The organism is Lysinibacillus fusiformis (genome assembly GCF_003049525.1).
GTDB classification, from domain to species: domain Bacteria; phylum Bacillota; class Bacilli; order Bacillales_A; family Planococcaceae; genus Lysinibacillus; species Lysinibacillus fusiformis.
In genome coordinates this window covers 287,477-345,147 of record NZ_PYWL01000004.1, presented here as the reverse complement: position 1 = coordinate 345,147, position 57,671 = coordinate 287,477, and the positions used below count along the sequence as shown (strand labels likewise).

The following is a 57,671-nucleotide window of genomic DNA, read 5'->3' as shown; positions in this document are numbered from 1 at the left end:
ATATATGTTGAAAAAGCTAAAAGAATATCCTCAGCACTTACTCTATGGAGCCCCAGCATTACTTTATACATTAAGTCGATTATTACCGATTGATCAACAATTTGATCGTGTGATGACGTCAGGGACTGTGATGCCACATGGCTGGTTAACATCATTAAGAGAGAAATCTAACCAAGTCCTTCAGCAGTATGGATGCTCCGAATCCGGCTGTGTTGCCATTCACCCTAATGTGGAAGATCCGAAAGAAATGGGGTATCCTCTTCCTCATGTGAAGGTGACAGCTGGTGACAAACAAACACCAAGCGAGATTATCATTGAAACATCTGCACAAACGATTTATACGAAAGATCTTGGCTATCTAGAAAATAATATTCTTTCTTTTCTTGCAAGAATCGATGACACGATTAATGTAGCTGGCTTGAATGTGTATCCGCAAGAAGTGGAAAACGTGTTAATTGATGAGCCAAGAATAGTAGAAGCAGTCGTATATAAGAAACAAGACCATTTATCAGGAGAGCGAGTTTGCGCACTCTATGTGTCTGATGAACCGATTGATCATATAGAACTTAGAGAGTGGTGTCGGAAATTTCTTGCTCCACATCAAATTCCGGTGGAGTTCGTGTTTGTTCGTGAAATCGAAAAGCTACCTAATGGAAAAATAAGTAGAAAAAAACTTGGAGGCATACCCGTATGACACGGCAACAACTGATCAAAAGCATCTATGATATTATGGAAAATTCATTAGAGTTGCAGACATTGTCTTCTTTTAATGAAGATGCCCGATTAAATGAGGATTTGTATATGGATTCCATTATGGTCCTTCAACTCATTCTTCATATAGAGTTGGACCTTGGCATTGCCATTCCTGATGAGGTGCTTGTTCCTAAAGATTTCAAAACAGTAGGGACACTAGCAAACTTCTTAGAAAAACAGCAAAAGGTAGAATAATCGGAGGCTAAAAATGATAAAAGTTCATTGTTTTGTAAGCTGTGTTTGTGAGGTTATTAAGAAGACTAAAGGCGTCGATCATAGGCCTTATTATTTTGGGGTATGGGATGCGGATTTCGATGTGCTTGATAATGGTGTGCTTACATACCACTCTGATGAAATTGATCATGATTTCTTTCAAACATGGTATGAAATGCTTTATGGAATCAAGCTTCACAAATGGTATGACGAAAATCAAACAAAACACGAAAATATAAATAAGCTACTAGCGTTATTAGAGCATAAATCTCCCCAGCAACATGTAATGGTGATGTTAGATTTATCAAAGCTTCCAGAGCGAGAGAATAAATTTCATCAAAGTCCATTTCCTCATTATGTGATGCTAGAATCGACAGAAAATGAAGAAGAGTGGTTTATGTATGACCCTGATTTTCGCTGGGAGGGGTTATTACCGAAGGAAAGAATTATAGCTGCCATCCTAGAGCCAACTGTAGGAGGAGGTTATTATTTTGATTCCGAGACGATCATTGCTCCAACTTCTGATACAGTTGAAGCCTATTTTAATACATGTATCAAGCTCCAGCGTAATCCATTGACAGATGCCATTGCTGAAATAATTAATGAGCATACTGCAGAAAATGACAAAGAAAGTATCTCGAAACTGCCGGCTGCCATAAAACAATTGCCAGTTATAGCGATAAGAAAATATGCATATGAGCATGCATTTGCATATTTTTGGGAAGCACTTGGCCGTGCTGAGGAAGGCTTTGACATATGGTGTGATGAAATTGAGCGTTTAGTGAAGGGCTATACAACGGTTCAATATCGAGTGATGAAACTTGCGATGACGCATGATCCATCATTAATAGAAGATATTTATGTGAAGCTAGAAGAACAAAATCTACTTGAGTTCAAGATTAAGCAAGGATTACAAGAATGCTTTCAAGCATGGTTAACACTACAGTACAAGAAAGAGGTCACGTTATGAAACTATCTATTTGTACAATCTCGTTTCGACACCATCTTCATTCAATAGATCAATTAGCTCACTTTGCCAAAGCACAAGGCTTTCATGGTATTGAGCTTTGGGGTGTTCATGCAAAGAACTTAGCAGATGATCTTCATTATGGAGCAGATTGGCTAAGATCCTTCGGTTTGGAAACGAGTATGCTTAGTGATTATTTACCATTAGAGGCACCGGTTGCTGAAATGATGGCTGAAACAGAGAGGTTATCTGCACTTGCAGAGCGCTGGGGAACAAACAAGATTCGTACTTTTGTCGGCAAGCAGGGCAGCTTAGAAACGAGTAAGAAGGAAAGAGAAGAACTTACTTTCAGACTTGAATTGATCTGTGATTATCTCGAGTCAAAAGGACAATACTTGCTTGTTGAAACTCATCCGAATACGTTGACAGATAATCTACCCTCAACCATACAGTTACTCGAAGAAACGAACCACTCAAGCTTACGAGTTAACTTTGACGTTTTACATGTATGGGAATCAGGGGTGGACCCAATTGTCGCCATGAAGCAACTTCGTCCTTATATTTCACATTTTCACTTTAAAAATATTGCCTCTCGGACACACCTGGATGTTTTTGCTCCACACAATGTCTATGCTGCATCAGGGACTCGAGAAGGGATGGTTCCATTATTTGAAGGGGCCATTGATTACGGTGAATTCCTAGCAGAAATAGATTCAAATAGGGAGATAGATGCCTCACTAGAATGGTTTGGATCAAATGTGAAGAGTGTTTTAACAAAGGATATACAGGATATAAAGAAGGCTTTACAGCTAGTGCAAATTTAGTATAAGGCTATAGAGAATCCCAAGAAAAAACATTTGTCGTCTTTTCCTTGGGATTTCTTTTTTATATTGGCTTAATTATTCTAAGCGATACGTCAGGAGAGCTATTGATTACAAACGATCAGTTTTCAAAGCTTTCATATTTCGCTACATAGAAATAATTTTGGTCGCCACCGTTTGCTGAAATACCTGGTCATGCTCTACAAACACCATTGTAGGATTAAAGCTCTGGATGAGCTCTTCAATTTGTAGACGGGAATAGATATCTATAAAGTTTAATGGTTCATCCCAAATATATAAATGAGCTTTCTCACATAAACTTTTGGCAATAAGTAGTTTTTTCTTTTGCCCACCTGAATAATGAGCAATATCCTTCTCAAATTGAATTCGATCAAAATCCATTTTACGAAGGATGGATTTAAATAATGTTTCATCAATCTCATGCTCTTCAATAAAATCAGATAATGATCCCTTCAAGTGGGAAGTATCCTGCTGAACATAAGATATAATAAGACCTGAGCCTACATGGATAGTACCCGTATGCTGTATGTCGTTTCCATGAATAAGTTTTAAAACACTACTTTTACCGCTTCCGTTTTTTCCATCAAGAACAATACGATCACCCTGTTCAACTTTAAAGCTTAATGGTTGATTAATCATGTGGTCATCATATCGAACAGATACATCGGTCAAAGTTATAAGTTCCTTTGACTGAAATGCCAATGGCTCTAGTTTCAAAGACTCCGTTTTTTCTACATTTTTTAGCAATTTTGATTTTTCATCAATCGCTTTTTGCTGTCTTGATTCAATGTGCTTCGCTCTCTTCATCATCTTAGCTGCCTTATGTCCGACAAAACCTTTATCTAGCTTAGACCCTGAATTCGTCGTCCCATTTTTAGAAGCCTCAACTTGATTGGACCAGCCTGCCGAACGCTTCGAGGAATGTTTTAATCTTTCAATGTCCTTTTGTAGACGATGGTTTGTTGCTTCCTCATGTTCCTGCTGTCTATCAAAATTTAACTTCCATGAAGAATAGTTACCACTTTGAACGTCAATATTGGCTCGATTGATGGAAAGGATATGGTCCACACAGCCATCTAAAAACGTTCTGTCATGCGAAATCAAAATAAATCCTTTTTTCTTCTTTAAATAGTTAGCGACAATTTTTCGTGCATCTGTATCTAGATGGTTAGTCGGTTCATCAATTAATAGAAATTTTCCCTCCGTCAAGAAAAGGGAAGCAAGCAAAACCTTCGTTTGTTCTCCGTTCGATAATGTATAAAAGGGGCGATACATAACCTCAGCATCTACATGTAGATACGATATTTCACGAAGATACTCCCAATCCTCTGCCTGCGGGCAAATCTCCTCAAAAATTTCATACGTATATTTGTTCCGATCTGCAATAGGGTAGGGGAAATAAGTAAAATCTACTGAAGCATTAATTTTCCCACTATACTCATATTTCCCTAATAATAACTGAAAGAATGTTGACTTCCCGCGACCATTTCGACCGATAAATCCTAGTTTCCAATCCGTATCTAATTGAAAGTTAACACCTTCAAAAATAGGATCAAAGCTACCTGGATAGGAAAATGTTAAATTTTGAACTTGTATCATTGACATGATAACTCCTCCTTTGTATAGCAAACCTTTTTTCTTTCTTTTATACAAAGTCGGCATATCCATCTGGAATCCATGTCTCCGCATAAGTAGGATGGATATTAACGACTTATACGGAGATTTACATGTGTAACAATTGTGTCTAAATCGCTCATTTTCCACACTCCTTTTTTAGAATTTTGATGTAACTATGAGAGAATAAAAAAATCCCCCCAATTGTCATTGGAAGGATTAGTCGGTTACAGGTATTGATTAAGGACTTTTTTGCCATAGGAAAATGACGAAAAAAGTATAAACTGATTGATAAAAATGGACAGACTAATCCTATATTTTGTAGTTTGAAGTAATTGATTTCAACTTAAAATATAGTTTAGTTCATCATTGTTCATCCATCAGTCCTCTCATAATTGTATATTCATCGTACCAAATTTTTTCTTGAATTACAAATCAGCCTATTGTTCGTGTAAAAATAGATGGGGCACAACACGAATATAAATGATTTCTCCTATAATTTCGACAATCGTTTGTGTAACGATAATAGCAACCACTACTGTATGTATTGGATCTGGCAAAGATAGGGCCAAGGGTAGAACAACAAGCGAATTACGTGTTGAACCACTAAATATTAAAGCTCGACCAGATGCAGGATCAAGTTTGAATTGTTTGCCAATAAGTTTTGAAATAAATGGCATGATAAGCATAAAGGCCATGTAAACGGGAATGACCTTAACTATCAAATCAATGGATGTCGATAATTTTCCGATTTGTGAAGCGACAACAACAAACAATGTCAATGCCATAAAGGGAACTGGTAGCCATGCAGAAAATTGAATGATTGTATGACCGACTATAGATTTTTTAGCAAGTAGCTGAACAATAATCGCGATGACCAATGGGATGACGATGAGCTTAAAAAATGCCTCTAGGAAAGGGCCCGCTTCAACTATTTCCGCTGCTTCATGTCCAATAAATATCCACAAATAGAAAGGTAGTAATAGCATTTGGGTCATGAAAAGAATAGGTGTTGAAATCAGCATGGCTTTTTCATTTCCACCACCGAGTGCTGTAAAAACAATGACATAATCAATACAAGGTGTCAGTAATACCAAATAGACGCCAAGTAATAAAGGTGGGTGGTTTGGTAAAAACAAAGTTAATAGCCATACAACAATTGGTACCGCTATATAGTTGACCGTTAGCAATGCCCCCAAAAAACGACGAATAGCAAAAGCTTCTTTTAAAGAGCTGAAAGGAATTTGTGAAAACATGCTGTACATTAATAATGCAATAACAAAAGAAAGGGTAATGTCCAAGCGTGTGCCTATATCAGGGGCAAATAACCCTATAGCTCCTGCCAGTAATAAAACGAATACATACAGGGAAATCTGATTTTTTTCTAATGCTTCTCTTGAAATCATTGTGATTTTACTCCTATTTATTAAACCTAGCCCATAAACATTCCTCTATTAGGGTACCATACAATATGAGATTGGAACTATATAGTTCTTGTTATTTTACTTAGTGAAAATTACCATAAGACGGGTAGCCAAAAGGTGGATACACTCCAAACCATACTGAGAGAAAAACATTGTTCCTATAGATTTGCGTGCAAAATCTCCAAATTGTGTTCCTCTGAATGCACCATCCTTTCGCATATTGAAAAATTTATAGACTCCTTAAAACCACCTACTACAAGTGGATACCATTCAACTAATGAGTTATGTTTAGGAGGTGAAGTTGTTTCAGTATATAAAATTAAAATCATCGGCAGGGGGGATTGGTTCCCCTTATTGTCTTACATACTTCAAGTTGGTTATCTTCAAAAAACGCCATATATCTAAAACTTAATTATATTAAACTTTTAATTAACATTTTTAATTTTTAAGTACAAAAAATTAATTTTGGTTATTTCATTTTTAAATTCTTTGGTATATAATCAAATCAACCTAAAGAAAGGAACTTCATTATGGCCTATCAAGTAATCACAAATTGTCCTGTTTGCAGTAAAACGTTAAAAATTACCAAGTTGCAGTGCTCTCACTGCCACACTACGATTGAAAATGAATTTGAATTATCGAAACTGGCATCCTTATCAAAGGATCAGCTTCATTTTGTGGAAGTATTTTTAGCGTGTAGAGGGAATATTAAAGATGTTGAAAAAGAACTTGGAATTTCCTACCCAACGGTTCGAGGAAAGCTAACAGATATTATTTCATCCCTTGGATATGAGCAGAAGAAGAAGAAAAATGAAGTAGATAAAAAGAATGTTGTTACTCTGCTAGAAAATGGCGAAATCACAGCAGAAGAAGCCATTAAGCTTTTAAAAGAAGAATAGGAGGAATAGATCATGAAAGAGGAAATTGCACGAGTGTTAACGATGGTTCAGGAAGGGAAAATTGATGCAGAAAAAGGCTCTGAACTAATTCAAGTATTGCAAGAGAAAGATGACGCGGGAAATAAGCTTTTAGATAAACCAGCTAAATATTTAGATAAAACATTAAAAGTTCGTATTGTTTCAACTGAAAATGATAACGTAACGGTTAATTTACCCATCAAGCTAGTGAAAGTTGTTTTAATGGCTGGACACAGTATCGCAGCTAGTATTCCACAATCTGAAAAATATGTGAAAGATCTGGATATCAGCCTTATAATGGAAGCCATCGAAAATGAATTAGATGGCCAAATCGTTGATATTAAATCGGCAAACGGGGATTCCGTTTCTGTGTTCATTGACTAGTGACCGACTGATGATACATGTCAAAGTGAAAACAAAGGATGTTCGACTTACCATCCCAATCCCATATGCGATGTTAAACATTGTTATTTCCATTTTGTCTTCAACATTATTTCAGCGTAATATAAACAAATGGACAAAAGAATACTTTGAAAGAAAAAAACTGGACTTTACCTTGCCGCCAATAGACAAAAAAACACTCAAGCCCATTGTCCAGGAACTGAAGAATTATAAAGGGATCTTGCTAGTTGATGTCAATGCACAGGACGGTACAGTTGTAAAAGTTAAACTATAATTTATTGAAATACAACCACTTACATCTGAAATAGTAGGTGGTTTTTTTACTTATTAGCTACGAATAGACAGGTAACACACCTTCAAAAAACCTTGGATTTTCATAGCTTTTTCCAGAAATTTTATTTAAACCACTACCTAAATCGTCCATTTTTTGTACCTTATTGTTTCCTTTAGTGAAATCACCACACTGCATCATAAACTTTTAAAAACATCTTACATCGATGTACCTCCTTATTGTTTCATCACCTAAAATCTTGATCATAAATAGCTACTGAAAATCATTGTGAAAGGAAAAGGGAGCGTATTAAAATGTATATTAGTTGAAATAACTTCAAAATTGAACTATTCTAAAGGCGGTGATACGAATGGCAAATATACAATCACATGAAGCAATTTTATTGAACTCCATAATTTCTACCGCTGTACAAGATGAATTAAAACAAGAGTTAAAGCGACTAGGCTATACTGACTTAGCCCCAAGCCATTTCATGCTGTTATACATTGTGTACAAAAATGGGGGACGCATACAAATCAAATGTATTTGTGATGAAATGCTCAAACAAAAATCAACCATTACTGAAATGATTATCCGTTTAGTCAAAACTGGTTATCTTGTAAAAGAGGGGCATAGTGAGGACAAACGAGTAATGTATGTCGTTGCAACTAAAAAAGCACTGGATGTCCAGAAATATTTTGAAGAAATCTTTGATCATCTTACAAACAAAATGTTTCATGGATTTAATGAAGAGGAGAAAGCTACTTCTTTTTCTTTACTTCAAAAAGTGTTAGGTAATTTGAGTTAGAGCAGATCTGTTCTAACTTTTATTTCCCCTTGTAGTTCAAAATTGAACTATTTGTTTTCTTTTGTCCTCTCAAAATGTTGATTTATGTTGGACATCAATATAAATAGGTGAAATATTGGAATTATGCACTAATATGTGTATTTCCACTGTGTGCGCTTTACAATACTTAGGTTGATTATACAGAAACGGGAGCCAATGAAAATAAAAGAGATTATGACAGCAAAAATATTCTAAATTTCCACAAACGGTACTCGCATGATATGCAACTGAGGGCTTTGTTAAATGTATAACACGATAATAAAGCCGAAGGGAAATTGTTGGGTTAGGGGCGTCAGAAGATGCTGATTTATGAAGCGGAACCCTCAACCATCTATTAAAAAATTGAAGAAATGAGAGATAATAATGAAGGATTATTTAGTGAAAGGTTTAGCATATAACGGACAAGTTCGAGTTATAGCAGCAAGAACAGTCGATACAGTAGGGGAAGCTCAACATCGACACTATACATGGCCGACCGCATCAGCAGCGTTAGGACGTTCAATGACTTTCGGCGTGATGCTTGGTTCTATGTTAAAAAATGAAGACAAATTAACCATTCGTATAAATGGTGGGGGTGATTTAGGTACAATCCTTGTTGACGCTAACGCAAATGGTAAAGTACGAGGCTATGTAACAAACCCGCAAACACATTTCCCCCTAAACAGTATTGGGAAATTAGATGTTAGAAGAGCCGTGGGAACAGATGGCATGGTAACCATTTCAAAAGATATCGGTCTACAACACCCCTTTGTAGGACAGGTACCTATTATTTCAGGGGAATTAGGGGAAGATTTCACATACTATTTAGCACAGTCTGAGCAAATTCCTTCTTCCGTTGGGGTAGGAGTTATCGTTAACCCTGATAATACAATCCAAGCAGCAGGGGGCTTTATTATTCAAGCATTACCTGGCACGGAGGCAGAAATTATTGAAGAAATTGAAAAACGTTTAGAAAGTATTCCAACGATTTCAGCAATGGTACGTGATGGACTAACACCAGAAGAAATCCTAACAATGGTTGTAGGAGAGGGGAATGTAAAAATTCTCGAAACACAAGAAATCCTATTCCAATGCACTTGCTCAAAAGATCGCTCAACGAATGTGCTAGTGAGCTTAGGTAGCGAAGAACTCCAAGATATGATTGATACAGATGGGCAAGCAGAAACACAATGTCATTTCTGTAATGAAACGTATCAATTTGACAAAAATGAATTAGAAGCAATGCTAGAACAAGCCGTTTAATCTTTAAAATAAGTTACTCACTATAAAAATACCTCCTTTGAATGTAATATCCAAAGGAGGTATTTTTATTTGAATAGCTAAAGTTTTGGCATACGGACAAGCATTTTAGATTTTTCATCTAAAATGATAAGACTGAGATACCTGTATCATTATTTCTGTAAATATAGGTCTATTTTTACTCAGCTTTGCTATGTTACCAATTTTCATACTAGCATTGTTAAGTGGGATGGATCGTATTCGCAAGGCAAACAAAAAATGAACTGACTCCAGTTCCTTTTTTGTTTGTCTAAAATTTTTTGATTTAAGCTTAAACAGGTTCTTTATTAAGAAAAGCATTTTATTATATGATTAGCTAATAGGATTTGAAGGAGTATGATGAGATGGAAGAAAAGAAAATAACATGGTTAGAACTTTTTTATGATTTGATTTTTGTAGCAGCTGTTTCAACTGCCACTAATGTATTACTTCATGTTGAAAAAGGTGAAATTCGCCCAGAGTATTTTTTGAAGTTTGTTTTAATATTTATCCCTATTTGGTGGTCTTGGGTAGGACAAACATTGTTTATTAATCGTTTTGGACAGGATTTTTTACACCAAAGGATTTTTACAATATTCCAGATGCTATTTGTCCTGATTATGACATCTAGCTTATCGGTTAACTTTGATCAATACTATTTGCCATTTCTAATTGGCTATATTGGATTAAGAGCCCTTACTGCGGTCCAATATCTAGTTGTTCACCGTTATGAAGAAGGCAATAGAAAGGACGTTGCTCACTATTTAGGCACACGTTTTTGGATTGGCATAATCATATCCTGTTTTTCTATCTTATTTGATTCATGGATTCGCTATAGCATATTATATATAGGCATTCTGATTGATATCCTTGTACCTTTTTGGGGACGTAAATATTTGGTGAAGGCTCCGACTAATACATCTCATTTATTAGAACGTTTTGCTTCATTGACATTAATCCTTTTCGGAGAATCAGTTGTTAGCACCTTGTATGTGCTACAGCCACAAAAAGGGGATTGGGATTCTATTTTATTTTCAATCATCTCGTTTATTTTAATTGTTTCGATGTGGTGGCAGTATTTCGAAAATGTAGAAAAGAAAGTGGACAAATCAATCGAAACATCTGGTCAGACCATTATTTATGGCCATCTTTTTGTATTAATGTCTTTGAGCATGATTGCCGCTTCCATCAAGCTTCTGTTTCTAAATGAGGTTCGTTATTCATTTGATTTATATTTTATATTCGGCTCTGTATGCCTTTATTTCATGACAACTAGTATAGTTTTTCATCAGTATAGGTTTAAACAAGATCGTTTAACGCTTTATCATTTAACATTATTTATTGGGATCTTAGCCACTTTCTTTATCATTAATTTGATAGTAGAAGTCCCAAACGTTGTCATCATGGGAGAGTTGACGTTGTTTTTTATCATATACGCTAAATTAACAACTACATGAATAAAATGCTATAGAACTAAAAGACATGCTTATTTAAGTACTTAACGAAAGATGTCTAGGAACATCTTTGTTCTTAAAATTTTTAAAAGTAATTCATTTCGTTTTTGACCTTTGCTGAGCTAAAGAAGACGTTAGCCAATTAATTCAATAAGAAAAAGGCTATGAATGATCATCATTCATAGCCTTTTTAATTTTATCGATAATGTAAGCCAAGGCACATGGTATACAATTTTCTAACATCATTTATGGCATCTAATTTACCTAGTGGGCCTCTGACATCCCGTAGCAAAACCATTCTAGAATCTTCTAACCACTAACAAAATGAAAGCTAAATCAAAGATGACATAAAAATACAATTTATACTGTGACATTAAAAAATACATCGAAATAGTCATAAAGAATACGGCATATATTGAATTTTAATCCTCTAAAATAGAAGTTGGGAAGTGATCGATATAGATATCATTAGTCGAGAATCTAAAAAATAACTCTTCTGTCTGTATTCATAACATAGAAAAAGAGTCTAATAGTTTTTAGTTAAAGGACCTCATGTTAGTATCTGATCTTTTTATAAAGAAGTATTCTCTCAATTGAACAATAATCAGTAAGGAAACACGCCGTTGTACAAGATTATTAGCTCAACTTTTTTAGCGTAAATATGACATAAACCAATAATAAGCCGGATTAAGTAAAGATGTTCTAGTTGATATGCGTCATGGAGAAGGGCTACCATCTTTTTTAATGATTCAATGTAAAAAGTAGACCAGAAAAAATGGCGAATAATGGTGAAATAATACTTCCTCAAAGTGATGTTATTTTACATCAAAAAGAACAATGACTTTTTTTAGATGAGGAGATAGCTATGACATATTTTAATAGTGTGTTGATATTAGGAACAGGACCAACAGCCATTCAATTAGCTGTAAATTTTAAAAGTCATCTTAATAGTAAAGTAGCTATTGCAGGTCGTGAATCTATACGCTCTAAAATTTTCTTTGAAACTATCGTTCAACATCAGCTTGCACTTCAGGTTTCTATTCAAAATACACAACATCAATCTGTTGCAGGAGAATGTACAATTGATGGATTATTTAAAGGATACCATACAATATACGGTAATTGGGATACCGTTGTACTAAGCGTTACTTCAGATTCCTATATTACTGTATTAGAACAAATAGATAACAAAGTCTTGAGGGAAGTTAACTGCTTTATATTAATTTCACCAACGTTCGGCTCAAGTCATTTAATTACCAATTTCCTAAAGAATCTATCTACACATGCAGAAGTCATTAGTTTTTCAACCTATTATGGAGATACTAGATGGTTGGATGACATTCCGTCAAATAAAGTAATGACAACTGGGGTAAAGAAAACACTTTATATTGGTTCAACTAACTCAAAATCAGAACGATTAGATGAATTATGTATATTATTTAATTGTTTGGGAATTCAATTAACAAAATTCACATCTCCACTTGAAGCAGAAACAAGAAATATATCTTTATACGTACATCCTCCCTTATTTATGAATGATTTTTCCTTACAAGTAATATTTGATGAACCAAAGACACCAAAGTATGTGTATAAACTTTATCCTGAAGGTCCCATCACATACACAACAATCCGTCATATGCTAAATTATTGGAAAGAAGTAATGACAGTGGTGAATGATTTCAATATTCAACCTCTAAATCTATTAAAGTTTATGGTAGATGATAATTATTCATTGCATCCCGCAAGTATAGATAGGAAAGATATAGAAAATTTTAATAACCTTGAGTCTATCCATCAAGAGTATTTGCTCTATATTCGTTATGCATCCTTGTTAATTGATCCATACTCTAAACCAGATCGAGAAGGAAAGTACTATGATTTCTCAGCAGTTCCTCTTAAAAGGATTTTTATTAATCATAATAGAGAATGGGATATTCCTAGAATGCCAAAAGAAGATTACTATCGTGTAAAAATCATTCAGGGTGTTGCAAAAGCCTTGAATTTGAAAAGTCCAACACTAGATTATTTTGTACAAACCTATGAGGCAAAACTGCAACAAGTAGTAGCTTCATCTGAAAATAAAGCATATTCAGATGCCTTCCAAGTAAAATCTTTTTCACAAGACATTGAGTTAATTTGTAAGGAATTAATTTCAAGTAAATACCCAAAATAGTAATAGTTATATTTACATGAATATACGAACCTTCTTAAAAGGTTTAACAATGTTAAATAGAGAATAACTAATATAAACGTTTTGTTAGGAGAGAGGCTATGCATAACTTATCCGGCAAGGTTATTCTCATCACAGGCGCGAGCTCAGGTATTGGACTTGCTACCGCCGAGTTAATGGCGGCTCAATGCGCTAAAGTAATTATTCATTATCATACAAATGTGAATGGGGCCATGGAGGCTGTCCAACGTATTCATGAAAAGGCTGGAGAGGCGATTGCCATTCAAGCTAATGTTAGGAATAAAGAAGAAGTGAACGCAATGGTTGAACAAGCTATTTCCTCCTTTGGCACAATTGATGTATTAGTGAATAACGCAGGTGGTGGCATCCGCCAAAGTACATTTATGGATATGAGTGAGGAGCTATGGGAGGAAACGTTTCAGTTAAATGTCACTAGTGTTCTCCTATGCTCCCAAGTTGTATTAACATATATGATTCCCGTAAAATCCGGAAAAATCATCAATGTCTCTTCAGCGGCTGCACGAATTGGGGGGGCAGGGGAAAGTATCCATTACGCATCTGCAAAAGGGGCCATCAATACAATGACAATTGGCATGTCCAAAGAGCTAATTGACTATGGAATTATTGTGAACGAGGTTGCGCCTGGAATAGTAGAGACACCTTTTCACGATAAATTCGCTCCTGGCGATCATCGTCTTGAGCGGCTGTCTTCTACTGTACCTATTAAACGGGCTGCAACAGCTAGAGAAGTAGCAGAAGTCATTGCCTTCCTTTCTTCTGATGCCGCCAACTATATTCTAGGTGAGATTATAAATGTTAGTGGCGGAAGGTAAATAACATAGTAGCTTATGTAGCAGTGGGTCTTTCATTGTAGGTAGGGATGTTGGATGATCGTAGAATTAGATAAGGCAGATTTTAGTAAATGTAGGGAACTGTTAAATGAGCAGGGGCAATTAGAAGCAAAAGCAGTTGTGGAACGTATAAATCCGGGTCGTATTTTTGTAGATAACCGTGATAATCCGTCATCCGGGCTAATTTGGTTAGGTAATAATGATGGATTTATATTTTTTGGAAGTGAGCAAAATGAGGAATTTAACAATGAATTAAACAATTTGATTGACAATATAATTATCCCAGCAGCAAAAAAAGTGCAACTAAAATGGTTTGAAGGCGTTGGCAATCATGAAAAATGGAATCCTATTATTGCAAGCGTTTTTGAACATCGCCATTTAGGGAGCTGGCTTCAAAGAGTTTACACTTTAGAGCAGGGTGATTATAAAGGGGACACTGTACCAATAGTGAATCATGAATATGAGCTATGTAAAATCTCTGCTACACTTCTTGACAATAAGGATCATTCAATCCATAACATCGTTTTTTTGCAATCCAAAATAGAAGCATTTTGGTCTTCAACAGATATTTTCCTCAGCAAGGGCATGGGCTATTGTATAATTCATCATAATGAGATTGTGAGTACATGTATTTCAGGCTTTGTTGCTGCAAATGTACATGGCATAGATATCGAAACGATAGAGGCTCACCAAGGAAAAAACTTAGCCCAAACACTCGCACACCATTATGTTCAAGAATGTTTAAAGAATAATTGGATTGCCTATTGGGATTGTATGGATATGAACAAGCCTTCTGTTGCAATTGCAGAAAAAATAGGGTTCAGAAATAGGTTTCATTATACTGGCTATGAATTTTCACTGTAACTTAGATAGAAATGATGAAGATTTTTAACTAGAATCCACTTTCAAAGTGGATTCTTATCATGTTATCGGAATATGAAAAACAGGAATAATTCAATTAAAATAATAGTCAAAGTTCCTAAACCAACAAAAAGTATCTTTTTTTGAATTTCATTTTCGTCCGTACTTATTTTACATACTGAACAGCTTAAAGCTACCCTCGAAGGATTGACCATTGTCATTAACGAAGAACTTACATTTTGCGAACATGCCACTAGAATAGGGGACATTCCTATATGTAGGGCTGTTTCTGTTTGTAATCTAATGAACATCGTATTTGAAGCGGTGTTACTTCCTGTTAAAAAGCCGCCAATTGCACCGATTAAAGGTGAAACAAAAACATAGAACTGACCAAAGGATTGTGCCGCTAGTAAAGAAAGTAACTGAATCATTTTTGCCTCGGACATGATCTCAGAAACAACTACATACAAAAAAGTTGTTATGATAACTGGATAGCATTTTTTGAAAGTCGAAATAATACTTTCACTTATTTCTAAAACTTGTAGTCGATAGAAGAAAATAGTAAAAATACACACGATACATAGAAAAAAGCCAGGAGAATACAAAATGGATAGTTCAAAATTATATTTTTCAATCGTTAATAGGAATGTCCTTGATAAATAATTTTTTAGAGGAATAACCATTCTTGAGATAAATAAAAGGACTATTAACAGTAAATAGGGTGTTATATTTTTAATTGTATTTGATTCTTTTTCTAGTGAAGCCGTCCCATGCGTTGTATTCCTTTTTTTAATCATCAAAAAAATAACGAAGATGACCGTTAAAGATCCAAATAATCCTGCAAGCTCTACACTCACAAATCTATTGCATACCCAAACAGAAGCCCCTAATATGAATCCTACAAATAATACGGTGAATAGCCTTTTCTTCAAAGCTCTAAAGCCTACTCCTATGTAAACTACTAATAGGGCATAATAAATATAAATGGGTAAACACATTAAAGCACTGCCCATCCCCATTTTATCTAAATCTACATTACCTAATGTTGCCCCGATTATTGTTCCCATGGCCAGAGTTCCCCAAGGAATGATACATAAACTAATTAAGGCAATAAGAGATGACTTCATTGGACTAAATCCTAATGCAATAAGTAAAGGAGCTATGACAATGACTGCCAAACCAAAGCCACTAACAGATTCAATTAATGGGGATAGTCCTAATGCTAAAATGAGAATTTGAAAAATCTTGTCATCGGTAGCTTTAGTTATAGAGGAAGCTATTCCATCAATGGCTCCCGCTTTATCCATTAAGTGAAATAAAAGAATACCGAAAAATAATATATAGGCGATAACTGACGTAGTTAGCGAGCTTTTTATGATCGGTTCTGTTAAATCAAATATGCTACTATGAAAGAAAGGGGATAGTGCAATAGCCGCTGTTAAAAAGCAGGCTACTATTCCAGTAAAAATAGAAGACTTTTTCAAAACAAAAATCATAAAAATAATACTAATTAAAGGTAGGATAGCAAGTAAAAATTTTAACAATTAAATCACTCCCTTTGATTTCATTTAATTTTCCTATAGTGTAAATCTTTATTCTATAGTGTATTATTTTACGTTAAAATCCGTAAAAGGGAAGAGTTTTTTGAATTTTAACTCATTTTAATTAAAGAATGGAGAAATACTAATGGAATTTGGAAAACAAGTAAATTTTATTAGAAAAAAAAGAGGCATGAGTTTACAGGAGCTTTCAGCGTTGAGTAAAGTAAGTACATCTATGCTTTCTCAAATTGAACGTGGCGGAAAAAATCCAACAATTACTGTAGCTTGTCAGATTGCGGAGGCTTTAAATACCACTTTATCGGCATTATTAGATTCGCAAGAAACGAGAGAAATAGTTGTGATAAGAAAAGAAAAGAGGCCCGTGTACTTTGATGAAAGCTCTGGTTTTCAGAGACATTTATTGTCTCCATCCTTTCCGTCAAGAGGAATTGAATTTGTCAAAAATGTAATTCCACCCCTTTCAGAATCTGGAATATTCCCAGCCCATAAATCTGGAGTTAAAGAATACATATATGTGGAAAAAGGTAGCTTAAACGTGGAACTATCAAAAGGGGCTTATAAAGAACAATTAAATGAGGGGGATTCATTCTTTTTTGAGGCAAATACGGAGCATAGATTTATCAATGAGACGGATCATGAATGCATTTATTTTTTAGTTATTGATTCAACTCAAAGTAAGAATGGTAGTTGAACTGCCATTTTCAGATGTCTTATTAATAATTGATCCATTAAGGACTGTCAAAAGCAGTCCTTTTATTTATGTCGTTTTTCATTAAAAGCACACACTAGATCATTACTACTAAAATGACAATCTAAAAATACGTAACAAGAAAAATACTTAGAATGGTTAAATAGTTCAGCTATTAAAAAGTAATGAGATTTTATAGTTTTATATTATTTATTTGCTATCCATCCAATAAATAGCAAATTTTTATTCGTACTATTCATACCCTTTAAAATACAAAAAATTGAAAAAATATCCACGAAGCATTATCATAGTATTCTAAAGACTTTCACAATTAAAGGCGAGGAGGATGCCAGTGTTAAAAGCATTAAAAGTAGGTCTAGTAATTGAGCGAGCAAATCGAAGAAATTTAGTTGCACTAATTGCGGTTGCAATGATTGTTTTCGGCTTTATGTTTTATATAAAGGCGCAAGCCGTTGGTAATCAGCTTATTGAGAAAAAGGGTGATTATTATTCAACACAGGCTATATTATCAAAGTTTCAAGTGAAGGATGCTTCGGAAACAGGTGATGGTAGCGACATATTTAAAAATTTGACGAAGCAAAAAAGTAAGATTGCATTGCAAATAGCCACATTAACGATGGACAGACAATCCATGTATTATGAGTCTTCACTTCAGCTTGCTGAATTAAGACAAGAGGCATTCCAATTAGAAGGATACCATGATATCGCAGAATTATTACCCTCTAAATTACAAAATTCGATGGACTATCTTTATTTTAAATGGATGAATGATGCGGGAAGGGATACAATAACCGACTTATTTCAATACATACCTTTCTTATTATTTTTCTTTAGTTACGTAGGCGCGGGCTGGTACATATTTATTAGCTTCCAAACAAGTTCTATTTTGCTAGATGATTTTGAGCATTCTAGTTTAATTCAAGGCTTTCCTGTTCGTTTTGATTCCTATATTTTATCTAAATGTATGATTTCTTTGTTAACCATCCTAACAAGCTTTTTACTCATTTTTATTTGCGCTAGTCCTTTATGGATCGTACATGGACTTGGTAACCCACTAGATCCTGTAGGAATTTACGTAGGAGATGCTGTATTAATCTCTTCCGTCCAATATATCGCGATGAGCCTTGGCTATATGTTCGTCATCTCCATTTTCGTTATGCTGCTGTCGATTATATTGAATGTATTACTGAAAAATATGTATTTAACATTATTTGTGCATTTTATCTTGTTCTTTTTACCGATGATTTTCCCATCTTTAATTAGTGTATTTCCCTATAATCCTTTCAATTTTATGAACTTCAATGATATTTTACGAGGCGTACCAGTAGATTTAGCACAGCCTGTTGATATTACGATGAATCTAGGATTAATCATATTGTTTATCTGTATTATTTTAATGTTATTCGCTATTAAAACGTTTTTCTCAACAGGAAAAATCAAAAGGGCATAGGGGAGGCTTTCATTAGCATGTGGAGTTATTTCAAATTTGAATTCAAACAATTTTTTACGAATAAGAAAAACTTAGCCATCTATTTTTTGCTTGCTTTTGCAACCTTCTTTTATGTGTTTAAAATAGCACCTGCATATAATCCGATTGAACAAGTCGAATATGAAGAAATTGAGGCTCGCTATTTAACACGGCAGGAATTTTTAGATTCGATGGAGGGTCAAAACATATATAGACTACATCCGGCCATCATCTTTGCAATTGATATATTTAAGCAAATTAATCCAATAGATAAAGCGAGATTAGAAGCATTAGATGAGGGGGATCTAAAAAAATATGCAGAGGTAACTCGTGACTGGTACTACTTTACGAATGCGATTACATACAAAAGTGATTCATTCTCCTATAACTCAAAGTATTTTATAAAAAATAATGATTATGCAGAAGATGATGCCTTTTATGCTTATTTAGAGCAGGCAGCCCGTTATGATACGTATGCGAACGCAAATTATGAATTATCAACGGAAATTTTCGAACAGCGGACAGCGCTTCAAACGTTCGAGCGTTTATTAAAGGGATTACTACCTGTTATTTTAATTGTGTGTGTACTACTTTTAGCCATTGATATCGTCACAAAAGATCGACGTCATCCATCCATTATCAAAGGATTCCCTATTAGCGATTGGAAAAAGCTATTGGTGAAAATGGTCGTTGTCCTACTAGGGAGTTTAGTATTATTTGTACCCCTTTTAGCTGGGCTCATTATTATAGGCTTACAATCCGGCTTTGGAAATTTCAATTTACCATCACCCATGTATGCTCCTCATCTCGAATGGCGTCAGGAAGGTAAATTTGAACCGATGACTTTAGGGATGTTTTTAGGACAAACCCTCATCCTGCTTTTAACTTGGTTTATGGTCATCATCAACGTTGTACTATTGTGCAGTATCATATTCCGTAATGAGATGATGAATTTTGCCATCGGCTTACTCCTTATTTTTGGCGAGAAGTTTTATTTCAGCCGATATGTTGGTTACTTTTGGGATATTCAAATCTACCCAACTTCTTACATTCAAGTCGGACAAATTGTTTCAAAACAACGAAATTTTTATTATATGAACGATTTTTTAGATTTCAATTTAGGATTACAGTTGTTACTTGTCTTAGCTGTAGTCATCATTTTATTCATGCTGCTTACTGTTATGAATAGACGTTATAAGCTAATTAAATAGGGGGGACACAGGTGATTGATATTCAAAATATTACTGTGCAATTTGCGAAAAAAACAGTGTTAAATGATATTTCAATGACATTTGAGCAAGGAGAAATGATTGGACTTGTTGCACCAAATGGAACAGGAAAATCCACATTTATGAATGTGTTGATGAATTATGTAAAGCCAATGAAAGGGAAAGTAGTATTTAAAGATGGAATAAGCTACTCGAATAAATCAAATGAAGTAAAAATTCATAGTTTTGTGTCGATGATGCCAGACCAAAGCGACTTGTATAATCACTTAAGCGGGCGCGAACATTTAAAAATGTTTGCAACAATGTGGCAATCCGATTTAAAACTGATAGATGAAACCATCGAAATTTTGAATATGGGGCATTATGTAAATAAAAAAACAGGCACGTATTCCCTCGGTATGCGTCAGCGACTATGCTTTGCTATGCAAATAGTTACGGATACGGACATTATGATGATGGACGAGGTGATGAACGGACTTGATCCAAATAATGTAGAAATTATTTCGAAGATATTAGTAGAGAAAAAGGCGGAGGGAAAGGTTATTATTATTGCCTCACATTTACTCGATAATTTAGAGAAATATGCAGATCGAATTTTCTTGTTTAACGAAGGAAAACTAGTGGATACGAATCAAATAATAGAAGGTTTCAGTCAAGCGCATATTAAAACGATTCGCGTGAACAATCTGGAGAGTGCAACTGAAAAACAACTGTCTGAGCTGTTTCCAAACATAAAGCTGCAAACACTTACAAATGGTATAACATTAATTCATTTACCAAGCTCTAAGGCCGCTTTATTAAGTTCACTTACATCTTTTTTAGTGGAGAGAAATGTAGTGGATTTTGCATTCGGAAAAGTGACATTAAATGATTTGTATTCTATGTATTATCATGAGTATAAAAATGTGACCTAGTTTTTTTGAATTTTATGCTAGATGATGTGGGAAGGTGTAATATTTAATTAAAACTAAAGGAAGATTTGAGTGAATGACGATAGATGTTGAACAATATTTAAATAAGACTTTTCCTGGACTCACGTTAACTCCTAGCCTTTATCAGCAATGGGATATTGGCATTCACGTTGAATTCGGGGCTGGATTTTATCAATGGAAAGATAATGGCCGTCTAAATCTAGCAAGGTTTCATTATGTATACCATCAAGCTTTGGCCATTTTTAACGAAATATTTTCGTATTCAGATGAGATTTTACTTGTGACAAATATTTATCAGTATAAGCCTGCTGAAGGTAAGAAAAAGCGCATAAAAGTTTATGATCGTTATATAAAAAATAAACAATTAAAATACCATTTAAAACAACAAACCTTGCCATATGTATGGGATGATGAGGATGTTTATATTTCACGATTTTTCTTAAAGTGCCGCAAACAAGATATTCACTATGTATTACTCATCAAAGCAGCCTGTAACGAGGATTTTCGCTTGAAGCCCAAATTTGGTACAGGCTATAGTTATCCAGATGTATTTTTTATTAATTTGACGAAAAATGTTATCTTTTTTATTTATGATGATAGAGGTTGTGAGGTCATCGCGACGAATAAAGAAACGATAAAACCTTTAGGACTAAAATTTAGGAACTGGATAGATAATCGCAATTGAGATGACATCGTTGCACATTCTCAATAGAACGAATGGATGCAGGAATTAATCAACATAAGCTTTTATGATTTTGCATCCATTCGTTATGACAAGCAAAGGATAGGAAAAATAATCACTTAGTGTTTTTTACAATGGTTTTCATTCAAAATCATGGAGTTGCTACCCGCAGCTCTTTTTTTATGGGGCATCTAGCGATGTTTGATTGAAATAGAGCGCTTTGAATTGAGTATAGAAAATGTGGAGGAATGAAAATTGATGATGATTACTGAAAATATAATGGAGCAACGCTATCAACATCTTATCGATATACTTGCGAAACGATGTAACCGCTTTGCCTTTGTTGAGAACAGACAATTGATGGAAAATGAAGAATTACGGTTAGCCGCTGTTGATGAGCTATTGGCTCCTATTAAAAGTCAGCTTATCGAAAGAAAGGTTCAAAATGAATGGGAGACGACAACGCTTGGCGAAAATACGGCATTTGTTTATTATTTTCTATTAAATGATACGACTGCTCAATTTTTGAAGGAGCGTACCGACTCACTTTTTGGTTGGATTACGCCAGAATTACCGGAGGATTTAATCTTTTATGACGGTGAACAATGTTTATTAGCAGCTTGCTCGCACGAGGGTTTCTTCTGGATGGATGAAAAGGTATGGGACCGTTTTTTATTAAGCTAAAGATGTATGCTTGTTACTTAATATAATGAAAAATAAGGGGGAGTACTTTATGTTATTTATACTGTTGTTTGTTATACCAGTATTAGGAGTTTTATATTTTTTAAATTTTACTACTTTTTTAAAGAAACTAATCAATGGAAAAAATACGTATAATCAAAATGTACTAGGAGCAATTTTAACCTTTATGCTGATCTTTACAATCATGTACTGCTTTGCTGGACTCCATTAATGGTTTAACGAGAAAATACCAAAAGCACGAATACGTAAGCAACATAAGCAACTCCTTTAAAAGTAGTTGCTTACGTATTGTTAGTCATTCATAAATATCTCTTCTAATGAAGGTCGATTTGTTTGAATATCAAAAATGTCTGTATCAAATTTACATAAGGAATGCACAATGCTAGCAATATCTGATTCATCACGTATTGCCACAGTAATGTGTTGATTATCCGAATAGTTAATCGTCGTCCAAGCTTCGATTTCTTCGCGAGCATGACGGTACAACGTGTCATTTTTAGGTAAGAGCTTAATAGTTGTTTCAATAGTAGTCTGAAATTGCTTTTGTAATTGATCGATGGTTCCTAGACCTGAAATAATGCCGTTTTTCATAATAGCAATCCGGCTGCATAGCTTTTCCACTTCATTTAAATTATGTGATGTCATAAAAATAGTTTTGTTTTGACTGGCTAATGTTCGTATGAATTTTTGCATCTCTAACGCAGATTCCGGGTCCATCCCCGAAGTAGGCTCATCTAGGAAAATTAAATCTGGATTTCCGACGACAGCCTGGGCTACTCCTAGCTTCTTTTTCATCCCGAACGAGAATTTTTTTGTTTTAACATGTACCGCATTCTTTAAGCCTACCTGCTCTAATAAATCTACACATTGTTGTTTAGTTACCTTGTGCTTTTGTAATTTTGCGAAAAATTGAAGATGTTTCAGAGCAGTATCATTGCCATAAAACTCGGTATAGTCTGGTAGAACACCCACCTTGTGTTTCACACGATCAAGCTGATTGTTAGGTACACCTAAAATTCGAAATTGCCCACTAGTTGGAAGAACAATCCCTGTAAGCATATTAATGAAAGTTGTTTTCCCTGCACCGTTTCTTCCTAAAAAGCCAAAGATTTCTCCCTCCTGTACTTGTAAATCGATGCCCCGTACAACTAAATGCTTGTGATAGGATTTTTTTAAATCCATTGTTTCAATTACGGTCATTACAAATCCCTCCTATGAAGACTAAGTATCGAGACTCCTACCATAATAGCTGCAAATAACAGAACAACGAGCCATCCCCATGTTCCGCCCTCAAGCATATAATGATACGGAGTCATATATTTAATGATTTTTAACCAGAGTTTTTCTGAAAAAAGGCTCCATAAACCGAATGTAGGAATAGCCATACTAATTAGTAATCCAATAAACATGGACATCGATCGCTTAGGAATGAGACAGGATAGGAGCACACATAACGACACGATGTACGCTAGCATAACAAATAAGCTACCGAATGTTTTAATATAAAATTCATGAGAAAAGAATGCGATCATACTAAATGACGCTAATAAACAAATAAACCAGTATGAAAAAATTCCTAATAATTTGCCTACAATAATAGAAGATCGAGATGTTTTTGTTACTAGGAACCGAATTGTCCTACTTTCCGTTTCCCTATTAATGGTGTCGTGAAATAAAGAAAAGATAAATAAAAAGCCCATTATATAAATTAGAAATACCAGTCCACTTACATAGCCAGCCTCAGCAAATTTAATGCCAGTAAGGAGACTGCTATTTGTGACAAAATCAGATAAATAATAGGAGACGGCAATAAAAATGCCAATCGTAATAAGTGAAAAGATACTGCGAAATGATTGAATAAACTCCTTTTTCCAAATAGCAATCATAGTGGTTCCTCCATAATAGAAATTTATTTTTAACACTCTCTAGAGTATAAAGGCTGATTTTTACGTAAGCCGAAACGGTAGATGACATGTTAATAAACTTTTATGAACGTTGTTTATGTTCTGTTTATATTCGCTTTGTAGTGGTGACAAACTAGCAGTATTATTCATTGGAAAAAACATGTTAAAATGAATTCCATGTTAGACGGGAAAGGACAGATTTTAAATATGAATTTACAAGATGTGGCCATTTTACTTGTTGATGATGAATCAGCCATTTTAGATATGTTACAAATGGTTTTAACGAAAGAGGGCTTTCGACAAATAGATCGTGCAAGTACTGCTCAAGAAGCGTTAAATGCATGTAATAAGAAGCCATACGACATGATTTTATTGGATGTCATGCTGCCAGATAGGAGTGGCTTTGATATTTGTCCTTTTATTAGGGAGACAACAGAGGCCCCGATTTTATTTATTACAGCAAAAAACTCAGACTTAGAAAAATTAACAGGCTTTGCTATGGGCGGGGATGATTATATTACAAAACCATTTAACCCATTAGAAATAGTCGCTCGAATGAAAGCGCAACTACGCCGCGTTAAATTATATGAGGAGGAAAGACCACAGCACATATCTTTAAATACGTTCATTTACGATTTTGGTCGATTCCAGGTGAATGAGCGTGCAGGGGAATTAATTGTGGATGGACAAGTCATTTCTTGTCCCGCTCAGGTCTATCAATTACTACTCTTTTTTTGCAAGCATCCCAATCAAATCTTTACGAAAAGTCAGTTATATGAAGCTGTCTGGGGTGATCATAGCTTTGGGGATGATAATACGGTTACCGTACATATTGGCCGTATACGCGAGAGGATAGAAAAGGACCCGAAGGACCCCGAATTGTTATTAACCATTAGAGGACTAGGCTATAAATTAATTCAAAAAGAGGGGATGGTATGAATCGAATTAGTCGTCGACTTGCCTTTACCTTTATTTCACAAATTGTTTTTGTATTAGTGGCTTTAGCAATAGGTACCATCATTTTTTTAGTGTATGTTGGGTTGCAGTTAGAAAGTAAACCTGAAACACAGCATGTAACAAGTAGAAGCAATAGTACATTAAGGCAAACATTTTCAATTGAAAATGGCCATGTGTCGTTAGATGCTAACAAAATTTCTGATATAGAAAAGCGTGAGGAATGGCTACAAATAATCGATGCTCACGGAAATATGTTGGCCTCTTCCAAACTACCATCTGATGTTCCAACGCATTACGAAGCTGGTCAATTAATAGCCTTTTGGCAAAAAAGCATCCCGTTCCCATACGAGCTCATTATTAGCCAGGAGGAGAAGGGTGGACAAACCTATTTTGTTGTAGTTGGTCAAAAACGTCCTGCACGACAGCTAGCAGAAAAACTTCCAATTGAATGGGATGGAAAGCGCCTCTCTCAGCAAGGGGAGCGGCTATTGGAAGAAACTCATGGTACGCTAGCAATTTATTCAGCTAGTAGGGAGATCATCCAACAATACGGGCATGTGAAAAATCCTGAAGCAAAACTTTCACTCGATCATTTACTTGGGGATGAGGCTGATCATCTCAGAAATAATGGCAGCCAATATATATATTTTGATGCAGAGAAACAGCAAACATGGGTCATTGAAGTACCATCCGCTGCAGTAAAGGTGGAGGAAGGTAAGCATAATACCTATTTAGGAAAAGCATTTCTTCTATATGGAGTAGCCCTTATTCTATTCATCATCGCCACAGCGTTTTGGTACGGTAAACGATTTGGGCAACCCGTTCTCTATATTGTTAACTTTATTCAACGATTGGCAGATGGTAATTATCACGAGCAAGAGGTTAAGAAAAAAGATAAATCACTAAATCGTCGTGGTAAGAAGAAGCGGTCCTTCCGTTTATTTCGAGAAATTAATGATTCCTTGAATGAATTGAACCAGCAGCTCAAGCAGAACGAAAAGCTTCGTAAACAAATTGAACAAACTCGCGAAGAGTGGATTGTTGGGGTCTCTCATGATTTGAAAACACCTTTATCTTCTATAAATGGTTATGCGCATGTCCTTGAATCAGCCCCCTACAATTGGTCACAAGAAGAGTTTCAACAGATTGGGAAAACATTACGTGAAAAATCAACCTTTATGTCTGAATTAATCGATGATTTAAGCTTAACGTATCGCCTAAAAAACAATGCCTTGCCCATGGTTCGTCAAACGCAAGAAGTAAACGAAGTCATTCGAAGAGCCGTTATTCATTTTATAAATGATCCGCAATTTACTTTTTATAATATTTCATTTCATGCTTCTGAAGAGCCGATATCATACCCTCTTGATATGAAATGGTTTACGCGTATTATTGATAATATGATTTCTAATGCTATTAAGCATAATCCGACAAATACGAGAATTGATATTATTGTGCAGAAGGAAAGTGATCATTACTTCACTGTTCGTATTCAGGATAATGGTATTGGAATGGATTCATCCACGTTAGATCAATTATTTGAACGCTACTATCGTGGTACGAATTCAGAGGAAAACACAAGTGGTTCGGGGTTGGGCATGAGCATCGCTAAACAATTAACACTAGCCCATGGTGGAGAAATAGCTGCTTCTAGTACTCCCGGAGAGGGTACTGTCATTGTATTAAAATTTTATTCATGATGGCAGTCCTGCCTTTTATGTCCTTAAATTTTGGAAATAAAGGGTAGGACTTGTTTTCTGCCTGTATGTAATTTTATTTTATTAAATCCGTCACAACTTGAACAAGTAAGAATAAAAAAATGATGGGTAATATAATTTGAATCCATTTTGTTTGGATGTACGGAATAATCTTTAAGCCTATGAAAGAGCCAGCAATAGAGCCAAGCGAAACAGGAATAGCAATGCCCCAATTAACAATACCAGTCAAGTAATAAAAGAGGAAAGCGCCTGTACAGCTTGACAATGAGATCATTCTTGATAACTCGACTGCTTTTAAATAATGGTATTGTTTTTTCAAAAAATAGGTTATATTCATAAGAGCTGAACCTGGTCCAAAACCTCCGTCATACATTGAAATTGCAAATGGAATAAGCTTGTTAATACGTTGTTCCTCTATTTCTTTTACATCTTTAACAATCCATTTATTACTGCGAAGGACTATCATAAATGCGAAAATTAAGCTGATACAAGCGACCACATTCATGATTCGCTCCGATAAGAGGATTGCAAATATTGCACCTAAGACACCTCCTAAGCAAGAAACTATCATGAAAGAAAAGTATTTTTTCACAGATAAACGTCCTGTTATAACAAATGAAACTACATTCGATAGGGCTGATATTCCTGTCGCAAATTTATTAACAGCGACCGTTGTATGAATGGGAATGCCAACGAGTAATAAGGAAGGCATCAAAATAAAGCCTGCTGCACCAAACAGAACTCCTATTATGGCCGCGAGTAAACCAATCGTAAATAAAATAAACCCTTTTATTGATAACCATTCCTGTAGTAAAATTTCCATTTCATCACCTCTATCCTTAAATTACTGATAAACTATACATAAAACAAATATATATTTATTACTTATTCATAAATATAATTTATGGATAGAAAGGTGGGAATGGCATGAATTTACATGCTTTGAGAATCTTTACGAATGTAGCCAAACTTGGCGGAATTACTGCAGCAGCGAATAGTATGCTACTCAGTCAGCCTGCGGTTACCATACAAATTCGGAAATTAGAGAATGAAATAGGGGCTAAATTGATTGAAGGCAAAGGGCGTGGCATTCAATTAACTCCAGAGGGGAAGTTTTTATACGAGCAAGGCATGCGTTTATTTTACTTAGAAGCACAAATCGATGAAAAGCTTGGTAAATTTTTAGCCAAGGAAAACAAAATACATATTGCCTCGTCTTATATCCCTATAAATTACATACTTCCGCCTATCATCGCTAAGTACAAGCTTGCTCATCCTCATATTGAATTTTTTGTATCGTTAGGCAATGTGCAATCTGTGGAAGACCAAGTTCTGAATTATGAAGTAGATTTTGGTTTTGTCGTGCAAAGTAAAATCGGTCATACCGATTTACAGTTTGAAAAGGTAGTAGATATCCCGTTTTGGTTTGTCGTCCATCCCTCACATCCTTTAGCCAATCAAACGGTCTCCATGAATGAATTATCGAACGAAGATTTTATATATCGGGAACGCGGCAGCTCGACACTCGATTTATTGGAGTCTATTTTTTACACGTTCAATGCTCCATTACCTAAACTAGGACTTCAAATGCAGGGCTTACATGAATCCATTAAAGTAGTGGAGTCAGGATACGGTATGACTTTAGCTCCGTCCTACAGTGTGTCTGAAAGTATAACAAGTGGAAAATTAGCTCAAGTGTATATTGAGCAGGCAAATATTCAGCAAAGTTTATTTATTTGCTCGCGGAAATCTGATCTAATCGAACAACCATTTATACAATTTTTAAAAGCTCATATAAATGCTTAACTAATAAAACCGTGAAAAAGTACAATGCTGTTTCGGTTGACTCAATTTAATCAATTAAGTACGTAGAGCGAGATATATAGTTAGTAGTAATTGTTGGCAATAAAGAGAAAAAACACGTACATTAACGTTATTAAAATATTTAATTGTTCGTGTTTATAATAATGAAATGCGAATTGTTCATCGGCTGGACACGTTTGCTTTTTCGTAAAACACGAACATTATAAAATATTGGTTATTGAAGTGGTTAGGAGGAAATACTTTGCGAAAACTAGTAGTCAGTTTGTACAATGATCAATGGATTCAACTGTTTATGGAAGAGGCTGAAAAACTGAATTTTATATTTAAAAATGAAATCATAGACATCTATCATATAGGAAGTACCTCTGTTCCTGGGTTAAAGTCTAAACCAATCATAGACATCCTGCCTGTTGTGAAAGATATTCATCACGTTGATAATTTCAATTTGGAGATGCAAAAAATTGGGTATGTTGCTAAAGGGGAAAATGGAATAGCTCAGCGTAGATACTTTCAAAAAGGTGGTGATAATCGCACGCATCACGTTCACTTTTATCAGATTGGAAGCGGTGAAATCACAAGGCATCTGGCCTTTCGGGATTATTTAATATCACATCCTGATGAAATGAAGCTTTATGGAGATTTAAAGGAAAGATTAGCACAACAATTTCCTAATAACATGAAGTCATACATAGCTGGGAAAGATTATTTTGCTAAAGAATTAGAACGAAAAGCATTGGCATGGTATGACGGACGATAATCTAGAGGCTGTCATAGACAGCTTTTTTAACTAAACCTGTTAGTTGAGGGGGATGGCAAGTTGGCGGATTTCCAATCCCAATTCATATTTGCTTCAAAGAATTATAGTTGATGTACTTATGAAGAGGGTAACTGGGAATGTATTATTTTGGAAAAATTTGATAAAATTAATTTACAATCATTACTATTAGTACCACAAGCAGAACATATTGAGCTTATTGTGTAAGTGATAAGAAACAGAATGAGTAACGGAGGTACACATGAAAACACACTATTATTTAGGTTGGTTTAATGATTTTTTTCCAGAGAATCTAGGCAGGGTGTTACAGGAGGATATAACTGATAGAAAATCGCTTGCTATGATTAGCTCGAATCCACTTTTGTATGAAGAGGAGGGTGCTACTGAACGCTCATGGCTTGACCAAGCAGGTATTCTATTCGATGACTATCATTTAATTAATTATCACGTACAGAAGGAAGATGCCCAAGCCTTTATTCGAAATGCGTCAGCCATTTTCTTGTTAGGTGGAGATACTCTTAAACAAAATGAGTTTTTACTAGACTATGAATTGTCGGATTTGATTAAAAAAAGCAGGGCTGTTGTAATGGGGGCAAGTGCTGGAGCTATCAATATGTCCGCTAAATGGTTATGCTCAAAAAACTTTGGCTATCCAGTTGAAAAAAGCACTTTATACGACGGAATTGGTCTTGACAATTTTTCCATCCTGTCGCATTTTGATCTTGAAAATAACATGGAGTTGGTGCAAGACGAGCTGACTGCTTTATCGGAAGAAATAAATATTTATGCGTCGAACAAGGATTGCGCTGTACGTGTAAAGGGAGGCAACATCGACATTTTAGGCAATGTCTATTTAATGTCCCACACCAAAATTCAGAAATTGGATGAGACGCTCTAGCTATGGTGAAATTATGCAAAGTTAAAGCGTGTTTGGATCAAACTTATGTCCAAAACACGCTCTTTTCTTTTTTTAATATCAATTTGATCAAACCTTGGCAACAAAAAGTTTAGGCTTTATCATGAAGTGTACTTTTTGTTCGAGATGGGTCTAGAAATTGTGGAGAGTTATAGTAGTACCACATTGATATGATTGGTAATGGTTTGAGGTACCTTCTTTGACTTTAAAATGTGTTTCCACCAAAAATAAAACTTCTCTAAATGCGCAAAAAGCGAAGAATTTAGAGAAGTTTATTCTATCTCGGAATTAAATACTAAAAATTCAGAAAATAATATATATATTGCTCTTTATACAAATATTTTTCCTTCAATGGAAACAACTGCAGCTCCTGCTACTTCAATAACAGCATTCTCCGCATCAGGTGTAATCGTTACATAAAGAATCCCTGGTCTATTGATCGTATGTCCTTGACCAATCATTAATTGATGTCTTTCTTGTTGAGCTAGTATATTCTCAAGATATAAATAACCGCCTAATGCACCGTTTGCCGCACCTGTAACTGGATCTTCATCAATTCCTATATTGGGGCAAAAATCTCTTGTGTAAATATCAAATTGCCCATTTGTGTCAAAGGTAAAGAGGTGAGTGGTTGAAATGTTAAAATCATTGTTCATCTTTTTAAGCTCGTTTAAGTTAGGCTCTGCTTGGTCAATTGCTTGACGGGTCTTCACTGGAACCATAAGATGTGGGACACCTGTATTCGCTATTTTTATTGGAAATCTATCATCAAGGTCTGTTTCATGTATACCTACAAGATCCGCAACGACTGCTGGGCTAATGTCGATACTTTTTACTTGGGGACGTACTTGAGTCATAGATACTCGCGTTAATTGATTATTTTCCATCAGCCATTTTACGGGAATTAGGCCTATATTGGATTCAAAGACTATTTTATCGTCCTTATCCATCCAATTGTACTTAGTAGCCATTAACCATGCTGTACCTAATGTGGCATGACCGCAAAAATCAACCTCTTTGGTTGGTGTAAAATACCTTATTTTATAATTGGCATTAGCATTCGATGTCGGTAAAAGAAAGGCCGTCTCCGAAAGGTTTAATTCATTCGCTATTTTTTGCATGTCCTCGTCTGTTAAGTTTTCTGCATTCGGTATAACGCCTGCCGGATTCCCTCCAAAAGTTTCTGTTGTGAAAGCATCTACATAAAAGAACTCTATCTTTTTAGTCATGACTATCTCCTCCTTTATTCTAAGATTATTGTATTATGATAGAATTAATAAGTAAAATTCATGTTTTTGATCATCAACATGAGGAAGTCGAATGGAAAGATTAATCGTACATGGGGGTTATATTGTGAACCTGTTGCAAATAGAAATATTCGTCAAAGTAGTCGATATAGGTAACTTCACAAGAGCAGGGGAAATTTTGGCGATGACACAATCCGGAATCAGTCATAATATCGCTTCTTTAGAGTCAGAACTCGGTATTACACTTTTGAATAGAGGGAGAAATGGAATCTCATTAACAGATAGTGGAGAACGTATTATAAAACATATGAGAAATATCCTATCAGAAGCTGAAAGCATTAAACAAGAAACCGCTTCAATTTTAGGTATACAAAATGGAAAAATAAATATTGGTAGTTTTTCAAGCTTCTCATCAAAATTGTTGCCTACTATCATATCAAGGTTTAGAGGAGAATTTAAGGGAATTGAAATAAACTTTTATGATGGCAGCTATGATCAAATAACGCGTTGGGTAGAAGAGGGGAAAGTGGATATTGGTTTCACGTCTTTAAGTAACCCCTTGGATCATTTGAAGACAATTCCTATATTAAACGATAGATTGGTCCTCACATTACCAATTCATCATCATCTTGCAATAAATGGACAAGTAAAAGTGGAAGATCTTCAGGGGGAGGCTTTTATTATGCCCAAGCTAGGATGTGAGGTAAGTGTTATGAAATTTTTAAAGGAACAAGAAGTTTCCCCAAACATCCAGTTTAATGTGGAAGATAATCAAACTATCATTGCAATGGTACGGGAAGGATTAGGCATTACCATCATGCCAGAGCTAGCTTTACCCTATAATTTACAAGGTACCATTGTAAAACCTCTCTTACCCGAACCTTCCCGTGAAATAAGCATTATTACTCGATCAAAGAAGCAATCCCTTCCTGCTGTCAAAGCGTTTATAAAGACAACGATGGATTGTATAGAAGATTTACAGCTTTAATATGAATTTAGAAACGAAGAGGCAGAGAGCATGTTTTGATTCATTTTTTCAAAGCATGCTCTTTATAATTGGTCTCAAATAGAATTTATTTAGTAAAGGACACGCCATAAATAAAAGGTGGCGTAGGATTCCCAGTTTTTCCATGGTATCGATAATTCCGTGATTTCATCTTTCGTCGGCTTTCGATTCATATTTTGTAATAGTTTTATCGAATTAATAAGACCCACATCATCGATTGGAAAGGCTGTCTGGAACCTAAGGCAGCGCATTAAAACATAATTGGCTGTCCAAGGGCCAATTCCTCGTATTTTAATTAAGCTTTTTTCAGCATCTTTAAAATCCATTTTCATTAATTTTTCCTTCGACAATTCTTCACTTGCCATTAATTTCGCAATGCCAATGATATATTCGCTTTTTTTCACCGTCATTTTAATATCTGCAAGGTCTGAGGGTGTTAACTGTGCAATTCTTTCGTACGATGGGAACACCCAATATTTATTACCATTCCATTCGATGAAATCGCCAAATTTTTCTACAAATTGCCTCTTTAAGATGTACGCGAAGGCTAAGTTAATTTGTTGGCCTAAAACTCCCCAGCATAAAGCTTCAAATAAATCAGGAATGCCAATTACTCGTAATCCATAGAAGTTTCGGGCAGGTACTTTAAGTAAAGGATCTGCTTTTGCCATTTCATAAAAGTGTGTTAAATCGTTATTAAGATCAAACCACTCATCCATAAATTTGACAATCTCTTCGCATTTCCACCTCTCAATAGGTTTAGATTCATTTAAGAATTGAACAAGCATTTGTTTATTATTAATGAAGTTTATCTGTACTAAGGACCGAATTTCACCGATAGTTATTACTTTTGTAATGCTATCATTCTCTATTTCATACATGCATTCATTCTGTTCTCTTGATAGATAGCCTAGATTGGCATTCATGTTGAACTGTTCAGGTAGGGTAATGACAATACCATTCTTGACTTCATGCCATATCATTTTTTTCATTCTCCTTTACAAAATACATTGATGTCATTTTTACTTTATCACATCATCATCTTTAGTAATTTTGTTATCTTGCTATTACATTCTAAACACCTTATTTTTTTCAATGGATGAGGTTATAGTGTTAGTTATCAAGAATGCTAAATAGGAGGGATAACATGATACAGGACATAAAGGCACGTGTCGAAAACTTAGATTGGGAGTCCATTCAAAATGAATTAGATGAGCAAGGTTTTGCAAAGCTTCCAGCAATTTTAACAAAAGAGGAATGTGAATTTTTCATGGAAATGTATGGGGAGGAAGAGTCCTACAGAACGACAATCAATATGACGAGATATCGCTTTGGAAATGGGGAGTACAAATATTTTTCATATCCATTACCCGACATCCTTCAACATTTAAGAGAGTCTTTTTATGTAGAATTAGCGAAAACAGCTAATCGGTGGCTGAGCTATTTAAAGAAAACGGAGCAGTATCCAGAACAACTTCAAGATTTTTTGAATACCTGTGAGGAGTTTAATCAAACGAGACCGACACCTTTACTATTAAAGTACGAAACAGGCGGATTTAATTGTTTGCATCACGATTTATATGGCGATCTATTTTTTCCGTTTCAAGTAGTGTTTGTATTAAATCAACGTGAGAAAGACTTTTCCGGTGGAGAATCTTTATTAGTAGAACAAATCCCACGTGCCCAAAGCAGGGGACATGTCATTACGTTAGAGCAAGGCAGTGCACTTATTTTTCCAACTAACCACAGACCTGTTCTCGGTAAAAAGGGTTATTATAAAAATACAGTACGGCACGGTGTAAGCACGGTTATTTCGGGAGAACGATATGGCCTTGGAATCATTTTTCACGATTCTAAATAAACATTAAATTTCAATATGTTGCTATTTCATTCTTTGAAATGTCCATTTTGAATGGATAGGGAGTATATTATAAGTTGAGGTGAGAAAATGCCAGATAGAATGGATCACGGCCACAAAGAGAGCTACACTCAAAGTCATTCGAATGATGTAGAACTGATAACAGAAGAGAAATGGCAAGCCATTATAAATAATGATATAACGTACAATAATCAATTTTTTTACGCTGTGAAGTCAACAGGGATATTTTGTAAGCCTTCTTGTAAATCACGCGTTCCGAAAAAAGAAAATGTATGTATATTTCAAAACGCAGAACAAGCTCTCCGTGCAAATTTTCGCCCTTGTAAACGGTGCAAGCCTACAAATGAAAATCTACCTGATAGCGAGTGGGTTAATTTAATTACGGAATATATTGATAAAAATTTCACAGAAAAACTAACGCTAGAATCGTTAGCAAGCATTTGTCATGGAAGTCCGTATCATATGCAGCGAACATTTAAAAAGATTAAGGGCATTACGCCAGTTGAGTATATACAGCAAGTTAGAGTTCACGCAGCTAAAAAGTATTTGATTCAGACAAATAAAGCGATTGGAGATATCGCCATTTGTGTGGGGATGGCTAATACGCCTTATTTTATTACTTTATTTAAAAAGAAAACGGGCCAGACCCCAGCGCAATTTCGTCAAATGAGGAAGATGGAGGAACAGGACAATGGAAAAATTGAATAAACCAACACTTTACTGGTCTTTACTAAAGTTTAAAGATTGGAACTTCTATATAGCGTCAACGTCAAAGGATCTTGTGTTTATAGGTTCACAGAACAAACCATTTGAGGAATTAGTCGAATGGGCGACGAAACACTTTCCAGGAAGTCCGCTTGTTGAAAATGCTGAAAAACTTGAGCCCTTTGTCGTTGAAATCACTCAGTATCTAGACGGAAGACGGAAATCCTTTACGATCCCATTTGAGTACGTAGGTACACCATTCCAGCAAGCAGTTTGGCAGGCACTTTGTGATATCCCTTATGGACAGACGAAATCCTATTCCGATATTGCACATGATATTCATAAACCAGCAGCTGTTCGGGCAGTTGGCACGGCTATCGGAGCTAATCCAGTATTAATTACGGTGCCATGCCATCGCGTAATTGGAAAGAACGGCTCATTAACTGGCTATCGGGGCGGATTAGAAATGAAGACTCTGCTCCTTAATCTGGAAAAGCGAGCTTCATTACACATTGAGTAATCTAATTATTGCTGTACAACGATTGGAGATGCCTTCATGAGTAGTGAATTATTCTATAAAAATCCAAAAACCATTCTGAATAAAGGGACTGGCTTCCTTTCCGGATATACGCATTCACTTAATCCTTATACAGGCTGTTCATTTGGGTGTTCCTATTGCTATGTCCGTGAAATGCCAGTATCTCTATTTCGGGAAGGAGAATGGGGAAATTGGGTAGATGTAAAAAATGGAGCTGCACATTTACTAAAAAAAGAACTTCATCGCGCCAAAGCTAAAGGAAATGTAACTATTTTTATGTCATCAAGTACAGATCCATATCAGCCAATAGAGCAAAAGGAAAAGGTGACACGATCTCTACTAGAAGTTATGGTAGAAGATCCACCTGACTTCTTATTAATACAGACTAGAAGCCCACTGGTAAGTCGAGATATCGATTTGCTGCAACAATTGAAGGACAAAGTTCGAGTTAGTATGACGATTGAAACCGATTCTGAAACGATACGAAAACATTTTACTCCAAAGGCACCTCCAATCCAGGCACGCTTTAAAACATTGGGAAAATTAGCAGCTGCAGGCATACCAACCCAAGTTGCTATAGCTCCCATTTTACCAAGTGGGAACCATTTTCCGTTGAAACTAAAGCCATATGTCGATCGGATCTGTATAGATGACTACTTCATGGGCGATGGTAGTGGCGGTAAACGCACACGAAAACTCGGTATTGAAAAGAAATACGCCCAACTTGGTTTAGAGGAATGGTACGGACCACATGTTCTTAAAAATGTATATAACCGATTTATTGAAGTCTTTCCCGAAAATCAAGTGTATGTGAGCCAGGCTGGGTTTGAGCCTTAAAAAGACTGTATTTGGAACGATGAATAGAGATTTGAAAACCATACCAAATAATCATACAATTAAAGGTTTTATCAAGGGTGCATTTTTTAATTGGAGTTTTAGCTGTAATAGCGAATTATTTAAGGGGATGATGGATTGATACTATGGGTACTATTAATTAATAAGCACGTAAAGTAAAGATGACATCTGTAAATAAAAAACGTTTGGTAACAACAAGCAGGTATAAATAACTTGCTTGTTGTCTTTTCATTAAATTTAATTTAAGCAGAGTCTACAGCATTTATGGTCTAGTGCATATAAAATTTTGTTGTCCTAAACAAAATTAACTGAGCGTTTACTATACTTATTTTTTCAATTCTGTCTCACTATTATTAGTATACTTTTCAATGAAACATAACTTCCTATAATTTATATTATGTAAACTAAAATTATTTGGCGAGGAGGAGGGTTTAGATACGTCAACTATCCATAATATCTGTACTTTTCGACTTGTAATTCTGAAGTTCCTTATAATTTTCATGTGAACGATAACTCTCCTTTTTTACGATAATGGGATGATTTTGTACAGATAATAATTATTGTTTAATACGATATCTGGAGGTTTTATACTTGCAACTACACGCAGCCATCGATGAATTTGTATTGTATATTGAGATTGAAAAAAATTACTCGGAAAATACGGTTACGAGTTATGAATACAATTTACAGCTCTTCTTAAGCTTTTTAACGGACCATGGCTGTTCAACCTGTTTAAATGAGATCACCAAGACCCAAGTACGTCGCTTTATCCAATATTTATTAGGATCATTAAAACAAAAACCTCCTATTTGCTTCTTAAAGTAAAGAAAATATTCTTCATTGTACAGTTGATGTTGAAAAGCAAACCCATAATAAATACTTATTTATTAAGTCGATAGTATAAGGAGAAATAGGCGTTCCGAAAATTTTATGTGACCCTTTTAGTTTTTGTTTCGACACCTAACTTTTGGGGTGCAGTACCGAATTGCCCGATTGTTGAAGATCGTTTATTCAATATAGAAGAAACCCACGAATTTTGAAAAAAGTTTGATCAAAATGCGTGGGTTTTATTTAAATGCGAAGTTATTTTTATCAAACTATATTACAAATAATCGAACTTAATTATAAATGATCAATCTTTTTTACAAACTACAACTCTTTTTTCTTCCATCATTAGGATATTAATTTATTTAAGAAACAATTTTTATCTCTTTACGAACAAATTCACATGTCCAAAAACCTAAAAATGAATTTAAGCTTCTGTATATTGTCCAATCTTTCTGAATTTCTCATAGCGATCCTCAATTAATTGTTCGCCATTTAGAGAATTCAATGCTTTTAGTGTGACGCTTATACATTCTTTTATATAGGATGCTTGCTTCGGAACATTGCGGTGTGCACCACCAGTTATTTCAGGGATTATTCCATCAATAACGTCGAGCTCTTTTAAGTCAGGTGCTGTTATACGCATTGCTTCTGCAGCTTGCTTCCCTAGGCTACCATCTCGCCATAAAATCGATGCAGCCCCTTCAGGCGAGATAACCGAATACGTTGAGTTTTCTAACATAAAGACTCGATTAGCTACGCCTAATGCAATGGCACCACCACTTCCGCCTTCCCCAATAACAATACTAATAACTGGTACTGTTAGAATCGCCATTTCAGCAAGAGTTCTGGCAATGGCTTCACTTGGGCCGCGTTCCTCGGCTGCCTTTCCTGGATAGGCACCTTTCGTATCAATAAAACAAATAATTGGGCGCTTAAATTTCTCAGCCTGCTTCATTAAGCGTAATGCTTTACGATATCCTTCAGGGTGTGGCATACCAAAATTCCGCCGAATATTTTCTTTAGTTGATTTTCCGCGCTGGTGTCCAACAATTGTTACAGGCAGTCCTTCAAAGAGAGCAATTCCTCCAAGAATAGCTGCATCATCACCAAATGTGCGATCTCCATGTAACTCAATAAAGTTTTCACACATAGCTTCTATATATTGTAAAGTTGTTGGTCGTTCTGGATGTCTAGCAACCTGTACACGATCCCATGGCTTCATATTGGCATAAATAGATTGTTCTAGCTGTGTTAGACGTGTTTCAAGCTTTTCGATTTCGCTTGTCATATCTACATCTGCCTCTGTAGCAATCGTTTTTAATTCATCAATTTTTTCTCGTAATTGTATTACTGGTTCTTCAAAAGCTAAATTTTTAGACATGTTGCACACCGCCTTTTGTATGCATTTTTACAAGCATTACTATTTGATTTCGTAAATCCTTCCGATGGAAAACTGCATCAAGCTGACCATGCTCTAGTAAAAACTCTGATTTTTGGAAATCACTTGGTAATTTTTCTCTTAATGTTTCTTCAATGACACGGCGACCAGCAAAGCCAATCAATGCTTGTGGTTCCGCAATATTAATATCTCCAACAGAAGCAAAGCTTGCTGAAACGCCACCGTAAGTAGGGTGCGTCATGATCGAAATAAATAATAGTCCTTCTTCACTATGACGTTTTAATGCCACACTCGTTTTTACCATTTGCATTAATGATAGAATACCTTCTTGCATGCGCGCTCCACCACTAGCAGTAAAGATAATAACCGGTACACGTAATTCAATAGCTTTTTCAACGGCACGTGTGATTTTTTCTCCTACAACGGAGCCCATTGAGCCCATACGGAAATGAGAATCCATAATGGCTACAACAATTTCTTCTCCATCAAGAGTACCTACGCCAGTCAGTACAGCTTCGCTTAATCCCGTTTGTTGTTTAGCCACTGAAATTTTTTCTACATAATCAGGGAAATTAAGTGGATTACTTGTTTGTAAATGATCATCCATTGAAACAAATGAACCTTCATCTAAGAAATATGCTACGCGCTCCTGTGCAGTCATTTTGAAATGATGGTCGCATTTTGTACACACTTTATGATTTTTTTCTAATTCCTTTGTTAACTGAATGTGACGGCATTCTGGACATTTTGTCATAAGTCCTTCTGGAAATCCCTTTTCCTGTCCGTCCTCTTTCTTTTTACTAAAAAAGCTACGTATTGCCATGTTTGACTCCCCCTTTGTTGTCTAAATGCCTTGTTCAGCATTCATCCACTGTTCGTAAGCTTTAAATGCTTCTTTTTCATAGCCAAGCTGCATCGATTTCAACATAGTTTGAATGATTAATTTTTCTTCTTCTGTTGAGTTTCGATTTAAACGGTCATCGCCATAAACTACTAACTGAAACCAGACTTTTAGTGAAAGACGATTTCCTTACGTGATGATTATTTCTCGTAAAACATCCCGACAATTCATCGTACTTTCTATCTCTAGCTTTACAAAAAAACTGCCCCACACTGGTAGTGCTCGCAGAGTTTCTGTACAACTTATAATGCGAATGGCTTCCTTTTCATGAATTGTCGCGTTAATTCGAAATCCTTTTTGATTTTTCATCTTCTAATATAAACATCGACAATATTTCTACGAGCTGATGCTTTTGTAGAAGCTAGAAACGTACCTTCCCCATGTCTCGTTTCAATAAGACCTAATAACTCTAAACTTCGCAATGCCTCTCTCACAGAGGATCGCCCGACACCTAGACGTCTGAAAGGACTCTTTCGGAAGGTGACGTTTCACCAGCCTGTATTTTTTCTATTTTAATAAGTTGTCGTAATTGTTGGACGATATCTAAAAACACTTTCTTTTGTTTGGTTTTTTTATCCATACGATCAACTCCTCGGTCAATCTATTCGCCTTGGAATAATTATTACTGTCGCTTTCCTTTCGCGCAGATAAACAATGCATCCAAAGGCTTTATCTTCATTCAGTAGGTGTTTGGAAACCTACTAAAAAGAAACAAAATCCACCATTTTCAGATGATGGCGTCTCTTACTGAATGAATTCAAAAGTGGTCTGGCCACTTTTGAATTTGGCTTTATCTTACAAAATAATTATTTGAAAGTAAAGAAAAAACTGCATAAAAATTTATGCAGTTTCTAAAATTCCCTTCAATTTCATATTCTTTTCGTCGTTTGTACATATTTTATTTTCACATGAGGTCTACCAAAGCGCTTTTCAAGCGTTCTCTCAATGTAAAGCAATTCATCATATATCATTTGAAGAAACTCTAAGAACTTTATACAGTTCTGGTAGTGAAGCAAATATTACAGTTATTGATTTAAGTGGGATTCCATTTGAAATATTAAGTATTACAGTTTCTTTAGTGTCTCGAATCACGTTTGATTTTGGATATTATTCAAAAAAAGTACTTGGAGTTAATCCAACACCTAAGTTAAAATGTGACCGCCTTCTACATGAAGAACGGTTCCAGTCACGAAACCATTTTGTAGCAAGTATAGTACGCTTTGTGCAACATCTTCAGCTCTTCCTATTCGTTTCACAGGGAGTTTGTTTTCAACTGCATTATAGAAGTTATTACGTGCTTCTTCTGCCATTTTGCTACGGGAAGGTGTATCAATTATTCCAGGTGAAACGATGTTTACTCGGATCGGAGCAAGTTCTAAAGCCAAAGTCTGGCCTAGATTCGAAATAGCCGCATTGACTGCACCTAGAATTGCTGAGCCAACCATAGACTTGTAGGCTACAACCCCAGAGAACAAAGTGATTGAACCGTTTGGTAAAATTTTCGAAGCACCGTATTTCGCTGCATAATATTGTCCCCAGAATTTGTTTTCAAACAGTTTTCGGGCTTGGGCTGTATCCGTTTGGAGGAATGACCCGCCGGATGTTTCTGCCGCGCTTACCACAAGATGATCGAACTGGCCGATCTTTTCAAAGAAAGACTGGACTTGCTGTTCTTGCGTTGTATCTAGAGTATAAGCCGTTGCTCTATCTCCTAGCTGCTCTTTGGCATTCCGTAATTTATCTTCGGAACGGCTGGCAATGATTACTTCTGCCCCATGAGCTATTAGCTGTTTAGCTGATTCCAAACCAATCCCAGAGCTTCCACCGATAATTACAACTTTTTTATCTTTTAACATGTTTTTCTCCCCTTATACGTTTACTTAATAGATTAAAAATTCAATACCTCTTGCAGATGTAAATCAAGTTCAGATACAAACTTTTCAACTTTCGGATTTTTGACTACATCATAACAAGAGAAACTCTTTAAAGGCTTCATTCCGAGAAATTTATGTATACGATGTAAATGACTTAATGCATCTTCTAGGTTGCTCCCTTCAAAAAATTGACTTGGATCGTTAAATGCTTTTTCAGGAGCATTCCAGGTAGTCGAAAACATATATTTCTTTTCAGTCAACAACCCGCCTTTTCCATACTGATCGGCACCCCTAAAAAATAAACCATAAGCATATACTTCATCCATATAGGACTTCAATAAGCCGGGGACACTGAACCAATAGATAGGTGTTTGGTAAATGACAATATCAGCCCATATAAATTTTTGTTGTTCTTCTTCGATTTTATATCCTTTTTGAATAATTGTTGTTTTTACATTGTTTTTTTCACTTAAAAAACTGACCATTTTGTTCATCAATGTTTGGTTTAAATTCCCCTCTGCTGAACTATACTTCTGATGACCGTTAATTATAAGTATATTTTTCATCTTTATCTAGCTCCTTCAATTATATGATTTCTAAAAAAACTGCCTAGCGTGTAGTTGATAACCCTACTGCACTTAAGGTAAAATTCAAATCGTTTGCTTCATCCGGAAGATACTCATGATTATGTCTCAATAGCAAAGCATTGATTTATATAGCAATGAGAGCAAACGGTAGTTTGTTTCGTTGATTTCTTGCAATAATTTTAGTCACCTCCTCAATAAGGGATGAAATTATAAGTACAACGATATTATAAATATAGTAACTTCATTTATGGAAGTAGTGATATTTATTTCATAAAGTTTCTGAAAGTATACTATTGTGATATGATAAGGTGAATTAAACAAAAAAATTTTTCGGGAGGATGTTTCATATGAGTGTTATTGAGCCAGTAATATTAACCAAAGGAGCACCAGATGAGACTTGCCCCATTGCTAAAACGCTCGACGTGATTGGGACTAAATGGACTTTTTTAATTATTCGCGATCTGCTTATAGAAGGAACAATGCGATTCAGTGACCTATTGAAATCAATGAATGGAATTAGCCCGAAAACACTTTCACTCCGTCTTAAGACACTAGAAGATCATGGGATATTGAATAAAAAGGTATTCCCGGAGGTTCCCCCTCGTGTGGAATATACGTTAACAGACAAAGGAAAACAATTGGAAGGTATTTTCATTGAATTAAAGAGATTTGGATTAAATTTATAAAAAATTAAAATAAGTCATTCTTTAAATTTTGGTAAGTTAATTATGAATCATATCAGAGCATTTTTATTTTTAAATCTATTTCTCAGGCTATGAACTAAACAAACTACGCTATCACCGCATATTGATAGTAAAGTAAAGCTATTTTAGCCTTACACCTCCGAATTTTGTTACTTAGGGTCACTCCTATCCCAAGTGACCCTTTTTATTTTTTTCCTTAAAGTGTTCATTAACACTTGTTTAAATTTATTTAAATGAACCTAGGCTGCTTCACTTTTGTCTTTTATTAGATTTTGCAAGATCATAATCAACACCTTTTTTAAATACTTTTTAAAAATTAGAGTATCAAATTTATTACTTGTCGCTACTTTCAATCCTTTAGTAATCTTTTCTGAGTCAATTCAACTATATAAAAAAAGTTATCCATTGGTTCTATATAATGTGTAAAAAGAGTCGAACATACAAATTTGTATGTTCGACTCTTCAAGTATTCCCGTTTTAGAATCTCAATATATATTTTCTTATGAACTTGAATCGTGATTCTTTAACAACAAGCTAAGTTCATCTCTCTTAAAATAATTTTTATGAATATGGGACAAATCTACATTAAACGATAATTAACATTATTTAAACGAATAATCCCCTTTTGAACGATAATTTATAGGAACCATCCAATAACTAGAAAGTTGTGACAAAAGTATTTATATTATGTAAATTAAAATTATTTGACGAGGAGGAGGGCATGGATACGTAAATTACCCATTATAATTGCTTTACAATCTTTAAGGAAGAATTAGGTTTTTTTGTGTTCCAAAACTACCCATAACGCACCCTGATAGATTAATAAGTTTTTAGTTTTGTCCCCATTTATTTTCAAAAATAAGATGTTCTAAAGAACGCCTTTTTTCCCAATTAGCTAACTCTAAAATGGGTTTTTCTGGGTAATTTTCAGTATAACCGATTGATATAAGAGCAATGGGATCGATGTGTGGTGGTATTTCTAAAATGTCTCTAATATCATTCTTTTTATAAAAACTTACCCACCCCATTCCAAGTCCTTCAGCACAAGCAGCTAACCACATATTTTGAATAGCACAAGCTGTTGATAATATATCTGTTTCAGGAATGGAATTTCGTCCTAATACATGGGAACCTCCTCTTGTAGGGTCACATGTAACACAAATAGTTATAGGAGCTTCTTTTAAACCCTCAATTTTTAAATCAAGGAATTTCATTTTTTTCTCCCCATCATAATGAACAGCTAATGCTCTGCTTTCTTTTTCTGCTGCCCAAGCCAATTTTTCTTTAATTTCGTCCGTGGAAATCAAAATAAAGTTCCAAGGTTGCATAAATCCTACTGAAGGTGCATGATGAGCTGCATTTAATATTCTTAGTATAATGTTTTCAGGGATAGGAGTTGATAAAAAACTTCGAATATCTCTCCTATTATAAATAACTTTATAAATAGACTCTCTTTCTTCATTAGAAAACATAAATTTCTCCCCTTTTCTTTACAAAAATATTTATTTTTAATATTAACTAATTTTTCATTATTCTGCCACGTAAGTTGAAGTAAAAATACACCAAAAAGCGTGGTTTGGGTATGTTTGTCCTTAACGTTGTATCCGCATAAATCTGACTCCACCTCTTCTTAATTCGGATTAACATTCGTCAAATCGATTACCACATTTCCTTTCAGTTTCATATATGGATAATGGCATCATTAATAATAGACCGGTTTAAAGACACCCTTTGCAGATTTCACAATTGCCTTTGGCTGCTGAATTGATAGTCGTTCTAATAGCCAACGAAGCTCTTGCTGTGAGAAAGTTCATACTTCAGCGTTTCTTCTACAACATAAACAAAAATACCCTCTAAGATGACCTCTTTGAAAGTGTCTATCTTATAGGGTACTTTTTAAAACGTAAACTTCACCTTTTTTCTAATACTTTTACGCTAACTGCAGCATACGTAAATATTACTTTTTTAATCCTTTTTTCAATGAACCCCCACAATGGATAAGCTACTTCTATGTCTTCTTGTAAACTTATTCCTTAGCGTTCAGATTTAGCCTCTCTGAAGATTATCTCAAGGAAAATTATTAGCAGTTATACTATTGCGAATTTCACGCTTATTTTTCCGGTGAATAGATAGTATTACTATTTCCATCAATAATTAACACCGATTTTCCAGGTATTGTCTTGCCTTGATAGTTAAATTCATCTTCTGAAAAATTTGCGACTACTCTTAATGCTTCACCATATTCAGTCATTTGAACGAGTCTATCATCTGATATAATTTTAAAATCTGTCATTTCTTTCGTTATTGCTTTTTTGCTAAAATATGACCATACCCTTGAATGCCTTACAATTGTTTCTTTATGTTTTTCCCAATCGTGTTTATCTATATGATATAAAGGAGGAACATTATAAAGTATCTCATACAACATTCTATTTGTTATTTCGTCTTTAAATTTTAAGGTTCCCCATCCCCACCAATGAGTTGTGATCACTGAATCGTTGTAAACCAACTTATACAATGGAATCGTGTAGTTTGAATCCAAAAATAACTTCTTGTACTTATCCTTTAGTGGTATTTGTTTAGAAAACATTTCGGGAACTCCACCATTACTCGAATAGTATCTCCCTACGTAATACTCACTTTGTTTGTTTTTTGCCATATCCTCGTCCATCCAAGAAAATGATGGCGTTTCTATTCCATGTGCAAAGGCAATAGATTTGCTAGCAAAATCATTTCCGCCCTCAGTGCCTACTACCATATCCCATTCTTTTTGCAGATACTCCATTCTCTTAATCCTAGCCTGGATATCTTCCTTTTCAGTAGTAATATGTTCTGGCGAATAGTCATCGAAGATTTCTCCAGTGCCATCTGTGTCTAAAAACCATGAGTTAAATGCTAAGCCGGTATTTAAAATCGAAGTTACTCTTTCTTTTACACTAGGCATTGCAAGCGTCGGATTCAACTTTCTACCTGCACCTTGGAATCCTTCAATCTTTTCTCCATTTTTATTTGTTACAGTTGCATTCTCGTAAAGTGAAGCATCCTTAAACTTAGCAGTTTCCCACTTCTCTTTACCTGGTTCATGGATAGAATGATATGAATCATAGGTACCAAATAGAAAGCCGAATTCTTCTGCATCTTTTACTAACTCAGGTTTAATGAATCCTTCCTGCCAATCATCCAAGCCGATCCACATATGTTCTAGCCCAGAATCCTTCATGTCCTTTATCACATCTACAGTATTAGCATCTGCCCACTTCTTTATTGGGTCAACTACATCTCCAAGTATGCTTTTTAATAATCTCTTATTTAGGTCAATTAATTCAACGGGATTTAATTTTTCTATTCCTTTGTTTAACAGCCTCTGAGTATCTTTATCTGTTTCAGTAAATACTTCCGGATTATAGAATTCATTTAGTTGCATTACTGCACTTAAGGATTTTATTATTCTTTTCTTATTGTATTTATCTACATAATCTAAGCTTTTTAAATCTTCAAAAGCTGATGAAAGCTCTGATCCATCCTCAACATTAGTAGTTAATAGCCCCTGAATCCATAATTTCAGTTTTTCGGGAAAAATGTCTCTCAGCTTTGCCCATTTAATATTTTCTTCTGAAATCACAGTTCTGTCCCAAAAATAAGCATGAGGTGCTCCATAAAGCTTTTCGATATTACTATTTTCTTTAGCCTTATCCGCCAAGCTTTTGAAGTCCCCCTGTTCAATTAAATAATTTTTATAGGTTTTTGCAACATCTACTGGATTTTTTTTCGTTAAATATATTCTGAAACCATATTCCTTCTCTTTATTAATAGTTGGAAACTCATGATTAAAAGTAAACTCAATATCGTTTTCTGTATGATAAACAATTTCACTATTATAAGGGTTTTTAATTATATATACTAGTGAATACCCACTTTTATCAACTGCAAAAAATTGCATAGATAAAGCCTCAATTACCTTCATTTTTTCTTCACTTAAGTAATTTTTCCAAATTGAATCATTGCTTGGAATATACTTCCCTTGATTAAATGGGAGCATATATCCGTCACCTTTCACTTTTGGCCATGCAAACATGTTGTCTTCATCCTTGCTGGATTTTATGGTTACATCAACATACTTATCTTTTTTTTCGATATCCACCTTAATTCCCTGTTCTGAATAGGTCCAGCTAATGTTATCTCCACTGTCTTTTAAATTTGAAACTTTCATTTTCCCCAATGGTTCAGATAATTTCTCAGTAATTCCATTGGATTCCACCTCAAGCGCAAGTGTCTCAGGATCCACACTAAAGTTAAAGTCTAAATTATTTATTTGTGGCTTACTCTCTATACCTGTATTAATTTTTTCTTTCTTACATCCCGTAAGAACGCTTGTTAATATTGCAGCAATTAACATGATTGATAGAATTTTTTTCATGTAACACACCTCCATACCAAGTGTAATATCGGTTTGTTACACGAATGTCACAAAAAAAATCTACCTTATTATTTTTAAATTCAAATCCTTAGTAGCAAGCTCCTTATTAGAAATCTCGTCAATCAGATTTTGGTTGACCGTCACATCTTCCCTCATTCAGGGTCAGTTTAACTCAGTGACCCCTTTTATAATTTCTATTCTCAGATAAAGAATAAAGACCCAGTTCCAAAATCCACTTCAATTATTTCCGCTATGAAAAAATATTGATTGCCATTAAATTTAACTTCTGCGTTACAATCCTTGACCCTTATTACCTTTACACCTAACTCTTCTAGCGCTTCTCTGCTGCATCTGTTGGCTTAGATTAGATTATTGTCTGACAATTGGAAGTGCAATTAATTGTTACGATGAATATTTTATTCGTCTTAAGGAGAATCTAGATTAAACGATAATTAGTATTATTTAAACGAATAATTCACTTTTGAACGATAAATTATAGGAAGCTTTTAATAATAAGAAAGTAGTGACCAAGGTATTTATATTATGTAAACTAAAATTATTTGGCGTGGAGGAGGGCTTGGATACGAAAAGTTTTCATCTCAGCTGTATATGGACTTCCTGACACCCTCTCGTATATCTTGATTTATTTTCATTTTAGATAAGAACATCCATACACACAAAAAAATTAAGTATAGTCTTACCATAAAAATCCATTAAGATTAGGCGATTTTCACACATTTAAAGTCTATATTATTTAGACAGAATTCAAGACACCTAGTTAATCCTAGGTGTCTTTATTAATTTTATTTTTTGTTCCTGATTACTATTAAACTATTGGATGTTACTTAAATTAATTGACGTTCTTTTTCTTAAATGTCAGATAGTTTCGGACACTTGAGACAAGATCTCATCTTTTTTTTGCACGATCTTACTCCACGCTTTTTATTTGTCCCACACTCTCATTTGCTAGTGCTACAATTTTATTACCAAATTAGCTGTTTCACTCGGATGGTTAAGAGGAAAATGATGACCATATGGGACAAAATCAACCTTACCCAGGTGCGAAGGAGCAGAATAGCCTCTGTCATAATTCCCCCAAATAATGCGAAGATTATACTTTGTTACTTCATTGAAATCAGCTTGAACGTTTTTCAAAAGTAAACTGTTAAGCTGAACCGTAGTATTTAAAATTCTAGGAGAAGTAAAACTTTTATTTATTTTTTCAATATAATGTTTAGGGATACTCTCCGTATTTTCAAATAAACCATTACTTAATAAATAACGCTCTATCAAATTAGTAGGAGCCAATTTCAATGTCCATTTGTTCATAAATTGAGGAAAATTTATCGAGTTAGCATTTTTTTTAGCAACAGGTGGCTGAAGTAAAGTAATTGTATACTTCTTATCTATGTACTTTTGTACTAATGCTTCCAAAAGAATATACGCACCAAATGAATGGCCAATTAGATGGGCACCATTAGTAGCTTTCTCCAATAACTTTTTCACTACATTCAAATAGATATTTAAAAGATTTTTCTCTCGTTTAAAAGGAGAACGTCCCAAACCTGGAAGGTCCATGATCCATACAGGTCGACCCGTTTTTTCATGAAGCTCTTTCCCTAAAGGAAATAAATCCTCTCCATCACTTAATAAACCATGTAATAAAATAAACGGTTTACCCTCTCCTTGTGATTGGTAAATGGTAGTATTATTACATAATGTTCGTTTAAATAATTGACTGTCCTGACCATTTTTATACATCATGCGATAATCCAGATCAGCTACTACGGCTGGAAAAAATTTCATTACATTTGTCTCCTTAAACCAATCTTCTCCCATAATCTTTTTCGCTGAACCATTTGAAAAAGTTCGATTTGTAATAAAGTTCAGCCCATCAGCAGGAATTTGGGTTATTTTGCTTACGCCACTATTCATAAGTGCTTTCATAAATGGCAATGGGGCAGAAATTTTAGGTGCAGTCATATTCATACTTTCTGACATAGCATCTAATAATTCTGAAATATTTTGATCTTGTTCTTTATCTTCAACAAGTGTATATGTTTGTATAGTTGGTTGCTCCAATCTGAAAACCTGCACAATAAACTTTGCTAGTTCATCGTTTGCAATAAGTGGTAATCTATATTCCTTACCTCCAGGAATCACTGGCATGAGCCCTTTTCGCATACTCATCACAAGCAAGCCTAAGCCTCCTGTTTGCTCCGTACTCCCTGTTTTACTACTACCAACTACAGTTGGTGGATTAATTACTGAAAGCGGATAACCTACTGTTGATGCCTGCTGACGGATATAAAGATCTGCTAAAAACTTTGTTTTCTCATATGGATTTTTTATTTTCAAAAAATTGTTTCCTTCTTTAAACACATCTATCGCAATCTTGCTATTTTTATCATCAAAGGGACTCATATAGCCTACTACATGAATAAATTGTTGCAATCCCTTCAATTGATGAATATTTTTAGCGAAATCACTAATATGTTGGGCACCATTCAAAAATACGGAAGCTGCCTCCTTGCTTGTCGCTTGAATGTCCATGGGGCCACCTGCGTGAATAATCACATCCGTTTTCAATACCAACTCCTTATCTTCAGCACTTAGACCTAAGTCTATTTTCGTCAAATCACCTTCAATAAAGTGCATAACTCCCTCTTTTAAGATGCCTTTTTCTTGAAAAATGCGTGTTGCTTTACTTTTCGATCTCACTAATAGAAGAATTGTAACATGCTCTTCTTTGGCTAATTCCTTCACTAATTGCTTTCCAATAAAGCCTGTTCCACCTGTTAAAAATACTGTTCTCATATAAATCCTCCTTTTAGTACTATTTAGTACTAATTTGATGTAAAAAAAATGCTTCTTTTATCGAAGCAAGTTAAAAAAATGATCTGCTGTTTTCATGATTACAGTTGCATCCTTCAGTGTTTCTGAAATAAATAGCGCTCCTTCAAGATTTGTAATAAAAAGAGATGCAACCTCGTCAATATTAATTGTCTTTCTAAATTCGCCATTCTCTACTCCTTGTTTAAGTAATAGAGAAACTTTCGTTTGTAATCCTATAAAGAAAAGACCTATTTTTTCTTTTACTTTTGTGGCATTTGTAGGGCTTTGAATATAAAGCGTAATAAATGGACAGCTCCCCTTATATTCTCTCGTCTGAACTCCTTGTGATAATTGCTTTAAAAACAGTTGGATACGATCTTCAACTAATAATTGGTTTTGCGATAGTAAATCATCAATTGCAGATTGATACATTTCAATCCAATAATCAACGACCTCTTCTAACAATTCTTCCTTATTAGAGAAGTGATAATACACATTAGACTTTGAAACTTTACTTACACGAACTAATTCATCCATGCTTGTATAAGCAAACCCTTTTTCTAAAAATAATGTTGCAGCTACTTCAATCACACGTTTTTGATTCATTAATTTTACCTTTGTCATAATTAGTACTGTACAGTACTATAATAGGTGTTGCAAGTATTTTTGTTAGTTTAATAAAAAAATTGATCAAAAAAGCTATACTTTAATTGATTTTACTGCTAAAAATTAATCTCATTTTGAACAAAGTTGAACTGAACCCCAAAACTGTTTGGGATTGCTTGCAATTCTTTACTTGGGTTTTAACGCTAGGTTCATATATTTTTGAAATGTAACTACAGAACTATTCTCTAGTGGTCTTTATTATCAGCATAACCGAAATAATGAGAAAAATGTTAAGCTCCGAAGAGAGGTTGCTCTTGACGTTATGTAACGTACCGAGATTCAATACGTACCCTTGCCCATCTCGATCGCTCTCTCAGCACATAATATTTTACATAATACAGGATGAATACCTCATTGATTTTCTACAACTATAGACTTCAGCTTTTCCTTATACCTACAATATTTGTATGTATTAAATAACTCATATATAATACTATCCGTATTTCGGTTTCACTTTGTCTTCTGTTAGATTTTGCAAGATCATACGCAACTTATTATCGATATTTAAATTTGATGTAGCTACCAACTAATTTGACTAAACCATCCACAAAATAATTTCATGATAATAAAAAGTTGAAAGGAGAAATACTCCATATCAACTTTTTATCCTTTGTTAAGATATAGTATCAAAAAAGGCAGGTCTCTCACCTACCCACTTATGTTGCAACGCTTACGGCATACTATCCCCTTTTCTTAGCGTTGAGTGCTTAGAAAAGGGGGTGGTATTGTTTATAAAAATGCTTATTGGATTCATTAATTATGTTAGCGCTTATATTCGGGCTGCTCTAAAACAATCGGATTCGGATTGTTAAGTACCCATTGCACTGCCAACTCGCATAGTCTCGCAGGTTCCTCACCTCCATCACCATTGTGAAGTTCTTTCACTAAAATGATAGACTCCTGAAGTTCAGCAGGATGTAATGGGGTACCTAAGCTAATGTAATGGTTCAAACTTTTGAGCATTTTACGAAAATCATTATCCCAGTTGATGCCGCCGTTATCTAAAATTTCGTATGAGACTTTACCAGTAATACGAATAACCTCTCCTTGTACAGTTTGCGCATGTCCTTGCGAAGGAATTAGTAAATCCCAAAGTTCATTATGTTGAGCCTGCCAGCCCTTTGTACATACTGTTATTGGAGACGTACCATCATGCGTTTTACGCTTCTCTACTGGTGGAACATCAAATAGCTTATAAAGACGGGAAAGTGCCTCATCCGTTTCGTTCAAATATTCTTTATTAAAACCTTCTCTGTGAAATTCAAAGTCTTTCCCAATTCGCTTAATAGAATTTTTCATTTCCGGCGTTACAGCTATACCTGCGCTCAGAAAAATCTCAGATACTTTCACTAGATCAACAATATTTATATTTCTACATACTGCTAAAGCTTTGTCCAAAGGGGTCTCATTCATCATATTTACCGCGCTTATATTTGCTCCTTTAGAAACCAATGTGCGCACCGCATTTGGTTTAAAAAAAGAGGCCGCAGCAAATAAAGGTGTTTCGTTTTGATAATCCAAGGCTTCTATATCTGCATCTAACTCAAGAAGTAATTCAATATTCCCCCGCCAGCTTATTGCTTGATTATGTAAAGCCGATCTTTTGTAATTGTCTCTCGCATTTATATTTGCCCCCTGTTCCACGAGCCAGCGAACCAATTCATCCGGTACATTGAAAAAGCTTAAGGCTGTTGTTTTACTATAACCACCATATGCATCTAGCTCGCACATTGTAAATACCTCTTGTAATGCCGTAATATCACCTGCTTCAATTAGTTCATTAAAATTTTTAGGTAACGTTTTTCTCTTCCTCGCCATATGTATTTTCGCTCCTTACATTAGATTTTTGAATATAGTTCATCGCTTCATTTACCAAATATATACCAATCTGTATTTTACCATGTTTTAATTTCTTTGCTAAGAGAGTTTGCAGTTAATTAAGAAAAGAGGTTATACTATGCAACTGTTTTGGGAAAATGACTATAAAGAAAATGGATATTACGTTTTTGGTAATCCAAGCATTGAAGTGATCGAGCAAACAAAACAATTACCTCTCAAAATCTTTTTCTTTATGTAGCTACCAACTAATTTGACTAAACTATCCCACAAAATCATTTCATGATAATAAAAAAGTTGATAAGGAGGAATATTCCAAATCAATTTTTTATCCTTTGTAAACTACCCATGAGTTGTTGTTGTATATGGTCAAGAACTTTGTGTCCATCCCATTTCTCTCCTTAGTTTTTAAAAGGACTGCTAGCTTTCGCTAACAGTCAAATTTTTAACAACATGAATTGGTTTGATTGGCAAGATTTATACCGCATACACCTGTTTCAGGTAATTCCAATTCCACACGTTTTGACGCTTCTTCATCATCAGATAAATAAGCCGTTATTGAACGAACTTGTTCGTAGCCAGTTGCCATTAAAAATGTTGGTGCGCGTCCATAGCTTTTAGCTCCGACTATATAGAAGTTCTTTTCTGGTTGGCGTAGAATCTCTTCTCCATGCGCTCTTACTGTGCCACAACTATGCACATTTGGATCAATTAATGGCGCTAATGCATGCACACTTTCAGTTGCTGAATCAATCGAAAGGCGTAATTCACTGTTAATTGATAGGTCTGGTCTATTTCCCGCATTTACAATAAGCTCATCAAAACCTGTTAATACTTTTTGTTCTCCGTTTATAATACCTACAATATGAATGTTCTCATCTTTCTTCACCTGTGAGATATAGAAAGGTGTTATTACTTCAACCTTACCAGTATCTACTAATTCGTGAATGCGAACACCGAGTGCGCCACGTGCTGCTAATGCATCTTTTTCTTCGCCACCATAAGCTTCTTCAACAGATTTTTTACGCATAATCCACACTAGCTTTGTTGCAGGATTCTCTTCTTGTAATTCCGCAAGTGCCAATAAGGTATTAATAGCCGAATGGCCACCACCAATAACTGCAATTTTCTTATTGGCATATCGCTTAGTATTCATATTTATGTCTGGGATACCATACTGAATGTGATTTGCTAATGCTTTTTCATTTTGGAGCCATATACCTGTAGAATTTGCTGGGTTGGGATTTCCCCATGTACCCGTCGCATCAATAACAGCTCTCGCCTCAATCACACGGATGTCATTCTCTTGTTCAATATAAATAATAAAGGACTGTTCTACACGATTTTTTGTCTTCATCTTATCATTCAATTGTCGTGAAATCCCTACCACTTTTGAGTTCAACTGAATGTGAGGCTTTATTTGCATTAGATTAGACAATGGTTTTAAATATAGATCAATTAATTCATGTCCTGTCGGTAACGTATCTAAATTAGGTTCTTCCCAATAGGAGGTATCTAATAAAGCCTTAGCAGCTTTATTGATGTTATATCGCCATGGTGAAAATAATGTAACATGCCCCCAAGTACGAATATTGTGTGCTACTTCATGCCCAGCTTCTAATAAAATAAAGGCTTGCTTGTGTTCCACTAAATGAGCAGCTGCAGCTAATCCAATGGGGCCTGCGCCCATTATGACAATCGGTAAATTCTTATTAGGGTTATTAATACTCTCCTGTACTTTAATTTCCTTAGTAGTAGGACAACAAGATTCATTTTGGTTGATTATTTTTAGTGTTTTCATCATTCACTTCTCCACTTTCATCTTTATATAAGCATTTCCTTATATAAAATGTATTTTTTACGTCTAGCAGGTAGCTAGACGTTTAATCTTTGCATGTAATTAACACATTTCAATTTCATATATTATTTGATCATTTTTTCTAGCATTTTCAAATTGCAATCATATCCAAATCCCGAAACGATCCATCTCTCCTTTATAGAAGAAATAAAAAGCAAACTCTTTAGCCTGATTTAATGAGTATCTTGAGTTAATATGTCTAGTATGATTTACTGTCATTTTTAATCCTCCATTCAATGGTCTGAATAATTTCTAACAGATAGTATTACTGGTTACAAATTGCTCATTTCGTTTGCCGATTACATCAGGTGCATTTTGAAATACAGTCGATTTTTCTTCGTCTGTACCAGTTGCTTTCGTTTGATCTTCGAACCCCGCATAAGGTAACTACTAGTGTGGTTTTGTTTAATATCTCAAAATCAATTAAATCTGATGTATGATTTAAAGTATCAATTTCTACCTCTGCCATTACTTTAATGGCATTCGTATTTACTCCATGCGCTTCTATGCCTGCACTTTTAACTGTCCATTTTGTAGGTATTAATTTATTTGCCTATCCTTTAGCAACCTGACTACTGTATGAGTTCCAGTACACAAGAAGTAAAGTGTGTGTGTCATAATATAGTTCCCTATTTAATAGTTTTAAAGTATTTTTTCTGCCAACGTAAGGCAACCCATACAAGTCCTATGAGTACAGGTACTTCTACAAGTGGACCAATAACAGCAGCGAATGCTACTCCACTATGCAGGCCAAACACCCCAACTGACACAGCAATCGCTAGTTCAAAGTTGTTACTTGCAGCTGTAAAAGAAAGAGCTGCTGTGACAGGATAAGATGCACCTGCTTTACGAGAAGAGAAGAATGAAACAGCAAACATCACCACAAAGTAAATAAATAATGGGATCGCAATTCGGACCACATCAAGTGGTAGTTCAACTAATTGCTCACCTTTTAAAGCAAACATCATCACAATCGTGAACAACAGTGCAATTAGAGTCAGTGGTGAAATCTTCGGTAAGAACTTTTCCTCATACCATTGTTTACCTTTGGCTTTAATCCCTATCCAACGTGTGAGAAATCCTGCAGCAAAAGGTATACCTAAGAAAATAAGTACGCTCTTTGTAATTTCCCACATTGAAATGGATACATGGAAATTCTCTAAACCAAACCAACCCGGTAATACATTTAAGAAAAAGTATGCAAAGATCGAATACGTCACGATTTGAAAGATGGAGTTAAAGGCAACTAACCCAGCTACATATTCCCTGTCCCCACGCGCTAAATCATTCCACACAATCACCATGGCAATACATCGAGCTAAACCGATCATAATGAGCCCAGCCATGTATTCAGGATAATTGTGCAGAAAGATGATAGCTAAAAAGAACATTAAGAACGGACCGAGTAACCAGTTTTGAAAAAGGGATAGCAAAAGCACTTTCCAATCCTTAAACACTCGCCACATTTCTTCATACTTTACTTTCGCTAATGGTGGGTACATCATAACAATTAACCCTATAGCAATCGGTATGGACGTTGTGCCAATAGACATGGACTCTAATGCTTCACCAATATTGGGCATCGAAATACTTAATAAGACGCCTATTCCCATTGCAACAAATATCCAAAGTGTAAGGTAACGATCTAGAAAAGAAAGTTGTTTGGTTAAAGACTCATTACTCATTATCAGTTCCCCCTACATGGCAGCAATCTGTCCCACAGTTGCACCAATTTAAAGGTCGAATTTGTTCTAAAACACCCTCCATCAGTGGTGTTTGATCCTCTACTAAACGGTAATGTTTCCAAGTCCCTACTTTTCGTTCCGTAATAATGCCTGCCTCCTTCAATTTTCGTAGATGTTGACTAACTGCTGGTTGCGATATTCCTAGCACATCCACAAAATCACATACACATACCTCCCCATTTTTCATGCATGCAAGTAATTTAATACGATTTAAATCAGCTGCTGCTTTTAGTTGTTTTTCAATTAGTGTGTTTTCCATTTATCTGCACTCCTTATATAATCATTTGCTTATATATTGATTTAAATAAATCACCTCGTTAAAGAAAGGTGATTTGATACATATATAACTATATGCTTATATTATGATTTAATGTTTTGAATTGCAACAGATATTTACCCAATTTGAAAATTTCTTTTTCAACCATTTAGATTTCCCCTTTACACCCTTGAATTACCGAAATATCCCATATTAATTATTCCATTAAACTGCACCGTTAGTAAAAAAGCGTCTTCACTTGTTGTAAGTTAAAGGGGAAAGTTTCACAAATAATAAAAAATAGATTATACTGGACTAAATAACATATTCAAAAAGGAGCATTTCCTATGACCGAGAATAATCAAACTGAAGTACCCCAAAAAAAGATCAGCCTGCAAGAGGCAGTGAAACAGCAGCTTGAAAACAAAAAGAACCGTTCCTCTGCTAATCAAGGAAAAATGAATCACGACCTTTCAACAAAAAAAATGAAAAGCCAGCAAACGAAAAAAACAAGCAATACCCGTAGAAAAATGGGTGTCTAATATACGGACAATATCGGAAAGACATATAACAGGAAAAGCTGTTAATATTGTTAAAAAAGGTTGGAAAAAGGGACAATTACCAGAGATATCATTTAAGATATTTTTAACAAATCAGGCACCCTTCCCCACGGTATTAAAGTTAGGCTAACAGATGGACAGGTTGGACGCATACAGGAAATCCACTCTAAATAAAAGAAGTGAAAAAGCATTCAAGGGTAAACTGTTCCCTGTATGCTTTTTCACTTCTTTAATTCTTTTCATTTTATAACTGATGTAGCTATATACCACGGTAGTTTAAGTGCAACACCTCACAAACTCTTCACTATAACCATTTTCGTAAAATAGGTTACTCCATTAATTGGCCCTTTTGTTGAATAAATAACTTTAATAATTTTTATGATTTTATTGTTACTTAACACATTCACCTCATTTCTACAATGAAACTAACTATCGACGTTGAATTGATATGGTGCATTTCCCTGTTTTTCAACCAAAGAAGTTAAAATTTGTCTTATGAGTTTTTATAATGTAAATTTATTTCGACTTCAGAAAATTCTTTAATACATTAGATAATTAAAATATTATACCTATTGAATTTTAATAATTTCACTTAATTGGAATATACCTTTTTTTATTTCATCGAGTGAAGCATACCCATAAGAGATTCGTATAAACTGCTACAGGTTTTTTATGACTAAGACAATATAGCTTTTACGAACGATGAGACAATGTACTTATAGAACTCTTCCTC

General features: G+C 35.0%; 56 protein-coding genes and 2 pseudogenes (2 of these 58 running past the window's edge). 34 read left to right on the top strand and 24 right to left on the bottom strand.

Annotation, left to right across the window (positions count from 1 at the left end):
• The 4 genes in view from C9J29_RS12910 to C9J29_RS12895 are tightly spaced (at most 13 nt apart) and all read left to right on the top strand, a layout consistent with a single transcriptional unit that may run on beyond the window.
• Positions 1-694 carry the 3' portion of an AMP-binding protein gene (locus tag C9J29_RS12910; RefSeq protein WP_164908770.1) on the top strand. 539 nt of this gene lie to the left of the window's left edge, so the window shows 694 of its 1,233 coding nt (coding positions 540-1,233); its start codon lies beyond the left edge, outside the window; the stop codon is at positions 692-694.
• Positions 691-948 (top strand): petrobactin biosynthesis protein AsbD, encoded by a 258-nt coding sequence (gene asbD / locus C9J29_RS12905; protein ID WP_008177745.1) that lies wholly within the window; start codon positions 691-693, stop codon positions 946-948. The genes C9J29_RS12910 and asbD overlap by 4 nt, the downstream gene beginning before the upstream one ends.
• Before the next feature lie 13 nt (positions 949-961).
• Positions 962-1,936, top strand: coding sequence for a DUF6005 family protein (locus C9J29_RS12900; RefSeq protein WP_107922288.1), 975 nt, complete (start codon positions 962-964; stop codon positions 1,934-1,936).
• Positions 1,933-2,757, top strand: coding sequence for a sugar phosphate isomerase/epimerase family protein (locus C9J29_RS12895; RefSeq protein ID WP_107922287.1), 825 nt, complete (start codon positions 1,933-1,935; stop codon positions 2,755-2,757). Before C9J29_RS12900 ends, C9J29_RS12895 begins: the two co-directional genes overlap by 4 nt.
• 144 nt (positions 2,758-2,901) lie before the next feature.
• On the opposite strand, the gene C9J29_RS12890 is transcribed toward C9J29_RS12895, so the two are convergent.
• Both C9J29_RS12890 and C9J29_RS12885 read right to left on the bottom strand, forming a co-directional pair.
• Positions 2,902-4,380, bottom strand: coding sequence for an Lsa family ABC-F type ribosomal protection protein (locus C9J29_RS12890; protein ID WP_107922286.1), 1,479 nt, complete (start codon positions 4,378-4,380; stop codon positions 2,902-2,904).
• A gap of 449 nt (positions 4,381-4,829) precedes the next feature.
• Positions 4,830-5,795: an arsenic resistance protein gene (locus C9J29_RS12885; RefSeq protein ID WP_107922285.1), complete on the bottom strand. Its 966-nt coding sequence runs from the start codon at positions 5,793-5,795 to the stop codon at positions 4,830-4,832.
• Positions 5,796-6,343: 548 nt separating this feature from the next.
• Here C9J29_RS12885 and C9J29_RS12880 point away from each other — a divergent pair.
• The 9 genes from C9J29_RS12880 (at position 6,344) to C9J29_RS12840 (ending at position 14,867) form a co-directional block, all read left to right on the top strand.
• Positions 6,344-6,712, top strand: a complete 369-nt coding sequence (locus C9J29_RS12880; RefSeq protein ID WP_036227177.1) for a DUF2089 domain-containing protein — start codon at positions 6,344-6,346, stop codon at positions 6,710-6,712.
• A gap of 12 nt (positions 6,713-6,724) precedes the next feature.
• Positions 6,725-7,114, top strand: coding sequence for an SHOCT-like domain-containing protein (locus C9J29_RS12875; RefSeq protein WP_107922284.1), 390 nt, complete (start codon positions 6,725-6,727; stop codon positions 7,112-7,114).
• 10 nt (positions 7,115-7,124) lie between these two features.
• Entirely contained in the window at positions 7,125-7,406 is a 282-nt protein-coding gene (locus C9J29_RS12870) for a hypothetical protein (protein ID WP_107922283.1), read from the top strand.
• A 367-nt stretch (positions 7,407-7,773) separates the two neighbouring features.
• Complete coding sequence (locus C9J29_RS12865) at positions 7,774-8,211, top strand: MarR family winged helix-turn-helix transcriptional regulator (protein WP_090001413.1); 438 nt, start codon at positions 7,774-7,776, stop codon at positions 8,209-8,211.
• 402 nt (positions 8,212-8,613) lie between these two features.
• Complete coding sequence (gene hslO / locus C9J29_RS12860; protein WP_089986483.1) at positions 8,614-9,492, top strand: Hsp33 family molecular chaperone HslO; 879 nt, start codon at positions 8,614-8,616, stop codon at positions 9,490-9,492.
• Positions 9,493-9,872: 380 nt separating this feature from the next.
• Entirely contained in the window at positions 9,873-10,964 is a 1,092-nt protein-coding gene (locus C9J29_RS12855) for a low temperature requirement protein A (protein ID WP_089986484.1), read from the top strand.
• An 862-nt stretch (positions 10,965-11,826) separates the two neighbouring features.
• Positions 11,827-13,134 (top strand): opine metallophore biosynthesis dehydrogenase, encoded by a 1,308-nt coding sequence (locus tag C9J29_RS12850; protein WP_008177773.1) that lies wholly within the window; start codon positions 11,827-11,829, stop codon positions 13,132-13,134.
• Positions 13,135-13,232: 98 nt separating this feature from the next.
• Complete coding sequence (locus tag C9J29_RS12845; protein ID WP_107922282.1) at positions 13,233-13,985, top strand: SDR family NAD(P)-dependent oxidoreductase; 753 nt, start codon at positions 13,233-13,235, stop codon at positions 13,983-13,985.
• Positions 13,986-14,039: 54 nt separating this feature from the next.
• A complete protein-coding gene (locus tag C9J29_RS12840; RefSeq protein ID WP_107922281.1) occupies positions 14,040-14,867 on the top strand; it encodes a GNAT family N-acetyltransferase in 828 nt (275 codons plus the stop codon).
• A gap of 62 nt (positions 14,868-14,929) precedes the next feature.
• Here C9J29_RS12840 and C9J29_RS12835 read toward each other — a convergent pair whose 3' ends face one another.
• Positions 14,930-16,408, bottom strand: a complete 1,479-nt coding sequence (locus C9J29_RS12835; RefSeq protein WP_089986487.1) for an L-lactate permease — start codon at positions 16,406-16,408, stop codon at positions 14,930-14,932.
• Between the two features lie 142 nt (positions 16,409-16,550).
• Here C9J29_RS12835 and C9J29_RS12830 point away from each other — a divergent pair, with 142 nt between their 5' ends.
• The 7 genes from C9J29_RS12830 to C9J29_RS12800 all read left to right on the top strand — a co-directional run bounded on the left by C9J29_RS12830 (position 16,551) and on the right by C9J29_RS12800 (position 22,359).
• Positions 16,551-17,117, top strand: a complete 567-nt coding sequence (locus tag C9J29_RS12830; protein WP_008177781.1) for a helix-turn-helix domain-containing protein — start codon at positions 16,551-16,553, stop codon at positions 17,115-17,117.
• 343 nt (positions 17,118-17,460) lie between these two features.
• A complete protein-coding gene (locus tag C9J29_RS12825) occupies positions 17,461-18,585 on the top strand; it encodes an ABC transporter (protein ID WP_174804717.1) in 1,125 nt (374 codons plus the stop codon).
• 17 nt (positions 18,586-18,602) lie between these two features.
• The gene (locus tag C9J29_RS12820; protein ID WP_089986489.1) at positions 18,603-19,814 is read left to right on the top strand and encodes an ABC transporter permease; all 1,212 of its coding nucleotides are present in this window, start codon (positions 18,603-18,605) and stop codon (positions 19,812-19,814) included.
• Between the two features lie 11 nt (positions 19,815-19,825).
• On the top strand, positions 19,826-20,746 hold the full coding sequence (locus tag C9J29_RS12815; RefSeq protein WP_107922279.1) for an ABC transporter ATP-binding protein: 921 nt from the start codon (positions 19,826-19,828) through the stop codon (positions 20,744-20,746).
• A gap of 73 nt (positions 20,747-20,819) precedes the next feature.
• On the top strand, positions 20,820-21,449 hold the full coding sequence (locus tag C9J29_RS12810) for a DUF3885 domain-containing protein (RefSeq protein ID WP_089986491.1): 630 nt from the start codon (positions 20,820-20,822) through the stop codon (positions 21,447-21,449).
• Positions 21,450-21,704: 255 nt separating this feature from the next.
• Complete coding sequence (locus C9J29_RS12805) at positions 21,705-22,130, top strand: stage III sporulation protein AH (protein WP_107922278.1); 426 nt, start codon at positions 21,705-21,707, stop codon at positions 22,128-22,130.
• A gap of 49 nt (positions 22,131-22,179) precedes the next feature.
• Positions 22,180-22,359: a hypothetical protein gene (locus C9J29_RS12800; RefSeq protein ID WP_043990385.1), complete on the top strand. Its 180-nt coding sequence runs from the start codon at positions 22,180-22,182 to the stop codon at positions 22,357-22,359.
• An 80-nt stretch (positions 22,360-22,439) separates the two neighbouring features.
• Here the strand turns inward: C9J29_RS12800 and C9J29_RS12795 are convergent, their stop codons facing one another.
• Together C9J29_RS12795 and C9J29_RS12790 are read right to left on the bottom strand one after the other, a co-directional pair.
• Complete coding sequence (locus tag C9J29_RS12795) at positions 22,440-23,348, bottom strand: ABC transporter ATP-binding protein (protein WP_107922277.1); 909 nt, start codon at positions 23,346-23,348, stop codon at positions 22,440-22,442.
• On the bottom strand, positions 23,348-24,034 hold the full coding sequence (locus tag C9J29_RS12790; RefSeq protein WP_036227150.1) for an ABC transporter permease: 687 nt from the start codon (positions 24,032-24,034) through the stop codon (positions 23,348-23,350). The genes C9J29_RS12795 and C9J29_RS12790 overlap by 1 nt, the downstream gene beginning before the upstream one ends.
• A gap of 225 nt (positions 24,035-24,259) precedes the next feature.
• Here C9J29_RS12790 and C9J29_RS12785 point away from each other — a divergent pair, with 225 nt between their 5' ends.
• Positions 24,260-24,991, top strand: a complete 732-nt coding sequence (locus C9J29_RS12785) for a response regulator transcription factor (protein ID WP_089986557.1) — start codon at positions 24,260-24,262, stop codon at positions 24,989-24,991.
• A complete protein-coding gene (locus tag C9J29_RS12780) occupies positions 24,988-26,709 on the top strand; it encodes a sensor histidine kinase (RefSeq protein WP_107922276.1) in 1,722 nt (573 codons plus the stop codon). Before C9J29_RS12785 ends, C9J29_RS12780 begins: the two co-directional genes overlap by 4 nt.
• A gap of 73 nt (positions 26,710-26,782) precedes the next feature.
• Here C9J29_RS12780 and C9J29_RS12775 read toward each other — a convergent pair whose 3' ends face one another.
• The gene (locus C9J29_RS12775) at positions 26,783-27,550 is read right to left on the bottom strand and encodes a sulfite exporter TauE/SafE family protein (RefSeq protein ID WP_107922275.1); all 768 of its coding nucleotides are present in this window, start codon (positions 27,548-27,550) and stop codon (positions 26,783-26,785) included.
• 104 nt (positions 27,551-27,654) lie between these two features.
• On the opposite strand from C9J29_RS12775, the gene C9J29_RS12770 reads away from it, so the two are divergent.
• From C9J29_RS12770 to C9J29_RS12760, 3 genes are all read left to right on the top strand, one after another.
• Entirely contained in the window at positions 27,655-28,533 is an 879-nt protein-coding gene (locus C9J29_RS12770) for a LysR family transcriptional regulator (RefSeq protein WP_107922274.1), read from the top strand.
• Between the two features lie 259 nt (positions 28,534-28,792).
• Complete coding sequence (locus C9J29_RS12765) at positions 28,793-29,308, top strand: GrpB family protein (protein WP_107922273.1); 516 nt, start codon at positions 28,793-28,795, stop codon at positions 29,306-29,308.
• Positions 29,309-29,567: 259 nt separating this feature from the next.
• Entirely contained in the window at positions 29,568-30,224 is a 657-nt protein-coding gene (locus C9J29_RS12760; protein WP_090001440.1) for a Type 1 glutamine amidotransferase-like domain-containing protein, read from the top strand.
• A gap of 347 nt (positions 30,225-30,571) precedes the next feature.
• On the opposite strand, the gene C9J29_RS12755 is transcribed toward C9J29_RS12760, so the two are convergent.
• Complete coding sequence (locus C9J29_RS12755; protein ID WP_090001441.1) at positions 30,572-31,471, bottom strand: PhzF family phenazine biosynthesis protein; 900 nt, start codon at positions 31,469-31,471, stop codon at positions 30,572-30,574.
• A 91-nt stretch (positions 31,472-31,562) separates the two neighbouring features.
• On the opposite strand from C9J29_RS12755, the gene C9J29_RS12750 reads away from it, so the two are divergent.
• Complete coding sequence (locus C9J29_RS12750) at positions 31,563-32,477, top strand: LysR family transcriptional regulator (RefSeq protein WP_090001443.1); 915 nt, start codon at positions 31,563-31,565, stop codon at positions 32,475-32,477.
• A gap of 89 nt (positions 32,478-32,566) precedes the next feature.
• On the opposite strand, the gene C9J29_RS12745 is transcribed toward C9J29_RS12750, so the two are convergent.
• The gene (locus C9J29_RS12745; RefSeq protein WP_107922272.1) at positions 32,567-33,478 is read right to left on the bottom strand and encodes a DNA-3-methyladenine glycosylase 2; all 912 of its coding nucleotides are present in this window, start codon (positions 33,476-33,478) and stop codon (positions 32,567-32,569) included.
• 164 nt (positions 33,479-33,642) lie between these two features.
• Between C9J29_RS12745 and C9J29_RS12740 the strand changes: the two genes are divergently transcribed.
• The 5 genes from C9J29_RS12740 (at position 33,643) to C9J29_RS12720 (ending at position 37,297) form a co-directional block, all read left to right on the top strand.
• Positions 33,643-34,356 carry a 2OG-Fe(II) oxygenase gene (locus C9J29_RS12740; protein ID WP_107922271.1) on the top strand — a complete coding sequence of 238 codons (714 nt, stop codon included), beginning with the start codon at positions 33,643-33,645 and terminating at the stop codon, positions 34,354-34,356.
• Positions 34,357-34,443: 87 nt separating this feature from the next.
• On the top strand, positions 34,444-35,082 hold the full coding sequence (locus tag C9J29_RS12735; protein ID WP_107922270.1) for a bifunctional transcriptional activator/DNA repair enzyme AdaA: 639 nt from the start codon (positions 34,444-34,446) through the stop codon (positions 35,080-35,082).
• Positions 35,066-35,599, top strand: coding sequence for a methylated-DNA--[protein]-cysteine S-methyltransferase (gene adaB / locus C9J29_RS12730; protein ID WP_107922269.1), 534 nt, complete (start codon positions 35,066-35,068; stop codon positions 35,597-35,599). The genes C9J29_RS12735 and adaB overlap by 17 nt, the downstream gene beginning before the upstream one ends.
• A 36-nt stretch (positions 35,600-35,635) precedes the next feature.
• Entirely contained in the window at positions 35,636-36,454 is an 819-nt protein-coding gene (locus tag C9J29_RS12725; RefSeq protein WP_090001453.1) for an SPL family radical SAM protein, read from the top strand.
• Between the two features lie 609 nt (positions 36,455-37,063).
• Entirely contained in the window at positions 37,064-37,297 is a 234-nt protein-coding gene (locus C9J29_RS12720) for a site-specific integrase (RefSeq protein WP_043990338.1), read from the top strand.
• A gap of 427 nt (positions 37,298-37,724) precedes the next feature.
• Here the strand turns inward: C9J29_RS12720 and C9J29_RS12715 are convergent, their stop codons facing one another.
• From C9J29_RS12715 to C9J29_RS12695, 6 genes are all read right to left on the bottom strand, one after another.
• Positions 37,725-38,681 (bottom strand): acetyl-CoA carboxylase carboxyltransferase subunit alpha, encoded by a 957-nt coding sequence (locus C9J29_RS12715; RefSeq protein WP_090001455.1) that lies wholly within the window; start codon positions 38,679-38,681, stop codon positions 37,725-37,727.
• Positions 38,674-39,522 (bottom strand): acetyl-CoA carboxylase, carboxyltransferase subunit beta, encoded by an 849-nt coding sequence (gene accD / locus C9J29_RS12710; protein ID WP_089986506.1) that lies wholly within the window; start codon positions 39,520-39,522, stop codon positions 38,674-38,676. Before accD ends, C9J29_RS12715 begins: the two co-directional genes overlap by 8 nt.
• A 383-nt stretch (positions 39,523-39,905) precedes the next feature.
• Positions 39,906-40,034, bottom strand: coding sequence for a hypothetical protein (locus tag C9J29_RS25165; protein ID WP_008177494.1), 129 nt, complete (start codon positions 40,032-40,034; stop codon positions 39,906-39,908).
• A gap of 17 nt (positions 40,035-40,051) precedes the next feature.
• On the bottom strand, positions 40,052-40,180 hold the full coding sequence (locus C9J29_RS25160; RefSeq protein ID WP_008177496.1) for a hypothetical protein: 129 nt from the start codon (positions 40,178-40,180) through the stop codon (positions 40,052-40,054).
• 562 nt (positions 40,181-40,742) lie between these two features.
• Positions 40,743-41,456 carry an SDR family oxidoreductase gene (locus C9J29_RS12700; protein WP_008177498.1) on the bottom strand — a complete coding sequence of 238 codons (714 nt, stop codon included), beginning with the start codon at positions 41,454-41,456 and terminating at the stop codon, positions 40,743-40,745.
• A gap of 32 nt (positions 41,457-41,488) precedes the next feature.
• The gene (locus C9J29_RS12695; protein ID WP_008177500.1) at positions 41,489-42,040 is read right to left on the bottom strand and encodes an NAD(P)H-dependent oxidoreductase; all 552 of its coding nucleotides are present in this window, start codon (positions 42,038-42,040) and stop codon (positions 41,489-41,491) included.
• Between the two features lie 368 nt (positions 42,041-42,408).
• On the opposite strand from C9J29_RS12695, the gene C9J29_RS12690 reads away from it, so the two are divergent.
• Positions 42,409-42,747: a winged helix-turn-helix transcriptional regulator gene (locus C9J29_RS12690; protein WP_008177502.1), complete on the top strand. Its 339-nt coding sequence runs from the start codon at positions 42,409-42,411 to the stop codon at positions 42,745-42,747.
• Between the two features lie 848 nt (positions 42,748-43,595).
• On the opposite strand, the gene bluB is transcribed toward C9J29_RS12690, so the two are convergent.
• The 9 genes and pseudogenes from bluB to C9J29_RS12645 form a co-directional block, all read right to left on the bottom strand.
• Complete coding sequence (bluB, locus tag C9J29_RS12685) at positions 43,596-44,237, bottom strand: 5,6-dimethylbenzimidazole synthase (protein ID WP_090001461.1); 642 nt, start codon at positions 44,235-44,237, stop codon at positions 43,596-43,598.
• 638 nt (positions 44,238-44,875) lie between these two features.
• The gene (locus C9J29_RS12680) at positions 44,876-47,182 is read right to left on the bottom strand and encodes a glycoside hydrolase (RefSeq protein WP_107922268.1); all 2,307 of its coding nucleotides are present in this window, start codon (positions 47,180-47,182) and stop codon (positions 44,876-44,878) included.
• A 972-nt stretch (positions 47,183-48,154) separates the two neighbouring features.
• A complete protein-coding gene (locus C9J29_RS12675) occupies positions 48,155-49,999 on the bottom strand; it encodes an alpha/beta fold hydrolase (RefSeq protein WP_107922267.1) in 1,845 nt (614 codons plus the stop codon).
• Positions 50,000-50,056: 57 nt separating this feature from the next.
• Positions 50,057-50,623, bottom strand: coding sequence for a TetR/AcrR family transcriptional regulator (locus C9J29_RS12670; protein WP_115648599.1), 567 nt, complete (start codon positions 50,621-50,623; stop codon positions 50,057-50,059).
• Between the two features lie 822 nt (positions 50,624-51,445).
• Positions 51,446-52,501, bottom strand: a complete 1,056-nt coding sequence (locus tag C9J29_RS12665) for an ankyrin repeat domain-containing protein (protein WP_090001469.1) — start codon at positions 52,499-52,501, stop codon at positions 51,446-51,448.
• 463 nt (positions 52,502-52,964) lie between these two features.
• The gene (locus C9J29_RS12660; protein WP_090001471.1) at positions 52,965-54,320 is read right to left on the bottom strand and encodes an NAD(P)-binding domain-containing protein; all 1,356 of its coding nucleotides are present in this window, start codon (positions 54,318-54,320) and stop codon (positions 52,965-52,967) included.
• 309 nt (positions 54,321-54,629) lie between these two features.
• Positions 54,630-54,995 (bottom strand): annotated as a pseudogene (locus C9J29_RS12655) (arsenate reductase/protein-tyrosine-phosphatase family protein).
• A gap of 11 nt (positions 54,996-55,006) precedes the next feature.
• The gene (gene arsB, locus C9J29_RS12650; protein WP_107922266.1) at positions 55,007-56,062 is read right to left on the bottom strand and encodes an ACR3 family arsenite efflux transporter; all 1,056 of its coding nucleotides are present in this window, start codon (positions 56,060-56,062) and stop codon (positions 55,007-55,009) included.
• Entirely contained in the window at positions 56,055-56,381 is a 327-nt protein-coding gene (locus C9J29_RS12645) for an ArsR/SmtB family transcription factor (protein ID WP_090001473.1), read from the bottom strand. Before C9J29_RS12645 ends, arsB begins: the two co-directional genes overlap by 8 nt.
• Before the next feature lie 344 nt (positions 56,382-56,725).
• On the opposite strand from C9J29_RS12645, the gene C9J29_RS12640 reads away from it, so the two are divergent.
• Positions 56,726-56,920: a hypothetical protein gene (locus C9J29_RS12640; protein WP_008177524.1), complete on the top strand. Its 195-nt coding sequence runs from the start codon at positions 56,726-56,728 to the stop codon at positions 56,918-56,920.
• A 111-nt stretch (positions 56,921-57,031) separates the two neighbouring features.
• A pseudogene (locus C9J29_RS25155) lies at positions 57,032-57,112 on the top strand (DUF2196 domain-containing protein); the annotation flags it as partial.
• Positions 57,113-57,614: 502 nt separating this feature from the next.
• Here C9J29_RS25155 and C9J29_RS12630 read toward each other — a convergent pair.
• Positions 57,615-57,671, bottom strand: the 3' portion of a protein-coding gene (locus tag C9J29_RS12630; RefSeq protein ID WP_090001475.1) for a TetR/AcrR family transcriptional regulator. 519 nt of this gene lie beyond the right edge of the window; the window shows 57 of its 576 coding nt (coding positions 520-576); its start codon lies off the right edge, out of view — the gene reads right to left on this strand; it ends in the stop codon at positions 57,615-57,617.

What these genes read in the sequence shown, in the direction of transcription:
- asbD (WP_008177745.1), top strand. Translation starts at nt 691, where the DNA reads ATGACACGGCAACAACTGATCAAAAGCATCTATGATATTATGGAAAAT.
- C9J29_RS12900 (WP_107922288.1), top strand. Translation starts at nt 962, where the DNA reads ATGATAAAAGTTCATTGTTTTGTAAGCTGTGTTTGTGAGGTTATTAAG.
- C9J29_RS12895 (WP_107922287.1), top strand. Translation starts at nt 1,933, where the DNA reads ATGAAACTATCTATTTGTACAATCTCGTTTCGACACCATCTTCATTCA.
- C9J29_RS12890 (WP_107922286.1), bottom strand. Translation starts at nt 4,380, where the DNA reads ATGTCAATGATACAAGTTCAAAATTTAACATTTTCCTATCCAGGTAGC.
- C9J29_RS12885 (WP_107922285.1), bottom strand. Translation starts at nt 5,795, where the DNA reads ATGATTTCAAGAGAAGCATTAGAAAAAAATCAGATTTCCCTGTATGTA.
- C9J29_RS12880 (WP_036227177.1), top strand. Translation starts at nt 6,344, where the DNA reads ATGGCCTATCAAGTAATCACAAATTGTCCTGTTTGCAGTAAAACGTTA.
- C9J29_RS12875 (WP_107922284.1), top strand. Translation starts at nt 6,725, where the DNA reads ATGAAAGAGGAAATTGCACGAGTGTTAACGATGGTTCAGGAAGGGAAA.
- C9J29_RS12870 (WP_107922283.1), top strand. Translation starts at nt 7,125, where the DNA reads ATGATACATGTCAAAGTGAAAACAAAGGATGTTCGACTTACCATCCCA.
- C9J29_RS12865 (WP_090001413.1), top strand. Translation starts at nt 7,774, where the DNA reads ATGGCAAATATACAATCACATGAAGCAATTTTATTGAACTCCATAATT.
- hslO (WP_089986483.1), top strand. Translation starts at nt 8,614, where the DNA reads ATGAAGGATTATTTAGTGAAAGGTTTAGCATATAACGGACAAGTTCGA.
- C9J29_RS12855 (WP_089986484.1), top strand. Translation starts at nt 9,873, where the DNA reads ATGGAAGAAAAGAAAATAACATGGTTAGAACTTTTTTATGATTTGATT.
- C9J29_RS12850 (WP_008177773.1), top strand. Translation starts at nt 11,827, where the DNA reads ATGACATATTTTAATAGTGTGTTGATATTAGGAACAGGACCAACAGCC.
- C9J29_RS12845 (WP_107922282.1), top strand. Translation starts at nt 13,233, where the DNA reads ATGCATAACTTATCCGGCAAGGTTATTCTCATCACAGGCGCGAGCTCA.
- C9J29_RS12840 (WP_107922281.1), top strand. Translation starts at nt 14,040, where the DNA reads ATGATCGTAGAATTAGATAAGGCAGATTTTAGTAAATGTAGGGAACTG.
- C9J29_RS12830 (WP_008177781.1), top strand. Translation starts at nt 16,551, where the DNA reads ATGGAATTTGGAAAACAAGTAAATTTTATTAGAAAAAAAAGAGGCATG.
- C9J29_RS12825 (WP_174804717.1), top strand. Translation starts at nt 17,461, where the DNA reads ATGCCAGTGTTAAAAGCATTAAAAGTAGGTCTAGTAATTGAGCGAGCA.
- C9J29_RS12820 (WP_089986489.1), top strand. Translation starts at nt 18,603, where the DNA reads ATGTGGAGTTATTTCAAATTTGAATTCAAACAATTTTTTACGAATAAG.
- C9J29_RS12810 (WP_089986491.1), top strand. Translation starts at nt 20,820, where the DNA reads ATGACGATAGATGTTGAACAATATTTAAATAAGACTTTTCCTGGACTC.
- C9J29_RS12805 (WP_107922278.1), top strand. Translation starts at nt 21,705, where the DNA reads ATGATGATTACTGAAAATATAATGGAGCAACGCTATCAACATCTTATC.
- C9J29_RS12800 (WP_043990385.1), top strand. Translation starts at nt 22,180, where the DNA reads ATGTTATTTATACTGTTGTTTGTTATACCAGTATTAGGAGTTTTATAT.
- C9J29_RS12795 (WP_107922277.1), bottom strand. Translation starts at nt 23,348, where the DNA reads ATGACCGTAATTGAAACAATGGATTTAAAAAAATCCTATCACAAGCAT.
- C9J29_RS12790 (WP_036227150.1), bottom strand. Translation starts at nt 24,034, where the DNA reads ATGATTGCTATTTGGAAAAAGGAGTTTATTCAATCATTTCGCAGTATC.
- C9J29_RS12785 (WP_089986557.1), top strand. Translation starts at nt 24,260, where the DNA reads ATGAATTTACAAGATGTGGCCATTTTACTTGTTGATGATGAATCAGCC.
- C9J29_RS12780 (WP_107922276.1), top strand. Translation starts at nt 24,988, where the DNA reads ATGAATCGAATTAGTCGTCGACTTGCCTTTACCTTTATTTCACAAATT.
- C9J29_RS12775 (WP_107922275.1), bottom strand. Translation starts at nt 27,550, where the DNA reads ATGGAAATTTTACTACAGGAATGGTTATCAATAAAAGGGTTTATTTTA.
- C9J29_RS12770 (WP_107922274.1), top strand. Translation starts at nt 27,655, where the DNA reads ATGAATTTACATGCTTTGAGAATCTTTACGAATGTAGCCAAACTTGGC.
- C9J29_RS12760 (WP_090001440.1), top strand. Translation starts at nt 29,568, where the DNA reads ATGAAAACACACTATTATTTAGGTTGGTTTAATGATTTTTTTCCAGAG.
- C9J29_RS12755 (WP_090001441.1), bottom strand. Translation starts at nt 31,471, where the DNA reads ATGACTAAAAAGATAGAGTTCTTTTATGTAGATGCTTTCACAACAGAA.
- C9J29_RS12750 (WP_090001443.1), top strand. Translation starts at nt 31,563, where the DNA reads ATGGAAAGATTAATCGTACATGGGGGTTATATTGTGAACCTGTTGCAA.
- C9J29_RS12745 (WP_107922272.1), bottom strand. Translation starts at nt 33,478, where the DNA reads ATGATATGGCATGAAGTCAAGAATGGTATTGTCATTACCCTACCTGAA.
- C9J29_RS12740 (WP_107922271.1), top strand. Translation starts at nt 33,643, where the DNA reads ATGATACAGGACATAAAGGCACGTGTCGAAAACTTAGATTGGGAGTCC.
- C9J29_RS12735 (WP_107922270.1), top strand. Translation starts at nt 34,444, where the DNA reads ATGCCAGATAGAATGGATCACGGCCACAAAGAGAGCTACACTCAAAGT.
- adaB (WP_107922269.1), top strand. Translation starts at nt 35,066, where the DNA reads ATGGAAAAATTGAATAAACCAACACTTTACTGGTCTTTACTAAAGTTT.
- C9J29_RS12725 (WP_090001453.1), top strand. Translation starts at nt 35,636, where the DNA reads ATGAGTAGTGAATTATTCTATAAAAATCCAAAAACCATTCTGAATAAA.
- C9J29_RS12715 (WP_090001455.1), bottom strand. Translation starts at nt 38,681, where the DNA reads ATGTCTAAAAATTTAGCTTTTGAAGAACCAGTAATACAATTACGAGAA.
- accD (WP_089986506.1), bottom strand. Translation starts at nt 39,522, where the DNA reads ATGGCAATACGTAGCTTTTTTAGTAAAAAGAAAGAGGACGGACAGGAA.
- C9J29_RS25160 (WP_008177496.1), bottom strand. Translation starts at nt 40,180, where the DNA reads ATGGATAAAAAAACCAAACAAAAGAAAGTGTTTTTAGATATCGTCCAA.
- C9J29_RS12700 (WP_008177498.1), bottom strand. Translation starts at nt 41,456, where the DNA reads ATGTTAAAAGATAAAAAAGTTGTAATTATCGGTGGAAGCTCTGGGATT.
- C9J29_RS12695 (WP_008177500.1), bottom strand. Translation starts at nt 42,040, where the DNA reads ATGAAAAATATACTTATAATTAACGGTCATCAGAAGTATAGTTCAGCA.
- C9J29_RS12690 (WP_008177502.1), top strand. Translation starts at nt 42,409, where the DNA reads ATGAGTGTTATTGAGCCAGTAATATTAACCAAAGGAGCACCAGATGAG.
- bluB (WP_090001461.1), bottom strand. Translation starts at nt 44,237, where the DNA reads ATGTTTTCTAATGAAGAAAGAGAGTCTATTTATAAAGTTATTTATAAT.
- C9J29_RS12680 (WP_107922268.1), bottom strand. Translation starts at nt 47,182, where the DNA reads ATGAAAAAAATTCTATCAATCATGTTAATTGCTGCAATATTAACAAGC.
- C9J29_RS12675 (WP_107922267.1), bottom strand. Translation starts at nt 49,999, where the DNA reads ATGAGAACAGTATTTTTAACAGGTGGAACAGGCTTTATTGGAAAGCAA.
- C9J29_RS12670 (WP_115648599.1), bottom strand. Translation starts at nt 50,623, where the DNA reads ATGAATCAAAAACGTGTGATTGAAGTAGCTGCAACATTATTTTTAGAA.
- C9J29_RS12665 (WP_090001469.1), bottom strand. Translation starts at nt 52,501, where the DNA reads ATGGCGAGGAAGAGAAAAACGTTACCTAAAAATTTTAATGAACTAATT.
- C9J29_RS12660 (WP_090001471.1), bottom strand. Translation starts at nt 54,320, where the DNA reads ATGAAAACACTAAAAATAATCAACCAAAATGAATCTTGTTGTCCTACT.
- arsB (WP_107922266.1), bottom strand. Translation starts at nt 56,062, where the DNA reads ATGAGTAATGAGTCTTTAACCAAACAACTTTCTTTTCTAGATCGTTAC.
- C9J29_RS12645 (WP_090001473.1), bottom strand. Translation starts at nt 56,381, where the DNA reads ATGGAAAACACACTAATTGAAAAACAACTAAAAGCAGCAGCTGATTTA.
- C9J29_RS12640 (WP_008177524.1), top strand. Translation starts at nt 56,726, where the DNA reads ATGACCGAGAATAATCAAACTGAAGTACCCCAAAAAAAGATCAGCCTG.